This window comes from Paenibacillus sp. RUD330 (assembly GCF_002243345.2).
GTDB lineage: Bacteria > Bacillota > Bacilli > Paenibacillales > Paenibacillaceae > Paenibacillus_O.
Genome location: NZ_CP022655.2, coordinates 225,646 through 270,000, shown reverse-complemented (window position 1 = coordinate 270,000; position 44,355 = coordinate 225,646). Strand labels below are relative to the sequence as shown.

Here is a 44,355-nt window from a genome sequence, read left to right as displayed (position 1 = left end):
CTGAAAAAGAACGAAAAAAAGCCGTCCGGCATGGACGGCCTTGATCCTTACAGCTCCCTGCGCCCTTCAAGGGCTTTGGACAATGTCACCTCATCGGCGTATTCCAGATCGCCGCCGACTGGCAAGCCATGCGCGATCCGCGTCACCCGGATGCCGAAAGGCCGTACGAGCCGCGAAATGTACATAGCGGTCGCTTCCCCCTCAATGTTGGGGTTGGTGGCAAGGATGAGCTCCTGCACCCGCTCGTCCTCCAGACGGCGAAGCAGTTCCGCGATCCGGATCTCCTCGGGACCGATTCCCTCGATCGGAGAGATGGCTCCCTGAAGCACATGATACTGTCCGTTGAATTCCTTGGTCCGCTCCATCGCAACCAGATCTCTGGATTCCTGGACCACACAGATGGAGGAATGGTCCCTGGACTTGTCCTGGCAGATCCGGCAAGGGTCGGTGTCGGTGATATTGCAGCAGACGGAACAAAAATGAAGGTTCCGCTTGACGCTGACGAGAGCTTTTGCAAAGTCGATGACATCGTCTTCCTTCATCTTAAGGACATGAAAGGCCAGCCTGGCAGCCGTCTTCGGCCCGATGCCGGGAAGGCGGGTGAAGGAATCGATCAGTTTGGCTATGGGTTCCGGATAATACAAGGAATCAGCTCCATCCATAAAATAAGGACGGCCCTGCCGGAATGCGAAGGGCCGTCCAAGGCTGCTGCAAGAGCAGCCGTCTATGCGGTCGCGATGGACCCGCAGGCTTTAGAACAAGCCGGGAATTTTCATGCCGCCGGTGAATTTGCCCATGTCCTTGTTCGCCAGCTCGTCGGCCTTGGTGATGGCGTCATTGACGGCTGTGAGCACAAGATCCTGAAGCATTTCCACATCGTCGGGGTCGACCGCTTCCGGCTTGATCGCGATGCTGATCAGCTTCTTGTGTCCGTTCACGACAGCCGTGACGACACCGCCGCCAGCGGAGCCTTCAACGTTCTTCGTTTCAAGCTCCTCTTGAGCCTTGAGCATCTGCTCCTGCATCTTCTTGACCTGCTTCATCATTTGGTTCATGTTGTTCATCGTCATCACCTCATTATTGGAATTAAGATCAATGTCAATCCTTCTTCAGCTCGACCAGGTCTTCCCCGAACAGACGGACCGCCTCTTCCACCCATTCCGGCCGAGCCGGAGCTTGCGGCGGATCGTCGTGGCTGAGCTCCAGAGGCGCCGAAGCACGTTCCGAAGCGGCGCCGGAGCTCGCCTGCTGCCAGTCCTTCTGCATGACGGTGGACAGAGACAAGGAGCGGCCGAAGGCTTCCTGAAGCACTTTCTCGATGAGCTCGCGATTGGCCTGCTTTTCGGTCGTTTCCCGATGAATCGTGTTTTTGAACGCGACGAGCACGGAGTCGCCGGTGGAGGCTACCGGCTCGCCGTCCACGAGCCACGCATGGACCGTAACCCTTGCGTCTTTGACCCGAGCCAGCACTTCGCTCCATTTTGCCCGGAGCTGAGCGGTCTCGGAGCTTGAGAGAGCCGCCAGATAGGGGTCGAGCTTGACGTTCCGCACGGAGCCGGTACCGGAACGAGGGCCGAATCCGCCTCCGCGGCCCGCTCCTCCCCGAACGGCGCTGCCGGAAGCGGATGCCTCGGGAGCCGCTGCTGCCGGCGCGCTGCCGGCGCGCTGCAGCTGCTCGATCTTGCGCTCCAGATCGTCGATCCGCTGCAGCAGCCGTCCTGCCTCTGGAGATGCTTGAGGCGCCGCGGCGCCGGCGGTGGCCGGAGCATCCGAAGATTGGCCGCCGCCCTCGGGCATCGTGGCGATTTTGAGCAGCGCCACCTCGAAGAGCGTCTGCGGGTGAGCGGCATGTCTCATCTCGTTGTGGTAGCGGTTGAGCTCGTCGATCATCCGGAAGATCCGGTCGGCCGAAAACCCTTCGGCCATGGATTGGAACCGGGTAGGATCCGAGACGCGCCCCATCGCCTCTGCGCTGCCCGGAGCGAGCTTGAGCACGAGCAGATCCCGGAAATAATACATGAGGTTCTCCAGGCATTTGTCCGGGCTTTTTCCCGCTTGCATGAGACCTTCCACTAGAGGCAGGATCGCTCCCGCGTCCCTGTCCCGGACGGCGTCCGCGATGCCCGCGAACTGCTGCGCGGCGAGGCCCCCGGTGACGTCGACCGCGCCTTCGAGCGTGATCGTCTCGGAGCCGAACGCCGCCGCCTGCTCCAGCAGGCTGATCGCATCGCGCATGCCGCCGTCGGACAGCCTGGCGATATAATCGATCGCTTCCGGCTCGGCGCGGATGCCTTCTTCCTTGCAGATCTCGGTCAGCCTCTCCACTTGCTCCTCCAGCGACACCTGCCTGAAGTCGAAGCGCTGGCAGCGGGAGATGATGGTGGGCGGAAGCTTGTGCGGCTCGGTTGTCGCCAAGATGAAGATGACATGGCTCGGAGGCTCTTCCAGCGTCTTGAGCAATGCATTGAACGCTTCCGTAGTCAGCATATGGACTTCGTCGATGATATAAACCTTGTATCGCACTTCCGATGGAGCGTATCTTACATTGTCCCTGATCTCGCGGATTTCATCAATGCCGCGGTTGGAAGCGGCGTCAATCTCCACGACATCCATCACGGTGCCGGCGGTGATTCCCCGGCAGGCGGCGCATTCGTTGCACGGCTCCGGTGCGGGTCCGAGCTCGCAGTTGACGGCCTTGGCGAAAATCTTGGCTGCGGAAGTCTTGCCCGTGCCCCGCGGCCCGTTGAACAAGTAAGCATGCGCAATGCGCTGCTCGCGGATGGCGTTCTGCAGCGTCTGCCTGATATGCTGTTGTCCTACCATGTCCCGGAACGTCTGAGGACGCCAAGCACGGTATAAGGCGATATGGGTCAAGATGCAGGCTTCCTTTCCGGCCGGCCTCGGCCGTTATTTCGTCTCTTCATTATACAATACCGCTTCCTGCCCGGCAAAAGGAATCCGCCCGATGACATCGGCAGGCAGCCGTCGGGAATGCGAGAAGCTTTCTATTGAACATAAAAAAAAACGCCCGGAAGACCTCCTCACGAAGAGTCGGACTCCAGACGTTGCTCTGCTTAGTTAGGACCGTGCACCTGCCCTCGATCCATGCGGTCCAGCAGGCATTCCTGATTCCAGCTCGGGTCAGGCACTCCTCCGGCACATGAACGCGCCTGCTTACGGCTGCTTCCTTCCGGACCTGACCGGGTTCACAAGTGTCCATTGCGGAGGACCCATCCTTCAACGCTGTTCCTAGGCGCCATACACTGCAACGCATAACCTACGGCAGGAATTCAACCTCGCTATAGCGGATTGCGAGTTACAGGGCACCGCTACCTCCCCATCTAGCACGGCAGATTTTCAGTATAGCCCATTTGCACGGCTTGTGCAACCGGCCTTCGTCTCCCCGCTCCAGGGAAAGAAAGGCGCGGTCGCGGTCGCCTTACGAAGCCAGGCGGGCAATGATTTTATAGCGGGGCATGTTGAAGGCGAGCTGCGACTCGACGCGGCTGCGCACCTGCTCCCGCTGAGCGGCGCTCAGCCCCGCCTTCGGCGTCACGTACACCCGGAGCGTCGGGCCGTCGAAAGCAAGCCGGGCCGTCTTCACCCCTTCGACCTGCTTGACCTTGAGCTCTGCGAAGTCCGCATCCTGCTGGTAGCTCTGCGAATGCGGCGTATTGGGGAGGCGGGGATTCGTATTCGTCAAGCCTAGATGTCCGTCCTGCCCGTAGCTCTTCACCCGGTTATGCTCCGGGCTGCCGCCGCAGCCCGACAGCAGAGCGGCGCCAAGCAGAAGCACGCAAACGGCCCGAAGAGGCTTATGGGTATGGAAGCGAAATGCTGATGTCAATTAAAAAACCTCCCTTCAGTCCATAGGATGGCTGAGGGAGGTTCTTCTATGCCGCCAATTTCTGGCAGTCGATTAGATGCCGTATTTCTTTTTGAAACGGTCTACGCGGCCGCCGGCATCCAGGAATTTCTGTTTGCCTGTGAAGAACGGGTGGCAAGCGGAGCAGATCTCCACGCGCAGGTTCGGTTTAACGGAACCCGTCTCGAACGTGTTGCCGCAAGCGCAAGTAGCCGTAGTCACGTGGTATTTCGGATGAATAGCCTCTTTCATCGTCTTTCACCTCTTTCTGCCCTGAGCTTCAAGCGAGCCCAGAGTTATGCATACCTGAATAGTATATCACGGACAAGTGCCGTAGGCAATAGGATTGCTGCGGGCCGCCGGCAGGACTTGCACCCTATCTCCCGGCGCAGGACGTCCATCAACCTTGATCAGTACGGCTTTCAGCGTTGCCTCGCCAGCCGGGACGGCGGCACATGCGTGTACGAGCCGATGACGACGCCCGGCAGCTCCTCGCGGAAAATCTCCAGCATCTGCTTCATGCCGTAGATCTCTCCGCGCGCCTTCGGAATGAGGTTCAGATACGCTTCCGGATCGATGTTGAGGTTGCGCATCTGAATCAGCTTGAGATCCGTCCGGCGGACGAACTCGATCATCGCTTCCATCTCCTCCTCGCGGTCGGTGACGCCCGGGAAGATGAGATAGTTGATGGAGGTGTAGACGCCTTGGTCGGCGGCATAACGCAAGGACTTCTCCACATTTTTGAGCGTATAGGCCCGAGGCTTGTAGTACGCGTTGTAATGGTCGTCCAGCGCGCTGATCGTGCTCACCCTCATCAGATCGAGGCCGGCATCGACGATCGCCCGCATGAAGTCCGTGAGCCCGGCGTTCGTGTTGATGTTGATGTAGCCCATCGACGTCTGCTCGCGGACTCTCTTCATCGCCTCCACGATGATCCTGGCCTGGGTGGACGGCTCGCCCTCGCAGCCCTGGCCGAAGCTGATGATCGCATCGGGAGTCTTCAGCTGCTCCAGCATGATCTCCACGATTTCGTCGACGGTCGGCTTGAAGTTCATGCGGGTCTGCGGAGCCGGGAACGCGCTGTCCTCCGGCTGCTCGGAAATGCAGCCGAAGCAGCCTGCGTTGCAGGAATAGGAAACCGGGACGGCTCCTTCCCAGCGCTGCAGGAACGTATTGGACGCCGTGAGGCATTCGTAGCCGAGCGCGCAATGGGACAGATGCTTGTACAGCCTGTTGTCCGGGTATTTCGCCAGCAGCTCCTCCACCTTCACGTTCAGTTCCTTGGCATCGCAGTTCAGCGGATTCCAGCGCTCGGGATCGTCGCTGCGCTCGGCCGCGACATGGAAGCCGCCGTCCTTCCAGACGACGGAGGTGTAGCCGAACAGCGGCAGGACGGCGTTTTTGTCCGCTTTGACGTAGCCGGGCAGATTAAGCCGCGTATAGCCTTGGGGAAGCAGCGCGCCTACAGCCTGATAGGATCCGGGCAGCACTTCCATCTCCCCGGTGCGGGAGCTGATGCCGACCGGGCGAGTGCCCGGCAGGCCGACGAGAGTCGCTCCCTCCGGAAGGGGGATAAGCTCCTCGTCCATGATTTCAACGACGACGTCGCCGCTGCGGCCAAGCCCGATCCAATCGGGATGGTCATATAGATTGCCTTGTTCATCGGCATATACAAGATTCATGATGTCCTCCTAAAATCTTTAGCGCCCGGCGGGGCTTATTCCGCCGGGGACTCATCCACAGGAGCGGACTTGGATCGCGCCGTGCGGCGGGTCGTTCCGGCGGCCGGCTTGTCGGCCGCCGCCGCGCGCGGAGCGCGGGTGCGCTTCGGCGCGGCCGGAGCCGCTGCGGCGTCCGCAGGCGAAGCTGCGGCAGCCGTCTCGGCGCCGGCTTGCGGCGCGGTTTCGGCGGCAGGCGAAGCTGCCGCCTTGATGCGCGGGGCGCGCGGCGAAGCCGAAGCGGCGCGAGTGCGCTTGGCCGCCGGCTCGGCAGCGGCGGACGCTTCCGGCGCAGCCGGCTGCGCGGCAGGCGCGGCGTCCTGCGCCGGCTGCTGCGCCTGGCAGCGCGCGAAGCCGCTGCCCGCGGCGAAGCGGCGCGAGTGCGCGCCGGGGCCGCCGCAGGCGCATCGGCGGCGCCCGATGCCGCAGGCGTCTCGCTGCGCGGCGAAGCTTGCGGCTCAGGCGCCGGCGCGCTCGATGCGGCGCTGACCGCCGCATCCGGCCGCATGGCCTCGGCCTGCGGCTCAGGCTGCGGCGAAGCCGGCCTTGCCGCTGCGGCCGGGCGCACGGCATCCGGCCGCGCTTCTAGCTGCGGCGCGGGCGCCGGCTTCGCCGCAGCCGCTCCGGCTTCGCCGGCGCCGGATGCCGCTGGGCGGCTTGCCGGACGCTCGGCTGCGCCGGTCAAGCCTTGCTCCGGAGCGGAGCCGCCGAAGCGCTGCTCCGCGCCTGCCGGCCGCGTCGAAGCGGAATATCCGCCCGGACGCTGTCCGCCGCTTGCCGGACGGGTGCCGACCGGACGGGTGCCCGGACGGGAAACGCCGCTGCCTGCAGGACGATTGCTTCCGTAGGACGGGCTGGCGCCCGCGCTTCCAGGACGAGAGCTGTAGCCTTCCGTCCGTCCCGGCGGCGTCGAGGTCGGCGAAGAGCTGCCTCCGAGTCCCGCGACCTGAGCCGTCTGGCCGGAAGAACCTTGCCGGTAAGCGCCGGCTCCGTTGCCGTTCCTGTAGCTCGACGTGTTGGACACGATCGGGCTTCCGCCTGCCGGACCGCTGGCAGGACTGCCGCCAGCCCCCGCGGAAGGAGCGCTGCCCGTGCTTCCCCGCGCGCCGCTCTTCGACTCCAGCGTGGCCAGGAATTCGGCGTTCGTTTTCGTCTCGCCCAGCCTCTTCAGGAAATTGTCCACGAACTCCATGGAATCGTTCATATTCTTGCGGATGACCCAGATTTTATCCAGCTCTTCCTTCGTCAGCAAGAGATCCTCGCGGCGCGTGCCCGAACGGCGGATATCCAGCGCAGGGAAGATGCGGCGCTCAGCCAGCTTGCGGTCGAGATGAAGCTCCATGTTGCCCGTTCCCTTGAACTCTTCATAGATGATGTCGTCCATCCGGGAACCGGTGTCGATCAGCGCCGTGGCCAGGATCGTCAGGCTGCCGCCTTCCTCGATGTTCCGCGCCGATCCGAAGAAGCGCTTCGGGCGATGGAAGGCAGCCGGATCGATGCCGCCGCTCAGCGTGCGTCCGGAAGGCGGAATGACCAGGTTGTAGGCCCGCGCGAGCCGGGTAATGCTGTCGAGAAGGATCACGACATCCTTCTTGTGCTCGACCATGCGCAGAGCGCGCTCCAGCACAAGCTCCGCGACCTTGATATGGTTCTCCGGCAGCTCATCGAAGGTCGAGGCGACAACCTCGCCCCGCACGGAGCGCTGCATGTCCGTCACTTCCTCCGGCCTCTCGTCGATCAGCAGCACGAACAGTTCGATCTCCGGGTTGTTTTCCGAGATGCTGTTCGCGATTTCCTTCAGCAGAAGCGTCTTGCCGGCTTTGGGAGGAGCGACGATCAGGCCGCGCTGGCCGAGTCCGACCGGCGCGAGCAAATCCATGATTCGGGTGGACAAACGATGCGGAGTCGTTTCAAGGACGAGTTTCTTTTGCGGGAACAATGGGGTCAAGGCAGGGAAATGCAGGCGGTCGGCAGCCGTTTCAGGGCTCATGCCGTTGACGGCGTTGACTTGGAGAAGTCCGAAGTAGCGCTCGCTTTCTTTTGGAGGCCGGCATTTGCCCGACACGAGGTCGCCGCTGCGCAGGTCGAACCTCCGGATTTGGGAAGCCGAAATGTAAATATCCTCATTGCTCGGAAGGTAGTTGATCGGACGCAAAAATCCAAAGCCTTCCGGCAGGATGTCCAGCACGCCCTGCATGAACAGAAGCCCGCCTCGTTCCGCCTGAGCGCGGAGAATGGCAAACACAAGCTCTTTCTTCCTCATCTGGTTGAAGCTCGGCACCTCGTACTGCTTGGCGAACTTATACAGATCGTTCAATGTCATTGCTTCCAGATCGGCGATCTGAAAATCACTCATGCTCTCACCACTTTATTCAGTTTTCACACCTTACCTCTTACCTCGTGAAGGGACGGTTCGAATCCTATCTGAATCTATAAGATCTATTCTTTCATTCTATCCGGCTGCACCGCGGTCTATTCCGCATCCGCACCCGGCCTGGCATCAGGTCGGAAAGTCGGGACGGGATTTTCAGGAGGCCGGGACTGTCCCGGGCCGGTCGAGCTGCAGGTTCATGCTCATGCTCATCCAGCCCAGGTGTCCTGGCAAAAATGCGGAGCAGGCCGAACATCGGCCTGCATCTCTCGGAGGAAAAAGCCGGAGCCGATCGCTCGGAAAGGAAGCTAGCGGTCCTCGCGCCACACTTCGGCGCCCAGGCGGCGGAGATTGTCGACGAGATTGTCGTAGCCCCGGTCGATATATTCAACGCCCGATATCTCGGTGACTCCGTCAGCGACGGTCAGACCGGCCACGACAAGCGCCGCTCCGGCACGCAGATCGGACGCTTTGACCTTGGCCGCGTTGAGCCGGCTCCCTTCGATGATGGCCGAACGCCCTTCCACGCGGATATTGGCTCCCATCCGCGCCAGCTCGGGAACATGCTTGAACCGGTTGCTGTACACGTAGTCCGTAAGGATGCTCACGCCCGAAGCCTGGGTCAGCAGGCTCGTCATCGGCGATTGGAGATCCGTGGCGAAGCCCGGGTAGACGAGCGCGCGCACGTCGATCGCCTCGTAGTCCGGCCTGCCGATGATGCGGATCGATTCGTCCATTTCCACCACGCCGACGCCCATCTCCAGAAGCTTGGCGCTCATCGCCTCCATGTGCTTCGGAATGACGCCGTCGATCGTGACGTCGCCTCTCGTCGCGGCTGCCGCGATCATGTACGTGCCGGCCTGGATGCGGTCCGGGATGATGGAATGACGGCAGCCGTGCATGCTGTCTACGCCTTCGATCCGAATCGTCTCCGTGCCCGCCCCTTTGATCCTGGCCCCCATCGCGTTGAGCAGCGTGGCCACATCGATGATCTCAGGCTCCTTTGCGGCATTTTCAATCGTCGTAAGGCCTTTGGCGCGCGATGCCGCGAGCATGATGTTGATCGTCGCCCCGACGCTGACGACATCGAGATATATTTTCGCTCCGCGAAGCTCCTTGGCGGAGATCCGGATCGAGCCGTGATCGTTCGACACTTCGGCTCCAAGCGCCTCGAAGCCTTTGATATGCTGGTCGATCGGACGGGGCTCGAAATTGCATCCGCCCGGAAGGCCGATGACGGCCTCTCCGAACCGGCCGAGCAGCGCTCCCATCAAATAGTAGGAAGCCCGCAGCAGCTTGACCTTGCCGTTGGGCATGGCGGCCGACTGCAGGTTCGACGCGTCGATCCGCATCGTGTCGCCGCTCCAGGATACGCCGGCTCCGAGCTGTTCCAGTATCTCGGCGTAGACCGCCACATCGCTTAGATGCGGAAGGTTGTCCAGGACGACTTCGGATTCCGCTAAAATAGCAGCGGGCAGCAGCGCAACCGCGCTGTTCTTGGCCCCGCTGATCTGTACCGTGCCCCGCAGCGGGAGTCCGCCGCGAACCATTAATTTCTCCATCGCTGATAAATCCTCCCCGGGAAGAACAAACATCCTCCGGCCGCATCGCGGCCGGCCGCGCCTGGCGGTGCTTGAGCTGTAGATAAAGGATAACGCCTCGCTGCACGAGAGGCTCGAGTTCGCCAAATGAACAGCGCTGCTACATAAGACGTTGAACTATGGGACTAGGTTGCCGCGGCATCTGCCGGGTTCTGAAGGATAGGGAAAAGCGGCGAAAGGCGGACGCAGCCAGCGCGCCGAAATCCGCCTCGCCGCGGAAATGCCGCTATCGCGCTTGCGTGGTCTTGAGGAATGGGGCCGATCCGAACCGGCAGCCGCCGCGTGCTCGAGCGCCGGATTCGATTCATCCGCTGCATTCGGCATCTATGGGTACAGCTTGGCATTCACGCATGAGAAGCAAGCCCAGTGCCGAGGCTCGTCATTCTGGGCCATTATAACATACTTGAAGTTGAGATGTGTACAGACGCGGCCTCTCCCCGGCCGCTCCATCATCTCCCAATCGCGAGAGCGGGCACAAAAAAAAGGTCCTTGCTCAGGACCCGATGGCGTACTTGTTGTTCTCCCCGTCGCGGCGGAGCTGCATGTTGACGGCCAGCCTCATCTCGTCGATATCGAACGGCTTCGTAAAGTGCATGACCGCTCCCAAATCCGTCGCTTCCTTGATCATATCGAGTTCTCCGTAAGCTGTCATCATGATGACCTTGATGCTCCGGTTGATTGTTTTCACATGCTTCAGGATCTCCAGTCCATCCATGCCGGGAATTTTCATGTCCAGCAGGACCAGATCCGGATTCTCATTGCGGACGATGTCCAGAGCCAGCTTGCCGTTGGAAGCCTGGAAGGTCGCATACCCTTCGCTTGTGAATACTTCCATGAGCAAGACCCGGATTCCATTCTGATCGTCGACAATCAGTACCTTTTTCTTGTCCATTTCTCTACCTCCCGAGTAGTGGTCGTTTTATCTGCAGGACAAAAGCGGCCCGTAGCGTCTCATGCATCGGCGCGGCATCAAAATAGGTCTGTTCCCTGTCTATTCGACCCCTTGTTTCCGATTTCCTTCTTCGCGATTCAAAAAACCGCCTCCATCTCCCGGGGGAGATGAAAGCGGAATCTCCCTCCGCCTGCTCCTATTCGGAGAGCTGAAGAGAGGCGTTCACAAAGCCGCGGAACAGAGCCTGCGGACGGTTCGGACGGGAGGTGAACTCGGGATGGAACTGGACGGCCAGGAACCACGGATGCTCCGGCAGCTCGACCATTTCCACAAGCCGTCCGTCCGGGGAAGTTCCGGAAATGCGCAATCCGGCCTTCTCGATCGTCTCGCGGTACTGGTTGTTGAACTCGTACCGGTGGCGGTGGCGCTCGTAGACGAGCTCGTCATCGTATGTTTGCGCGGCCAGCGAGCCCTCCGCCAGCTTGCATGGATAGAGGCCAAGCCGCATCGTGCCGCCCATGTCCTCGATGTCCTTCTGCTCCGGAAGCAGATCGATGACAGGATAAGGCGTCGTCGGGTTGATCTCGGAGCTGTTGGCTCCCTGCATGCCGACGACGTTCCGGGCATATTCAATGACGGCGACCTGCATGCCGAGGCAGATGCCGAAGAACGGAATGCGCTGCTCGCGGGCATAACGGATCGCCGCGACCTTGCCTTCGATTCCCCGGTCGCCGAAGCCGCCGGGCACCAGAATGCCGTTCACGCCTTGAAGCGCTTCAGCCGCATTGGCGTCCGTCAGCTCTTCGGCGTCCACCCAGCGGATGCTCACTTCGGAGTCCGCCTCGATGCCGGCATGGGCAAGGGACTCCACGATGCTGAGATAGGCGTCGTGCAGAGCGACGTATTTGCCGACAATGGCGACTTCCGTCTTGCGCTTGAGGTTTTTCACGCGGTCGACGAGCGCTTTCCACTCCGTCATCTCCGGCTGCGGGACATCAAGCTTCAGATGGTTGACGACGTACTCGTCCAGGCCTTGCTCCTGAAGCATGAGCGGAACCTCGTACAGCGTCGAGGCGTCGCGGCATTCAACGACGGCGTTGGGATCGATGTCGCAGAACAGGGCGATTTTGCGCTTCATTTCCTCGGAGATGGCTTTCTCCGTACGGCAGACGATGACGTTCGGCTGAATGCCGATGCTGCGGAGCTCTTTGACGCTATGCTGCGTCGGCTTTGTCTTCACTTCGCCGGCAGCCTTGATATAAGGAATGAGCGTGACATGCACATACATGACGTTGTCGCGGCCGATATCGCTCTTGATCTGGCGGATGGCCTCCAGGAACGGAAGGCTCTCGATATCCCCGACCGTGCCGCCGATTTCCGTGATGACGACATCGGAGCCGGCCTCACGTCCCGCGCGGAACACGCGCTCCTTGATCTCGTTGGTGATATGGGGGATGACCTGGACCGTGCCTCCGAGGTATTCGCCGCGGCGTTCCTTCGTGATGACGGAGGAGTAGATCTTGCCGGTCGTGACGTTGCTATTCTTGGACAGATTGATATCGATGAAACGCTCGTAATGGCCCAGATCCAGATCCGTTTCCGCGCCGTCGTCCGTGACGAATACTTCCCCGTGCTGGTAAGGGCTCATCGTTCCCGGGTCCACGTTGATGTAGGGGTCGAACTTTTGAATCGTCACCTTAAGGCCCCGGTTCTTGAGCAATCTTCCAAGCGATGCCGCGGTGATCCCTTTGCCCAGGGATGAAACCACGCCGCCTGTCACAAAAATATATTTCGTCACTGTGTGTACCCTCCATGCTCCATTGGTCTGATTAGATTGCCCAGGCACGCCTTGCTTCATGGCATTCCTGCCTTATAAAAACAAAAAAAGTGACACCCGTATTAAGGGGGCGCACTCCTGAATAACGACATCCGATATGGAGGCAATGCCGCCGTCCACCCCCGCGGGATGGCGTACGCTCACTGCCTTTGAGCCGATAAAATACCACTAACCGCTCCAAAAGCCCATGCAATAGTTTACTTCACCGCTTGGCCTCTGTCAAGAACGGCAAAAGCCGGAACGATGTGGGATTTCCCCCCATCCTTCCGGCCTCCAGCTGTCTTATTTCTCTTCTTCGTCCGCGTCGGAGTCGTCGTCGAAGTCTTCGTCGTCATCCTCGGACTCTTCGCCTTCCGCCTCGCCGGCGCCGTCTTCCTCGTCGATCTCTTCGTCGACGGCGCTCTCTTCTTCTTCGCTCTCTTCGAACTCGCGGTCTTCGTCGAATACGTCGAAGTCCTCTTCGCTCTCCGTATAGGTGTCGTCCTCTTCTCCTTCGAACACTTCCTCGTCGTCGAGGTCGTCGTCGTCGTTGATGATCCGCGGACGCTTGGCGTTGGTGATCGGATCCTCGTTCTTCTCGACCGGATACCAGCGCTTCAGGCCCCAAGTGTTGCTGCCTACGCAGGCGAACCGTCCGTCAATATTGATCTCCGTATAGACCTGGGCGATGACGTCGTTGACTTCGGCGTCCGTCAGCCCGCGGTACTTGGCGATTTCCTTCATCAGATCGCGGTAGTAAAAAGGCGTGTTCGCCGATTTCAGCACCTCGAAGGCCAGGTCGACCATCGGCATTTCGCGCAGACGCTCCGCATCGAATTTTTGAGATAGGTTCGTGCTCATGTAATCCAGACACATCCTCTCGGATAATCAAAATGGCCAGCCGATACAAGCTCGCCCTACGTGCTTAAGGTCATGGTACAGTCTTGTCCACAGTCAACCTATAGTAAAACCTATTTCAATTAAAAAATCAAGACGGCCCGGCGAGAGAGGGAGCTGCCTCTGCAGCTGCCGGTCTCCCGGCAGGAAAACGGAAAAGCCGGCCAAGCCGGCCGAAGCGGCGGCGATCCATTCAGCTTGAAGCCGATATGCGGGCGCTTGCCGTTCCATCCGCCGGTCCGAACGGGAACGGAGGCTTGTCCGCCGCATCGGGATAAGCGCTTGAATAGGGAAGAACGAAGGGCTGCCCCTTCGCTCCCGACTGTATCCTCCCGAACTAGGCCAGAAGCTTCTGTCCGGTTCTTAAGAGCCCTGCGACTCTTGATGGTATAGTATGAGCGCCGGCGGGCGATTGACACGGATGCGGAGCCTAAATATTGGCTGAAACGGGCAGGTGGCTCATGCGGGTCGCGTCACGGGATCATACACTATCCAAGCATTGTCCGTCAGGAGGGACATCGTCTTGGATAATTTGCTCCGTTGGCTTCGCGACACCCTTTCCTCCACCGGCACCAAATGTCTGAATTACCTGGTCCGCTTCCGGCATGAACGGGATTATAGAGCCTTCCTCGACGAATGGAAGGCCACTGCTCCCGCAAGCAGCCTCCGCCTGCATCCCATTCCGCTGATCCGGGCCGTCACGTTCACGGCGCCCGCAGCTGCGGGCAAGCCCCGTCTGCCCTCCGGGGTATGGATGGAAGAAGACCGCCTCGTGCGGGTAGAGGCCGCTCCAGCGGCGCAGCGGGTTCCGGCCGAGAAGGGACTTCCCTGGGGCGTGCAGCAGATCAGAGCCCCGCTGGCCTGGAACCGCACGACCGGACACCGGATCAAGATCGGCGTCATTGATACCGGCATCGACCACAGCCATCCCGACCTCAAGTCGTCCATAGGAAAAGGAATCAACCTGATCGACCGCACCCAGCTGCCCCATGACGACAACGGCCATGGGACCCATATCGCCGGCACGATCGCCGCGGCCAACCAGCCGAGCGGCATGATCGGAGTCGCGCCCCGATCGATGGTGTACCCGGTCAAGGCTTTCGACCACAACGGAAGCGCCTATGTCTCGGACATCATCCTCGGCATCGAATGGTGCGTGCGCAGCGGCATGCACATCATCAACATGAGCTTCGGGATGAGATCGCGCAGCAAGTCTCTGCTGGCAGCCTGCGCCAACGCGACGAATGCGGGCGTCGTCATCGTCGCCTCATCCGGCAACGACGGCAAGCGCCGCTCGGTCGACTATCCGGCCCGTTATCCGCAGACGATCTCCGTCGGCGCCACCAACCGGCTCAGGCGCATCGCCGCCTTCAGCAACCGGGGGCCGTACATTGATATCTATGCGCCGGGAGACCGGATTCATTCGGCCTGGATCAAAGGCAAGTACAACGAAATGAGCGGCACCTCGATGGCTACGTCCCATGTGAGCGGAGCGGTTGCGCTGCTGCTCGCCCGCTATCCCGAATTGACCCCTGCGGACATCAAGGCCATCCTCCGGAAATCCATGATACCGCTGAGGGGAGCCAAAAACGCCAAAACTCCCGGCGAGCTCGATGTGCCCAAAATGATGAAAGCCGCAGAATCGTAAATCGATTCTGCGGCTTTTTCGAGCGCGCTCGGGACGATGCCGGCCTGCATGCGCTAGGGGTGCCTACATGCGCTAGGGGTGCCTACATGCGCTCCGGAGCGGAGACGCCGATCAGGCGCAGGACGTTCGCGATGACGGTCCGGACGGCGCCGAGCAGAGCGAGGCGGGCATGCGCCTGGGCCAAGTCTTCCGTAATGACGCGCTCGGCGCGGTAGTAGCTGTGCAGCTGCGAAGCCAGCTCGTACACATAGCGGACGAGCCGGTGCGGAGCATGCTGGTCGGCGGCCAGCTTGATCTCCTGCGGGAATTCCGCCATTTTGAGGAGCAGGTCGTATTCATGCTCGGTCGCCAGCTTGGACAGGTCCACTTCCGCCAGCGGCAGCGGGCTGATGCCCTGCTCCGCGGCCTGGCGAAGGATGCTGCAGATCCTTGCATGGGCGTACTGCACGTAATAGACCGGATTCTCGTTGGAGGTCGATACGGCCAGGTCCATGTCGAAGTCCAGATGCGAATCCATGCTGCGCATCGTGAAGAAATAGCGGATGGCATCCACGCCGACCTCGTCCATCAGGTCCTCCATCGTGACGGCTTTGCCGGTGCGCTTGGACATCTTCACCTTCTCGCCGTTCTGGAAGAGGCTGACCATCTGGGCGATCAGGACGACAAGCTTGTCCGGATCGTTGCCGAGAGCTTCCATGGCCGCCTTCATGCGCGGGATATAGCCGTGGTGATCGGCGCCCCAGATGTTGATCATCGTATCGTAGCCGCGGCCGTATTTGTCGCGGTGGTAGGCGATATCCGGCGTCAGGTAGGTGTACGACCCGTCGTTCTTGATGAGGACGCGGTTCTTGTCGTCTCCGTATGCCGTCGTATTCAGCCAGGTGGCGCCTTCTTCCTCGTAGACCTGCCCCTTCTCCCGAAGAGCGTCCAAGGCGTCGGTTACGAGTCCCGTCTCATATAGGGAAGTCTCGCTGTACCAGAGATCGAAGCGGACGCGGAAGCGCTCGAGGTCGCGCTTGATCTTGCCGAGCTCGCGCTCCAGTCCATAGGCCTTGAGGAAGGCGAAGCGTTCCGTATCGTCCATCGAGAGCAGGGTATCGCCCCTTTCCTCGACGAGCTGCTTGGCGAAGCCGACGATGTCCTCGCCGTGATAGCCGTCCTCCGGCAGCTCGGCTTCCTGTCCGAGCTGCTGGCGGTAGCGGGCTTCGATCGACTTGGCCAGGTTGTTCACCTGGGCGCCCGCGTCATTGATGTAGTATTCGCGGGTCACTTCGTTGCCCGCGAAATCAAGCACATTGCACAGGGCGTCGCCGACGGCCGCGCCGCGGGCATGGCCCAGATGCAGGCTGCCGGTCGGATTGGCGCTGACGAACTCCATCTCCACGCGCTTGCCCGTGCTCTCGCCGCGGCCGTACGCGTCGCCGGCTTCATGAACCTGGCCGACGACCGGATACAGGTACGAGCGGTCCAGGCGGAAGTTGATGAAGCCCGGGCCCGCGATATCCGCCGACAGGATGGACGCCTTCTCCTTGTCGAGATGGGCCAGGATCGCCTCGGCGATCTGACGCGGGTTTTTGCGGGCGATCTTGGTCAGCTGCATGGCGGCGTTGGTCGCCAGGTCCCCGTGGGCCTTGTCGCGCGGCACCTCCAGCACGAATACAGGCAGCTCTTCGCGGGCGGCAAGCCCCGCGGCTACGGCCGCATCGGCAATCGCGCCGCTGATGGCGGCATAAACTTGTTCAAGCACGTTCTGACTCATGAATGGGTATCCTCCTGTATATGAAGCCGCAATTGAAAGCGGCCGCTTAACTGATCCTCGATCCGCAGCCGGTAGGTCCAAGCGAGCGTCAGCGGCAGCAAGCCGCCTGCCTCGCCCTCGGCCGACAGCGCCTCCGTCTCGACCGTCATCCGAAAAGCCAGATGGCCGGATGCATAGCTGCCCTCGCGCTTCGAGCCGGCTGCGAACGTCTGCTCCGATTCCACTCCGCCGCGGCGCGTGAGAGAGATCTCGTCCCCGCTCCACCGGATCAGCGTCCTCACTGCGCCATGCAGCTCGTCCAGCTCCTCGTAGCGGATGTATCGGCTTTTTCCTTTAGGGAAAAATTCGCCCTTGTGCGTGACGGGCGGAGCCGCTTCCCCGTCCTGGATGCTGTGGATGGCGATGAGGACGGCGGCTCGGCCTTCGTCCACGCCGGCCGCGCGGACAGCCGCCCCGGCCTCGGCCGCTCCTTCCGCGGTAGGCAGGCCGGGGGCGTCCGACGCCGGCCGGCTTGTTTCGTGTTTCTTCATGCCGCATCACCCTCCGAATGCTCGTCTGCACCGGGAAGGCTCCTTGCAGAAAATCGCCCGGCGCGGCTCTCCGATGTTATCTTCCCTACTATAAACAGTTCATCCCTTGATTTCAACGGCTGGGACGGCTGCAGCGGCGCGATAAACAGGAAATCCCATGCCCCCCGGACTGCTGGCATGGGATATATCTCGCCTGAAGCGGCGGATGGAAGCCGACGCTCCCGTCGGCCGGGAGCCGGCCGGAAGCGGTCAATCCTTCAAATAGGGCAGCAGCATGCGCCACTTTTCGAGCCGGTCCTCCAGCGTGCGCATGGCCGGGGTCGGGATCGGGCTGCTCGAGGGCAGACGCAGCAAATCCAGGTGCGCAAGGCCGGGATGATTGGAAAAATGCTTGCGGTAGATCTCGTAGGACTTGCTCCCGTTGAAGGCGAGCGCCTGGAGAGATGGATAGCTGGCGGCGAGGCCGGGCAGATCGTTCGGAACCGCATTCCTGATGTTCATGTCCAAGCTGCCTTCCCTATGGCAATGGTCGATCATATCCCAAAGGCCTATCCCCCGGGCGGCCGCATAAGCAAGCCGGTCCCCGTACGCCTCATCCGGTTCCAGCCCGCGCAGCCCATACAGCAATCTCCATAAATAATTGCGCTCGTTCGCGTAATAACGCTGCTCCTGAAGCGACTTCGCCCCCGGCATGCTGCCGAGGATCAGCACTCTCGCCCCGTCGCCTATCATCGGAGGAAACGAGCGGACCTTATCCTTATCCACGTCCACGTCCACGTCCGTATCACCTCAACGAAGAAATCCGGCGGGCGGCGCGCGGCCCGATGCCGCAGTCCGTCACCTGCCGGATTTCAAAGATGGAGCCCTGACGCGAGCCGCCGAGCCCTCCTGGTCAGGAGTTGCCCCGGAAGGCAGGCGGCGTCCCGTCAAGCTTTTCGATTTTGCTGCAAATCTCGTGATGCCACTCCGTGTCGCCCGTCATCGATGCGATCAGAGACATATTGTACAAATTCGCCAGCCGTCTGCAGTGGGAAGCGTTGACCGCCAGGCAGTGCTCGAAGTCCGCCTGTTCTTCGTCCGTCAAGGCACGGCGTTCGCGAATGGTCCACAGCTCGGCCAGATGTTCATGTATCGGCAGCAATCCCACCTGAGTTGCACCTCCTTGTATTCTATCAGCCAGTATCGCCAAAGAACTAGAGGTCCAAGCACGCCGGACGAAAAATTCCGGCCTCCCAAGATCAGCCGCATACCCCGGAAAAGGACTCCCGGCTTCCAGAGGGGGCTGCTGCTGCCGGAATGAAAAACGGCCGGCCCTTGCGGGCCGGCCGGCTTGAATCTCTTTACTTGATGAAGCCGAGCAGCATCTCTCGGATCACCTTGGAGGCGACGATCTGCGTCTGCTCCGTCGGATCATAAGCGGGGGCTACCTCGACCAGGTCGCAGCCGACGACGTTGACGCCGGAATTCGCGATGGCGTGCACCGCCTCAAGCAGCTCCTTGCTCGTGATGCCGCCTGCTTCCGCAGTGCCGGTGCCCGGAGCGGCGGAAGGATCCAGCACGTCGATGTCGATCGTCAGGTAGACCGGACGGCCAGCGAGCTCAGGCAGAACCTTCTTCAGCGGCTCGAGCACCTCGAACGGATGGAAGTTGATGTTCTCGCGGGCATACTGCCATTCCTCGCGGGAGCCGGAGCGGATGCCGAACTGATAGATGTTCTGGCCGCCCATCAGGCCGGCCGCCTTGCGCAGCGGCGTGGAGTGGGACAGCGGCTCGCCTTCGTACGACTCGCGCAGATCGGCATGGGCGTCGAAATGGATGATCGCGAGATCCGGATATTTCTTGTAGACCTCCTGGAAGATCGGCCAGCTGACGAGATGCTCGCCGCCGAGGCCGACCGGCATCTTGCCGTCAGCCAGAATGCCGGCCACGAACTCGCCGATGATGTCGAGCGAGCGGGCAGCGTTGCCGAACGGAAGCAGCAGGTCGCCGGCGTCGAAGTATTCGATCTCCTCGAGGCTGCGGTCCAGGTAAGGGCTGTATTCTTCCAGCCCGATCGACACCTCGCGGATGCGGGCGGGGCCGAAGCGGGAGCCTGGGCGGAAGCTCACGGTGAAGTCCATCGGCATGCCGTAGATGACGGCGCGGGAGGCTTCATAGTTCTCGGAGCTGAGGATGAAGACGTTGCCGGAGTATTTTTGGTCGATTTTCATTATTTCACCAGATCCTCGACGAACTTCGGCAGCACGAACGCGGCCTTGTGCAGGCGCGGCGTGTAGTACTTCGTCTCGCGCTTCGGAATGGCGGTCTCGTCCACGGCGAGCGGATCATGCTTCTTGGAGCCCATCGTGAAGGTCCACAGGCCGCTCGGATAGGTCGGGACGTTGGCCCAGAAGACGCGCACGACCGGGAATACTTCCTTGACGTCGCGGTTGACGCTCTGGATGAGGTCGGCCTTGAACCAAGGGTTGTCCGTCTGGGCGACGAACAGGCCGTCGTCCTTCAGCGCCTCGTAGATGCCTTGGTAGAAGCCGCGCGTGAACAGGTTGGCCGCAGGGCCGACCGGCTCGGTGGAGTCGACCATGATGACGTCGTACTCGTTCTTATGGTCGTGGATATGCATGAAGCCGTCGTTCACATGGACCTCGACGCGGGCGTCGTCCAGTCCGGATGCGATGTTCGGCAAATACTTCTTGGAGTATTCAATGACCTTGCCGTCGATGTCGACGAGCACGACGCGCTTGACCTTCTCATGCTTGAGGATCTCGCGCACGACGCCGCCGTCCCCGCCGCCGACTACGAGCACCTGCTCCGGATTCGGATGCGTGTTGAGGGCCGGGTGGGCGACCATCTCATGGTAGACGAACTCGTCCTTGTCCGTCGTCATGACCATGCCGTCGAGGACGAGCATCGTGCCGAACTCATCGGTCTCGATCATGGCGAGCTGCTGGAAGTCCGTCTGCTCGTTGACGTAGGTTTCTTTGATTTTGGCCGTGATGCCGTAGGTTTCGGTTTGTTTCTCGGTATACCACAATTCCATGGTAAGAGTCCCTTCTTTCTTCTTCAGGTTGGGGACGGAAGGACCGTCCATCGGATGCTGACCGCCCCGGCAAGCCGGCCCAAGCAATACGGCCTCGCCAGCGATGGGATGGCGCACGTATGCGATGGAGCGACGAGATTATAGGTGCTGAAGGCAATATCATCTAGGGCGAGAACTCGAAGCGCAGGAATGCCCGAGAAGGCTCTTGCGCATCCATTTCTCTCCTTCAAAGGCGATTCGGCAAAGAAGCTTTTGTCGGATCTGCCTCCTTATGGTCGACGGTTCAACCTGTATTATAGTCAAATCCCCCCTCCAATACAAACGTTTCCCCGTGATTCTTCGCGCTTTTCCGCCCTTTGAATAGAGGTTCGCCGGATTATCCATACTATGGAAAAAGATGTCGAATCCGGGAAAGGAACACATCCTCTATGAGCAATTCCCTCCGTCCCAGACGAAGGCTCTCACGCGGCCGCGGCAATTCCGTCCTCCCCCGCCTCTCCGCCCTGGCGGCCGGGCGGCCGCTCCGGCTGCTCGGGCTGCTGGCCGGCACCGCGATGTCCCTGGGACTGCTTGCGCTCAGCATCCTTCTGCTGTCGCTGCGCCTTCAATCGCTGCCCGCCTCCTCGGCTGTCCAGCTGACCGAAATCTACGACGCCTCCGGCCAGCTGATGGACTCGTTCCGCGCCGGCCAAAGCCGCGAATCCGTGCCGCTGCGGCGGATATCCCCCTATCTCGTCCAGGCGACGCTCGCGATCGAGGACCATCGCTTCTACAAGCATGGCGGCTTCGACGTGAAGGGCATGGCGCGGGCGGCCGCCGTGAACCTGGAGAGCGGCCGGGCGCGCCAAGGCGCCAGCACGATCACGCAGCAGCTGGCCCGCAACCTCTATCTGACGCATGAGCGGACCTGGAAGCGCAAGCTCAAGGAAGCGATGTACACCGCCCAGCTGGAGATGAACTATTCCAAGGACGAGATTCTCGGCATGTACTTGAACCAGATCTATTACGGGCACGGCGCCTACGGAATCGGAAAGGCGGCGAGGATGTACTTCGGCAAAAGCGCCGCCGAGCTGACGCTGGCGGAAAGCGCGATGCTCGCAGGCGTCCCTAAGGGCCCGAAATATTACTCGCCCTATATGGACATGGACAACGCCGTCCGCAGACAGCGCCTGATTCTGAAAGCGATGCAGGACGGCGGCGACATCACGGCGGAGCAAGCCGCGGCAGCCCGCGCGCAGCAGCTCGCGCTTCGTCCGCTGGAGCCGGCCGGAACGGGCGGCGCGGCGCCCTACTTCCGCGATTACGTCCGCCAGACGGCCGTCGACCAGCTCGGCTTGGACGAGCATCTCATCAGCGAAGGCGGCGTCCGCATCTACACGACGCTGGATCCCGCGGCGCAGAAGGCGGCGGAGCAGGCGATCCGCGCCTCCATCCCGGGCAGCTCGCAGCAGCAGGCCGCTCTCGTCGCCATCGATCCCCGGACCGGCTATATCAAAGCGATGGTCGGAGGGCTCGATTACCGGAGCGGTCCGTTCAACCGGGCTCTCGCCAGACGGCAGCCCGGCTCGTCGTTCAAGCCGGTGCTCTATCTCGCCGCGCTGCAGAGCGGGCTGACCGCCGTGACGCCGTTCACCAGCGCTCCGACCGTCTTCGCTTACGACGAGGGACGCAAAAGCTATGCTCCCCGCAACTACAACGACCGTTACGCGGGCGGGCCGATCTCGATGCGCGACGCCATCGCCAGCTCCGACAACACCTACGCGGTCAACACGATCATGCAGGTAGGCGCGGACAAGGTGATTGCCGCCGCCAGAGCTCTCGGCCTCAGCTCTCCGATGCAGCCGGTTCCCTCGCTCGCGCTCGGCACCTTTCCCGTCAGCCCGCTGGAGATGGCGTCCGCCTTCGGCACGCTGGCAGCGGGCGGCCTCCGCGCCGAGCCGGTGTCGATCCTGCGCATCGAGGACAGCAAGGGCGAAACTCTCTATGAGGCGCATCCCCGCCTCTCGAGAGCGGCAGCCGCTCCTTACGCCTATGTGCTGACCAGCCTCATGGAGAGCGTGTTCGAGACCGGAGGCACCGGCAGCCGCGTCTCGGGCATGATCCGCCGGCCGGTCGCCGGCAAGACCGGCACGACCGCAAGCGATGCCTGGCTCGTCGGTTATACGCCGGAGCTGGCTACCGCCGTATGGACCGGCTATGACAAAAACCGCCGCCTCACCTATTCCGAAGCCCATCGCGCCGCGCCCATCTTCGCCTCCTTCACGGAAAAGGCGCTCGAGGGCGTGACGCCGAAGCCGTTCATCGTTCCCGACGGGGTCGTCAGCGTCGCCGTCGATCCCGCGACCGGCTTGAAGGCCGCCGCCGGCTGCTCCGGATGGAGGATGGAGCTGTTCGTCTCGGGCACGGAGCCGCGGGGATTCTGCCGGGAAGCAGCTCCGTCCGGCAGCGATGGCCTCCCGAAGCCGGAGCCCCAGGGGCAGCCCGCTGCCAAAGGGTGGCTGGAAGGCATCCGCCGCTGGTGGCGCCGATGAGCGGCAGCGGCAGACGGCAATTGGATGATTAAGGGAGAGGGCTGGGGTATAATGAAAGGGAACAACCGGATGATCAGGCACGCGACTATGAAAAAGGCAGGTGTCGACTTATGAAAGATCTCATGAACAAAGCTTTTTCCCTGGGGCTGGGGCTTGCCGCCTCGACCCGGGAGCAGGCCGAGAAGCTGGCGCAGGAGCTGAGCGCCAAAGGCGACATGAGCAAGGCCGATTCCCAGCAGTTCGTCAGCAGCATGATCCAGCGCGGGCAGGAAGCGAAGGGCAGCCTGGAAACGTTCGTCCGCGAGCGCGTCAAGGCGGTCACCGATGAGCTCAATCTCGTCCACCGGGAGGAGCTGCAGCGGCTGGAGAAGCGGATCGCCGACCTGGAATCCCGCCTCGGCATTCCTTCGGAGCATGCCGCCGCGACGGCTCCGGGCAGCACGCAGCTGGAGCAGGGCGCCTATGAAGGGACCGGCAAGGCCGGACCCGGAGTTCCGCCCGTCGTCGATCCCGGACCCGGACATCCGGACGCATCCGGACACAGCTCCGTCTCCGCCGTAACGGACGAGGCGGCGGAGCCATCCGCCCGTCTGCGGGAGGAAAGAGACTCGCTTCAGGACGGCAAAGGAGAATGATGCTCGGCCGCCGAATCCGCCATCTGCAGCGCTACAGGGAAATCCTGCTCGCCTTCGCGCGCAACGGGTTCGGCTACTTCGTGCGGGAGCTCGGCCTCCTGAAGCTCATTCCCCACTGGAGAACGGTGGAGGAGCCCTCCCATACCGCGGCAAGAACGACCGGAGAACGAATCCGGTCTTTTTTGCAGGAGCTCGGTCCCGCCTTCGTCAAGCTCGGACAGATCGCCAGCACCCGGCATGATCTGCTCCCGGCCGACATCGTCGAGGAGCTGCGGCAGCTGCAGGACAAAGTGCCCCCCTTCTCATTCGAAGAAGCACGGAGGGTGATCGAGGAGGAGCTTGGCGCTCCTCTGGAATCCGTCTTCCTGGAATTCGGCCGCGAGCCTGTCGCCGCCGCCTCGATCGGACAAGTCCACCATGCAAGGCTGCTGTCCGGGGAGGAGGTCGCCGTCAAGATCCAGCGTCCCGGCATCCGCAAGATCGTGGACACCGATCTTGAAATCCTGCTCGATCTGGCCCGGATCGCGGAGAACCGGCTGCACTGGGCAGCCCAATACCAGGCAGCGGAGCTGGTGGAGGAGCTCGCCGCTTCGCTGGCTGCGGAGCTGGACTACACGCTGGAAGGGCGCAGCGCGGAGCGGATCGCCGCCCAATTCAAGGACAACCCGAGAGTGCGGGTGCCGGCGATATATTGGGATCTCTCCTCCAAGCGGGTCCTCACCATGGAATTCATGCGAGGCATCCAGCTGCATGACCGGGCGAGGCTGCGCCGGGAGGGCTACGAGCTGAAGGTCATCGCCGAGAGCGTCGCCGGCGTCATTCTGGAGCAGATTTTCGTCTCCGGCCTTTTTCACGCCGATCCCCACCCGGGGAACATTCTCGTCATGGAATGCCCGGAAGCCGCCCCCGGCAAGCCCGCTCCGGAGGCGGACAAGCAGAAGCCGGTCATCGGGCTGCTCGACTTCGGCATGACGGGCCGCCTGACGCCGGGAATGAAGGGGCACTTCGCCTCGCTCGTCATCGCCCTGCGGCGCCAGAGCACCGACGGCGTCATCAAGGCGATCGACGAGATGGGGCTCATTCCGGAGGATGCGGACTGGCGGGAGCTCCGCCGGGACGTGGACAAGCTCAGGGAAAAATACTACCAGGTGCCCTTCAGCGAAATCAGCCTGGGCGAGTCGGTCACGGATTTATTCCATGTTTCCTACAAGCACCGCATCCGGATGCCGTCCGATTTCATGCTGCTCGGCAAAGCCCTGCTTACGCTCGAAGGCGTCATCACCGCTCTCGATCCCGAATTCAGCGTCGTCAGCGTGGCGGAGCCGTTCGGCCGCAGGCTGCTGCTGGAGAGGCTGCATCCCGGGCGTCTGGCGGAATCCGCAGCCGGCTATGCGATCGAATACGCCTCGCTGCTGAGCGAGATTCCCTCCCGGCTGCGCAGCCTCGGCCGCATCCTCATGCGCGGCAAGTTGCCGCTGGAGCTGGCGGTACCCGACGTCGACCGGGTCATGCAGCGGCTCGACCGGATCAGCGGCAGGCTCAGCTTCAGCATCGTGCTGCTGAGCTTCAGCATCATCATGGCCGGCCTCATCGTCGGCTCCTCGCTGGGCCGCCAGCCCGGCCTGCTGTCCCGGATACCGGCCCTCGAGATCGGCTTCGGGATCGCTGCGGCCATGTTCTTCTACATGCTGGTGTCCATCTTCCGCTCCGGCAAGAAATAGTGTCGCACGAAACCCTTCGCGGACGTCCGCGAGGGGTTTTTTTTCTGCCTGCCGGAGAGGAGAGGAAATGAGCGCGCGAAGAAGCTACAATAGAAGAAAACAGGAACGGGAGGGCGCTTGGATGAGGGTGACGATTCAAGATATCGCCAATGCCGCCAACGTGGCGAAATCCACGGTGTCCAAGGTGATGAGCGACTCGCCGCGCATCTCCGATGCGACCAAGCAGCGGATCCGCGCCATCATGCGCGAAATGAACTATACGCCAAGCAGCCTCGCGACCCAGCTGGCCCGCCAGAGCAGCTTCAACATCGGCATGCTCGTCGACATGACCCAGCGCGAGGATTTCCTCAATGCCTTCTTCTACAATATCATCGGAGGCGTGGAGAGCGTCATCGGCCCGCTCAGCTATGAGCTGACGATCTCGAACGTGCAGTACCACCAGAACGGGCCGAGCTATATGGAGAGGCTGGTGCGCAGCCGGCGCGTGGACGGGCTGATCGCCAGCAGCGAGCTGCTCACCGCCGACAACACGGCCGAGATGATGGATCTCGAATTCCCGCTCGTCTCGATCGGCGAGAACGGAAGCACCGTACACTGGGTCGATTACGACAACAGGCGCGGCGGCTACATGCTCACGGAGCATCTGCTGCAGAGGGGCTGCTCCTCCGTCGCTTTCATCGGGGGCCATGTAGGAGGCGGCTTGTACGACAAGCGCTTCCGAGGCTACCGAGATGCGCTCTCCGCGGCCGGAATCGGATTCAACCCCGATTGGGTGCTGGAAGGAACGGCCGACGAGCATGGCGGGTATGACATGGCGGTTCGGCTGCTGTCGGAAGGCAGCCGTACGGACGGCGTCGTCTGCATGAGCAACTATGCGGCAGCCGGCCTGCTGCGCGCGGCGGACAAGCTCGGAGTCCGGGTGCCGCAAGATCTTCTCGTCACCGCTTTCGACGATTATCCCCTGTCGGCATTCACGTCGCCTCCGCTTACCTGCCTTCACATCGACACGTTCGAGCTGGGGGTTGAGGCGGGCAGGCTGCTCATGCAGCGGCTCTCCGACCCTGCCCTGCCGCGCCAATCGCGGCTGCTGGAGCCCAGGCTCATCGTCCGCGAATCGACGGGCTGATCCCTTATCCTTTGGGGGTCACCCCCATCATCCCGTGCAGCATGATCTGGAAGTTGGACACGTAGACCGTCCGGGAGAACTGGCTCTTGATATGTCCTGCCGCCCGGGCACGGATGCTTTCGCGCAGGCTCCTGTCGTCCATCAGCTTCAATCCCTGCTGGACCGCTCCCTCGACGTCTCCCCGGGAGTACAGCTTGCCGGTGACATCATGGACGAGGAATCTGCGGATGCCGTCCGAATCGGTGGACAGCACCGGACAGCGGCAGAGCATCGCCTCGGCGACCGCATAGCCGAAGCCTTCCAGAATCGAGGTCGAGCAGAGAAATCCCCCCGAATCCCCGATCAGGCTCATATAGTCCGCCATCTGGCTATGGGGAATATTGGAGTGGCGGATCACTCTCGAAGCTCTCGGCGAGGTCGCCAGCCAATGCTGGAACGCCTCCTGCTCCGCAGCCTCGAACAGCGTCGCATCTCCGAACATCCACATTCGCAGGTCAGGCTTGAAATCCATGAGGCGCTCGCCGATGGCGATGAATTCCCTCCAGTTCTTGTTCGCCTCGATCCTTCCCACCCATCCCATGATGGGATACGGCGGCGGCGGATAGTCGCTGTAGCCGAAGTTGTCGGTATCCAGCGGATCGTCGAAGCAGAATTGGGGGATATCCGGGAACCGGGACCGCATCAGCTGCTGCAGATGGGCGGTCTGGGGGTACAACAGCCCGTCGGCATGCTGCCGGATCAGCGCCGTGAACTCTGTGATCGTGCTGGTCGCCGTCTCCAGCGTGCCGAGGCCTTGGACTTCATAGATCAGCCGTCCGCGATAGCCGCTCTGCCGAATGCGCTCCAGCGTGAAGATATCCGTACAGACGATGACGGCATCATACTGTTCGCGGAGCACCAGAGCTTTGACGGCCTCGGGATCCTTCAGCACGAAGGTGGGGATGCCGCGGATGTTGCTGAAGCCCTCTCCGTCGTGAGTGTACAGAAGATGCACGACATGTCCGGCTTCCATCAGCGCCTTGCCGCGGATCCGATTGAGCGTCTCCATTCCCCCGCTTGGATTGTAGAATGTCAGCAGCAGTTTCATTCCCTCTCATCCTCCCGCGGCGATGATGCCGCCGATCAGCTGGCGGAGCCGGTCCGTATGGAACAGCTCGAGAAATATGTTCGGCTTGACTGTCGAAGGACCAGCCACAAGCCTCGGGACGGCATTTCGGGTTCCCATGGGAAAATAAAACGAGATGGCGTCCGGATTCCGGTTGGCCCGAATGTATTCGAACAGGGCGTCGACATCATGCGGCATCGTAAAGGCATCCTGCCCCAGCACCATCACATACGGCGTCGCCACCTCTTGAAGAGCATGGTGGATGGCCGGCGTGACGCCGACCCCGGGCAAAAATTCGAACCTCGTCGTCGGATGGGAGAGCAGCGAGAGCACGGAAGCCGGCTGCCCGTTATGCGACAGGTCGATGACATGGCAGCGGTAGTTGCTGTACGTCTGCTCGTACAGGCTCTCCAGAGCCGTCTTCTCTTCCTCCAGAGCCGTCGCGAGCGGGAACAGCACCGTCAGCTCGGGCTTGATCCCTCTGCGGGTGCGCGCCTGCAGCCGGGTCTGATGGAAGGCATGGCGCCATCTGCGATGCTCGGCCGGCGTCTGCAGCGATGCCGAGATGCTGTGCTCCGAATTGACGCGGTAATCCACCAGCTCGACCGGGATATGCCGGATGCGGCAATGATCGGTCAGACGCAGCCAGAAGTCGTAGTCCTCGACCGGCTCCATGCCGTATCCGCCGATTATGCGGGCATATAGCGTCTTGTACATGAACGATACCCCGACAATGCACGATTCGAGCAGCTTCTCCTCCGGCTGCGCCTGATATTGACGCAGAGCCGCCAGCTCTGCTTCCGAAGAGAGGATGTTGCCATGATCGTCGATGTTGCGAAAGGAGCTGTATACAAGTCCGAGCTCCGGCGGCCCCTTCGCAAGCTCGCGGCGCAGCACCTCCACAAAGCGGGGGTGGTACACATTGTCGCTGGATACCCAGGTCAGGTATAGAACGGACGGATCCTTGAACAGAATGTCGAACCCGATGTTCAAGGCTTTTGACACCCCTCCGTTGACCGGACATACGACGATTTCCACCCGCTTGTCTCCCTGCGTTCCGGCCCTCACGAGCGGCTCCATCTCCGGAGCGCCATCCACGACGATGACAAGGCGGAACTCTTTGCGAGTCTGGTTCCGAACCGAATGGATGGCCGCGCCGAGCAGGGCCGGATCCTGCTTGTAGACCGGCATGACAATGCCTACATCCGCCATCGCCCGCACCTCCCGTGGTCAAATCGCATCTTTCATTTTTATGTAGTTCTCCCCCGTCTCATGTCGGTTTTCCGGGGGAGGCTTGGCCTCCAGCCACGCAGACATGGGGTGTCAGCCGGAATATCCGGTGAAGTTGAAGCTTTCCGGTCCTACCCTAAGAATGCCCGCAACCGAAGCGGTGACGTACACGCTGTAGGTTGCCGCCGAGCTCGTCGACGCTCCGGAATCGGAGCCCTCGAGGCTTATCGCCCGGGGGCCGACTTCCGCCGCCTGGACAGCCTGGTTGAGGGAATAGACGTTCACGCCCGCCGCCGCGCTTGCCCCTCGAATCACATAGATCGACACCATCGTATCCGCCGGCGTTGTCGGCTGCTGGAAGGTCACCACGCCGGAGAACTCGACCCGGACAAGCCCGGAAGTGCCGGCGGACAGATTAAGCGTCTGCTGCGCGACCAGCTGAAGGGCTCCCGCCGCCGCAATGGGGATGGACAGGGAGTTGCCGTAGCTCGCATTCTGCGATGCGCGTGAATCGAGGAATATCGTCATCTCTATCACCTCTTCTATCGAAATTGCCTTCCTCTCATCCTATGCCGCTAGATTCCGAAGTGACCGAGGCATCCGCCGCAAGCAGCCGCCCTTGCAGGCGCGGAGCGGACCGAATGCCCTCGCGCCTCCCTCGGAAGCGCGGTGTCGGCGGGAGCGTTGCCGATAATCCGCCTGCATGAAAAAACCCGCATCCGTATTTTCGGATGCGGGCGGAAGATGGCGATAAGGACAGCGTCAAGATCATTTCTTGGCCGAGGAATAATAGGAGCGCAGGGCATCGCCCACTCCAAGCGGATTGCGCCGAAGATCCTTGGCGCTGAAGAACAGCTCTCCCGTCACGCTGCCGGTCAGCTGATCGTAATCCAGCTGACGGATGATTTCCGAGGCGCTTTGCCATCCCGCTTCGGCCGTTCCCAGCTTGTAGGGAGAGTGGCCGATGTAGAGCTCGACTCCGGTGCCCTTCACCGTTGCCGTCCACCACTCCGCAACCTTCTCGTACGGGGCGGTCGGATGCGCGAAGCTCCAATAGATCTGCGGCGCCACATAATCGAGCCAGCCCTGCCGCACCCAGAGGCGCACATCCGCGTACATGCCGTCATAGGTGCTCGTGCCCGCCTTCGTATCCGAGCCCTCGGGATCGGCGGATTTGTTGCGCCAGACGCCGAACGGGCTGATGCCGAAGCGTACGGCGGGCTTCTGTGCATGGATGCTCTCGCTGAGCTGGCGGACAAAGGCGTTGATGTTGTCCCGCCGCCAGTCGGCCTTGCCCTTCAAGCTTCCGGCGCTGTACAGCTTATAGACGGCTTCGTCGTCGAACGAGCTGCCGGACGGATAGAAGTAATCGTCGAGATGCACGCCGTCGATGTCGTAGCGGGTTACAACCTCCATGATGGCATCGATGATGGACTGGCGGGCTGCCGGTATGCCGGGATTGATGTAAGGCTTGCCGCCCGAGCTGACGATCCATTCCGGATGCTGGAGCATGATGCTGCCGGGATCCAGCTTCGTCGTGTCGGACGTGGTCGATGCCCGGAAAGGATTGAACCAGGCATGGAATTCCATGCCCCTCCGATGCGTCTCTTCAATCATGAAGGCCAGCGGATCGTAGTCCGGAGCCAGACCCTGCTTGCCGGTCAAATAAGAGGACCAGGGGACGAGAAGGCTCGGGTACAAGGCATCTCCCGATGGCCTAACCTGCACGAAGGCCGCATTCATCCCGAGCCGCTGCAGGTCGTCCAGCAGCTGGACGTATTCCTGGCGCTGCTTGGCTCCATCCTTGTACGAGGCCGTTGACGGCCAGTCCAGATTGTAGACGGTCGACACCCAGGCTCCGCGCAGAGGCGCCTGCAGGCCCGGGCCCGGAACGACCGTACCGCCGGGCTGCGAGCCCGAGCCGGTTCCCGGCTGGCTCCCCGTTCCCGTTCCCGTTCCTGGCTGAGCGCCTGTTCCCGTGCCGGGGTCGCTGCCCGTCCCTGTTCCCGGCTGAGTGCCCGTTCCCGGGTCGCCTCCCGGTCCGGCCGGGGAAGACAGCGAGATCTTCCTGCTGGCGGCGTTCCAGTCGACGCTCAGTCCGAGCTGCTCTCCGACAAATCTCAACGGAACCATCGTCCGGCTCTGCTTGGTCTCCACCGATGCGTCCAGCGATATGTTCGCGCCGTTCACGACGGCGAAGTTCTGACCCATCTTCAGGGTGATGACGCTGCCCGACATGGAGATTCGGGCCGTCTTCTCTTGTGCGGACCAGTCAACGGTAGCGCCGAGCCCCTCGCTTACGACCCGCAGAGGCACCATCGTCACGTTGACCTTGGGCAGGATATACGGCGGGGCTTCGCTGGACAGCTTCTGTCCGTCCAGATAAATGCCGATGGCGGACGCCGCCGACGCATCGGCATGCCATGCGCCTGGAGCGAATGACGCTGCCGTTGCCGCAATCAAGGAGAGCGCCAGCCTGTTGCGGATGCTCCCTGCCGCTTCTGCTCGGTTGAACCTCATGTGAACGTCTTCATTCCTTCCTCTTTGCATACTTTGCCGCTGGTTCTTGCGAATTTGAATCAGACAGTTAGACGCCGGCTTGACCGCAATAGTTGCTTTAATCTTCCTCCTCATCGGATGGAGGAAAACCGTCATATCCCGTAAAATCATGTAGAAACAGGCGATTTCTCGGGGCAAAAGCCTAATTTCAGAGAAATTCAGCCTATAATTGAATATTCTGATTATTTAATTAATTGTAAAGATGCGGTATAATGAAATCACTCCACAGGGGAAGGGGATAGTCCAATGGAGACGGTTAGCGAAGCGTGTCCCGAAGCCGACGGCAATGCCGCCAGGCTGGCAAGAAGAGAGCAGCTGATGCTGCTGAGCGGGCATGCGGGTCCTGAAGTCTGTTGCGTACATGAACCGGTAATCCAATCTGTATGGAGAAAGCGAAATCTAAGAAGGAAGCAAGCGTCAGGTTACGCAAGCTGCTGGGAATGGAGTGTAAGCGTCTAATTGAATAGGAACTGGATAAGCAGGAAATAGGGCTTTCGGTTGTCAGCGGACAAGCGAAAGCCCTATTTGTGCTTGAAGGGACTCTGGCGGGCATACTAAGCAGGTATCAGCCTGCCCATATCCGCTCAGGAGGCCGCCCATGCTCATGCTTACATGGAATAATCTGGAGCACCCCCTCTGGCCCGCAGCCCGCCGGATCTACGAGGAAGCGTTCGCTCCGCACAGCCGCAAGCCGGAAGCGCTGATCCGCGCCATGCTGGAGCGGGGACTTGCTCTCGTGCATATTCTCGCCGAGAGCAGCGGCGGCGCCGAGCTGCGTCCCGTCGCCGTCGCCATCGCGGGCCCAAGCGGCGGCGGAAGCGTGCTCGTCATCGACTATCTCGCCGTCGATTCCAGGCGGAGAGGCCATGGATACGGAACTCTGCTGCTCGCCAAGCTCGACGAATGGGGTATACGGCATGCCGCCGGCGCGCTCGCGCTGCTTGTGGAAGCCGAGGCGGAAGCTACGGCCGACAACCGGCGCCGGATCCGGTTCTGGGAACAAGCCGGCTTCCATGCAACGGGGCATGTCCACCGCTATATCTGGGTGCCGGAACCGTACCGCGCCCTCTACCGTCCGCTCTCCTCCGGCAGCGGCCTGAGTCCGGAACAAGAAGCGCTGTTTTTGGAAGGCGACGGCCAACAGCTGTTCCGCTGGATATCGGACTTCCATCGGCGCTCGTACAAGGGGTTCAAGGAGGAAGGCTGGGACGGCTAGGACGGATGCATCCCGGTCTGGTCGCCCCCGGTCAAAGACGTTCAAAGCCTCATTCGTGGGCATGCCTAGCTTGATGCCTGGAGTCAAACGCCGGAAGAAGATCTGAATGCCGTCCAGCATCCGGTCAAATCCCCAACGAGTGCAGCCGTGCCGCAGGATAGCTGCCCTTTATTCGGGGCCGCCGAGCCGCCTCGGCATGGAGGGTGGGCATCCTCGGACATCGGCCTCCATGCGCAAAGGCTGGAGGAATGCTTCCAATAAAAAAGGCATGCGGCTGTCTCCGACAGCCGCATGCCTTTTTTATTGGAGTTACTTATGAATCAGTTTCCTTACGAGCCATATGAGGAGGACAATGAACACAATCAGCACAAGCAGTCCGCTGAAGTTGAACCCGCTAAAAATACGAATCCCCTCTTCTCCTGTTAGATTCATCTCTCCCCCACTATAGCCCAGTTCCAATTAGAAGGAAATGGACCGATAAAAACCTCCGCAGCCGCTCGCGGCGGCAATACGGAGGCCGATGCGTAGCCTCGCTGCTCAGCCTTCCAGCTGTTCCTTGAGCGCCGCAGGGGAATTCTCCCACCACTCGGCGTTGTTCTCAATCAGCAGCTTCTTGAGCGCCTGCTTGTCGGAAGCCGGCAGCTCCTCCAGCATGAAGCGGCGCTTGATCGCATAGTCCAGGTTGTTAACATGCTGGGCGAGAATCTTCCAGCCGCGGCGGATTTCCGGGTCTACCGTCATCGGGCAGGCTGTCGCTCCCGCGTAGTAGGACCCCTCGTCGTCGCGGTCGACGGCTACCCATACGATCCAGCACGGACGGCCGTTCGGAACGGCTTCCTTGTCCGTGAGGAATTTGATGCCCTTCTCCACCTTGCTCTTCGCATGAATCGCGCCGTTATCGATATAAGCCTCGCCGCCGTCGATGATGACCGAGGACACCCGGCTGAGATCGATCGTTCCCGCTCCGAAGCCCCGATGCTCCTTGCTGCTCACGACGTTGAGCGACAGCGAGCGCTTGCCCTTGGCCGGCTGTGCCGCCCCTTCGCCCTCCGGGCTGCCCGGGGATGGCGTTCCTTGATTTTCTTCCACTGATGATCCCTTCTTCCGCGATGATAATGAAGTCCAAATGGCTATAAAAGCCCGTCAAACCGCTTGCTGGCGGGACGGGCCGGGAGTTCGTCCGGATAAATTCCATTTTAGCTAATAATCAGGCAAAAGCAAACATATACATGCCTTAGAAGCTTGTCAACGGGAGGGAACCGGTCCATGGCCTCAAGCCGAACTTGCAAAACACTGCTGCTCGCCCTGCTCTTCACCACATCTCTTCTCGCCCCGTTCCAAGGCAGCGGACATCACGGACTTACTTCTTATACATATGCCGCTGCCGGAAATGAACCCGGCGTCGAGCCGGCGGCCGAGAGCTCTCCCGCCCCGGAGCCGGAAGCGGAGCCGCTGTCCCGAAGAGTGACCACCTACCAGATCCAGGTCAAGCTGAGCGGACGCACGCTGACCGGGACGGAGACGGTCACCTGGAAGAACCCGGGACGGAAAACCGTATCGGACATGTATGTCCACCTGTATCCGAACGCCTTTTTGTCGGATAAAACCACGTTCATGAAGGAATCCGGCGGAAAGCTCCGGGACGACAAGGCGACTGCAGGCAGCACCGGCTACATGCGCCTCGACTCCTTCAAGACGGAGGACGGAGAAAGCCTGCTGCCTCGGATCCACTATGTCCAGCCCGACGACGGCAACAAGGACGACTACACGCTGGCCAAGCTCAAGCTGCCGCAGCCGGTCGCTCCGGGCGAGGAGGTCACGCTCCAGATCGGCTTCACCGTCGGGCTTCCCGAGGTGTTCGCCCGCATGGGCTATTCGGGAGACTTCACGATGGCGGGACAGTGGTTCCCCAAGATCGCGGCCTACAACACGACCAGCACCGGCACGCGCAGCGCGGAAGGCTGGAACGTCCACCAATATCACGGCAACTCGGAATTCTACAGCGACTTCGGCGTGTATTCCGTCAAGATCGAGGTTCCCGCCGGCTACAAAGTCGCCGCCACAGGCGTCCAGACGAAGCTGGAAGCGGCCAAGGGCGGGCAGCAGTATACGTTCTATGCCGAGGACGTGCATGACTTCGGCTGGTCCGCCTCCCCCGACTTCCTTTACAGCGAGGAGCCTTTCTCCGCTCCCGGCGTTCCCGGAGTCCGCATCAAGCTCTATCTCGATCCGCTGCACAAGGAGCAGAAAGAACGCTACATGCACGCAGCCAAGTCGGCTCTGGCCAAATACGCCCAGTGGTACGGCAGCTACCCGTACAGCACCCTGTCCATCGTCGTTCCTCCCAAAGGGGCCAATGGCGCCGGCGGCATGGAATATCCGACGCTCGTGACCGCATTCGCCGCCGAGACGGACAATCCCGGCTACAGTCTGGAGCGGACGGTCGTGCATGAAATCGGCCATCAGTACTGGTACGGAATGGTCGCCTCCAACGAGTTCGAGGAAGCCTGGCTGGACGAAGGGTTCACCTCCTACTCCGAGGACAAGGTCATGGAAAGCGAATACGGCGTGGAGCCCCGCACGGCGCTGGAAGCGAGCTACGTCACCGATCCCGCCCCGCTCAAGCTGCTTTCCTGGTCGTTCGGCTCGCACAGCCGGTATGCGGACAATGTCTACAGCCGCGCCAAGCTGGTGCTGACCGGCATCGAGAACCGGGTCGGCACGAACATCATGAACAAGATCATGCGGACCTATTTCAACCAATATAAATTCAAGCATCCGACCACGGCGGACTTCAAGAAAGTCGTCGAGCAGGTCAGCAAGCAGAATTGGGACGACTACTTCAGCCAGTTCGTGTACGGAGGCGAGATGGCCGACTATTCGGTCGCCTCCATCCGGGTCTCGAAGGCGGCGGACTCCGGCGCCTCCAAAATGTACGAGTCCGACGTGCTCGTCAAGCGCGGCGGCGGCGTCTACGGCCCGGTTCCGGTCACCTTCAAGTTCGCCGACGGCTCTACGGCCTCCCGCACCTGGGACGGGGTGGAATCCGATATGCTCTACAAGCTGACCGCTCCCTCCCCGCTGCTCTGGGCCGCGGTCGATCCGGAACGGACCAACGTGCTGGACAACCGGCAGATGAACAACTTCCTGAAAGCCGAAGCTCCCCGCAAGCAGGAGGTCCGGATCAGCCTCGGCATCGTGAAGGCGCTGGAATGGATTGCGGGAGCGTTCGCCTGGTAGCGGCCCGAAGAGAGGAGAGTCTCAAACGTGTCTACTTATCTCAAGCAAGGGTGGCGCCTGACCGTCAAGCATCTGGCTGTGGCCGTCGCCCTGTTCCTGTACCGGTTGTTATGGGGATTTTTTCTCTACCGCTATGTCGACTCCATTATCGGACCGCTGCTTCGGCGGTATCCCGGAGCGAACGAGCCTTCTCAAGGGGCGGACGCCCTGTTCTGGGCGGAAGCCCAGTTCCGGCTGATGAAGACCGATCTCGCCCAGCCGGTCCTTTGGACGCTGGCCGCCCTTCTGCTCTCCCGCATGATCGTCACGCCGCTCATCAATGCCGGCCTGTTCTACTCCATCCACCATACGGCGGCCGGACATGAAGGCGGCACGTTATTCCTCCAGGGCATGCGAAAGGCTTGGAAGCCGGTCCTGCTTCTCTACTGGGCGGAAACGCTTCTTGCCGCCGCTCCTCTCTGGTGGCTGGGCTCCCGGGCAAGGGATGTCGTCAAGAACGGATCCTCCCTGCAGGAAATAGCCGTCAGCATCTTGCCTTGGGCGGCAGCGTGGCTGCTGTGGATCGGAGTTCTGCATCTGCTCAGCCTCTCCCTCCAGTTCGGAGCGGTATCCAGGCTCAAAGTCTCGGCGTCCCTATCGGCTGCCTGCAGACGGCTGCTCCCGATGGCCGGCCTCAGCCTGATCCTGCTCCTCTTTTCCGGCATCATCGGGGCCGGCTTCAGCGCCGCAGCGATGGCATGGGCCGGATTGGCCGCCCTCGTCATCCAGCAAGCCTATCATCTCGTCCGCACGCTGCTCGACTTGTGGCTGCTGACATCACAGTACGCTTGCTGGGAGGATTCGCGTCACATTAGTTGACAAAGCGATAATTCCATCGTACAATTGTGAAAATTCTCTGACAATTACGACTTGTTTTCAAAAAGCGTCTGCCGGTTTAATAACTTCTCAGGCAATCGGGCACCCTAAGCTTCCGCTCGACTCACGCATATCGGTTCCTGTCCCCGGGCAGGCAGATGGGCTCCCGCTCCCCATCCGCTGTCTGCGCCGGATCGGATGAACATCGACAGATGCAAGCAGTGAAAACAACGAATGGGCATGCTGTAAGCGAAGTTGCCGCACACAATCGCCGGCTCTCTCGGGGCCGCCCCCATACATCGAACAGCAGAATAGAGAAAATAACCAAACCAGAGAGGAAAATCGAACGATGACCGAACAAATTCAAGCATATTATGAAGAACTCCACCAATCCACCGCCGAGCTGCTTTACCGCTTTGAGCATTACGACCTGAATCCCAACGCCGGCAAGGCCCTTGAGGCGATCAGCAGCGAGCACGCCTTGCTCAGCCCGGATACCGGCAGCCTGCAGGAGGAAGCCCTGATGAAGCTGGTCGGCATGAGATCCCGGCTGCTGACCCTGATGGAAGACGTCCTTTATACCGTTTGATCCGGCCGCGGAATCAAGCAAGCCCCGCCTTCTCCATGAGAAGGCGGGGCTTTTTTTGGGGCTTGCGGGCCAAGGCGCAGAAATCGGGACGAGTCGCCATTTTCATCCGCTGCAGGGTGAGAAGCTCACCTATCAACAGCGATGTAAACGCTGTCTTCGCCTTTTTGAAACATGAGAATTATTAGAAAATGTCGTTTTCGGAAGGAGAAGGGGCGAAAAGCAAGAATATGTCTTCCAGTATCATTCAAAATGCCGAATTCCGTTGAACATGGAAACGGGGGAACCACTTTCCGGGTGAATTGATTTTGGGCGTCCGTCAGCTATTGTCGCGCATGCCGCAGGAATCATAGGGAACCTTCAACCGAACCCCACAGCTAACCTCGTAGGCTCTGGAAGGAGCTACTCAAGCTTGAAGAAGAAAGCAGCAAGCCTCATCCTCGGAATCTCTCTGCTGTTCGCTGCAGGCGTAGGCAGCGCAGCGGCTGATTCCAAAATGGACGGTGTCATCAGCGATCTCATCGGAACGCCGTACAAAACGGCCGGAACGACGACGAACGGATTCGATTGCTCCGGATTCACGTCCTATGTATTCAAGCAATTCAAGATCTCCCTGCCGCATTCCTCCTCTTCCCAAGCAGGCTTGGGCAAGAAAGTCGCGAAGGCTGATCTCAAGGCGGGCGACCTCGTGTTCTTCAATACGAGCGGCCGCGGCGTCTCGCATGTCGGAATCTATGTCGGGGACGGCAAGTTCGCCCACTCCTCGTCGAGCAAAGGCGTCATGATCAGCAGCCTGAGCGATTCCTACTACACAAAGCGTTACGTGTCCGCACGCCGGATCATGGACGACACCAAGTACGAGAAATACGCCGACGATCCAGCCGATACGGTCGACGGCAGTCCCGATGTGGACTAGCCTGTCCTGAATCCGGATCCCCTTGCGCAAACCGCAGCAGCCAACCCTTCGGGAAGGCGGCCAGCGGTTTGTTTGCTTTTGGACATGACCCGGCTGCCGCATGCTCCCGCTCCTACCGCTCCTTACCCCGCCCGCACCGACTGGAAACAGATTCCATGCCGATCAGCGGTTTCCTGAAGCTTTTTGTCCTCCCCGCTCGTATAAGCTTGAACAAAGCGAACGAGCAAAGGAGATCTTCATGCAGCAAAGCCCCCTGACGGGCGGACAAAAGGGCCGCAGCCCCAAGTCCGCAGGCCGGACTCAGACCCGGCGCAGAAACGGCCTCGGCTGCCTGCTGCTGGCGGCGGGACTCGTCCTCGCGGCGGCCGCCCTCTTCAAGCTGGAAATGCCGCGCCTGTTCGACCGGGTCGTCCCTCCGGGACTGTACCGGGAGGTGCCTCCCGTAACGCAGCTGCATCCGGTGCTCGACCGGAAAAAGGACGAGCTCATCTCGCTTGCCGCCGCCAAGGGCATCAAAGTCGTCATCACGGACGGCTTCCGCAGCTCGGCGGAGCAGGATGTCCTCTACAGCAAAGGCCGGGATGGCGGCGGCTCCATCGTGACCCATGCCCGCGGCGGAGAATCCTACCACAACTACGGTCTGGCGATCGACTTCGCTCTCAAGGACCGGACGGGCGACATCATCTGGGATATGGAATACGACGGGAACAAGAACGGCAAGGCCGACTGGCTGGAGGTCGTCGCGATCGCCAAGAGTCTCGGCTTCACATGGGGCGGCGACTGGCCCCAGTTCCCGGACAATCCCCATCTGCAAATGGACTTCGGCTATTCGATCTGGGAGCTGAAAAACGGCAATCGCCCTCCGGAGGACGGAACGGCTGGCGAGGAGAACAAGTAGACTCCGAATGGATGCCCGAATGAAAACGCCTTGCGGCTTCGCAGGCGTTTTCTTGATTTTACCAATTATTCATAAATCGTTAGCACCTGCTTAATCATTCTCTCTTACGCTGTGGAAGCATTCATTTCAGTAGCGGAGGGGTTTGGGGAGATGAAGAAAGCAAAAGCAGGTAAAATGCTTCTCGGGGCGGCGCTTGCGAGCGTCATGGCAGCAGGAGGAATCGGAATGGCCGAGCTGGCTCCGGCTCCAGCGGCGGCAGCCGAAGCGGCCGCAACGGCCAAAGCGGCGCCGTCCATTTACGTGGCTCCAATCCATAATGCCAAGTTCCTGGCGGGCGGCAAATTCGATTTCCGCGTGGAATTGAACGACTGGACCGGAGACGCTTCGGCCGTCAGCATTCAGGTCAACGGCAAAAGCGCGGAAGCCTTTTTCGGCAAAAGCTTCGAGAAGACCAGCACCGCCTCAAGCTCCTCCTTCATGATCCGCGGCGTATCGCTGGACAAGCCGGGCTCCTACACCGTGAAGGTGACGGCCGGATCCTTGTCCCGCACGGTCTCCTATCAAGCGGTGACCACCTCCGCAGCCGGCAAGAAGGCGAAGAACGTCATCCTCTTCGTCGGGGACGGCATGTCGCAGCCGAGCATCACCATCGCCCGCGCGATGTCCAAGGGCTTGACCGAAGGCAAGTACAACGGCCTCATGGAGATGGACAAGCTGGAGCAGCGCGCCGTCGTCACCACCTCCGGCATGGATTCCATCGTCACCGACTCGGCAAACAGCGCCAGCGCCTACAATACCGGCCACAAATCCGCGGTGAACGCCCTCGGCGTCTATCCGGACAATACGGAAAGCTCGCTGGACGATCCGCAGGTCGAGACGCTCGCCGAGATGCTGAAGCGCACGCGCGGCATGTCGGTCGGCATCGTCACGACCTCGGAGATCGAGGACGCGACGCCGGCCGCTGTCGTCTCCCATACCCGCCGCCGCGCGGACAAGCCGGAGATCGCCGACATGCTGCTGAAGCTTCAGCCTGAAGTCGTCATGGGCGGGGGATCGGCCTATTTCCTCCCCAAATCCGTTGCCGGCTCCAAGCGCAAGGACGAGAACGATCTCATCGGCGGCTTCGAGAAAGCCGGCTACAAGTTCGTGGACAGCGCCTCGGGACTGAAAAGCTCCGGAACGCCTGCCAAGCTGCTCGGCCTGTTCCATACCGGCGACATGAACGTCTACTACGACCGCTCGACCAAAAACACGGCGGCGCTCAAGTCGTTCACCGACCAGCCGAATCTGTGGGACATGACCAAGAAAGCGATCGAGGTGCTCAGCAAGAACGAAAACGGCTTCTTCCTGATGGTCGAAGGCGCCAGCATCGACAAGCAGCTGCATACGATGGACTGGGAGCGCTCCGCCTACGATACGATCGAGATGGACAAGGCCATCGGCGAGGCTCGCCGTTACGCGGACGCCTCGGGCGACACCCTCGTCCTGGCGACGGCCGACCATGCCCACTCCGCCAGCATCGCCGGCACCTATTGGGAAGGCGACGGCAAAACGGGACGCGAAGCGGTGCGCACCTATGAGCAGTCCAAATTCCCGACGTACGCCGACTCCGACAAGGACGGCTTCCCGGATACGCCGGATGTCGACCGCAAGCTGGCCGTCGTCTTCGGCGCCACGCCGGACTATTACGAGGATTACAAGTTCAGCTCCGTTCCTCAGGCTCCGGCCGTCCTCTCCGGAGATGCCTATATCGCGAATCCGGGAACGCTGGCCAATCCGGACGCCCCTGACAAGGACAAGTACCTCCATACGGGCACGCTGCCGAAATCCGAAAGCGTCGAGGTCCACTCCGCCGACGACGTGCCGCTGATGGCTCACGGACCGGGCTCCGAATATTTCAAAGGCACGCTGGACAATACCGAGGTATTCTTCGGGATGGCGCAGGCGCTCGGCCTGAGATTGGACGGCAGCAAGCCGGACAAGCAGACCTGGATCGAGCTGGACGGCTTCCTGAAGTCCGTCGGAGGCAGCACCTCCTATGATGCCGCCAAAAACGTCACCTTCGTGAGCGCCGGAGCAAGCAAGCTCGTGCTGTACATGGACAAGGGCATTGCGAAGAAAAACAACAAGCCGGTGCCGCTGAAGTTCAAAAGCGAGAACGGCAAGCTGATCGTCACCAGCGATTCGCTGCTGGCTTCCCTCGGCCAATGAGGAGCCGTCCGGCAACACTCCTCCGTCCGGTCCCGCTGCTTGCGGGACTGACGGCGGCCGGGCTGCTGCTGGCCGGCTGCGGAAGCAAGGCTCTCCCTTCAGGGGGAGAGCCTTCTTCCGTTTCGGCGTCCGCCGCGGAGACCGCCACGGGCGCGGCAAGCGGGCGAGCCGAAACGGCGCCTCTGGCGGAGCAGGGCGAGCGCATAGGAGCGGCCGAGGCAGCCTCGGAGCCAGGCCAGGCGCCGTCACCGGCTTCCGGCGCGGCAGCCGGGACGGCGGGCCGCGACGCCAGCGGCGGGCCCGGGCAAGAGCGGGGCAGCGGCGAGGCCGGGAATGCTCCCGCCGCTTCTACCGGCAAGGCGAATCAAGTGCCGGCCGATCGCGCAGCAGAGGCGCCGGCAGCGCAAGATGGCGCCGGACTTTCGTCCGGCAAGCCGTCCGGCGGAGCAAGCCCCGCTGCGGACCAAGCGCCGGGGACGGCCTATCCAGCCGCAAGCCCGGATGCGGAGCGGCGGCAGCAGACTCCCGCGCAGGGGAGCAAGCCGCCCGCCGGAGCTCCTGCATCCGGCTCCAAGCCTGCTGCGGGCGCATCCCCGGCCCCGTCGGCATCCGCTGGCCCGCCGGCATCCTCCGGTCCCAGAGCAAGCCTGCCCGTCAGTTCGGCTTCGCCTTCGCCGAGTCCGGCAGGCTCCGCTCCGCCGACCGTCCGCTCCAGCCTGGACGGACCCGAGACGATCCGCTTCTCCGAGCTGTACGGCAAGGAGACGGTGCGAGGACTGACCTTCTCCGACAAGCTCAAGGAGCTCGACGGGCAAAAGGTGGAGATGATCGGCTACATGGCTCCGCCGCTGACGGCGACCGTCCGTTTCTTCGTCCTTACCCGCATTCCGCTGGCAATCTGTCCCTTCTGCTCCTCCGACGCCGACTGGCCGTCCGATATCGTCGTCGTCAATCTGCCGAAAGGCTCGGAGATGACGCCGACCGAGCATCAGGTCAAGATAACCGGGACGCTGAGCGTCGGCTCCATGACCGACGAGGAGACCGGCTTCGTCAGCCTGATCCGCATCAATGCCGACAAGACGGAGGTGCTGAAATAAATGACGCTGATTGCCATGGAGCAAGTGGTCAAGCGGTTCCGCATCCAAGGCGGCATCATGATGCCGGTGCTGGATGTCCCGTTCTTCGAGCTGCGCCAAGGCGAGCGCAAGGCGCTGGTCGGGCCGAGCGGCTCCGGTAAAAGCACGCTGCTTCACCTGATCGCAGGCATCTCGCGCCCGACGGAAGGCTCCATCACCTTCATGGGCAAGCGGACGGACCAGCTTCGCGAGGCGGAGCTCGACCGCTTGCGGGCCGCTCATATCGGCTATGTGCACCAGAGCTTCCAGCTGGTCCCCGGTTTCACGGCGCTGGAGAACGTGCTCGCCGCCGCCAGCTTCGGCCGCGTGCTCGACAAGCGCGCCCGGCGGGGCAGAGCCGCCGAGCTGCTGGAGCTGGCCGGGCTCGGACATCGCCTCCACCACCGGCCCTCCCAGCTGAGCCAGGGCGAGCAGCAGCGCGTCGCCATCGCGCGGGCGCTCGTGAACGGCCCGGAGCTGCTGCTCGCCGACGAGCCGACAGCCAGCTTGGACGCCTCGACGGCGGCGCAGATCATGGAGCTGCTCCTCGCCGCCGCTTCCGATACGGGCGCCGCGCTCCTTCTCTGCACCCATGACCTCGAGCAGGCAGCGCGCATGGACAGCTCCGTATCCATGCGGGAGCTGTCCCGCAGGCCGCTCTCGCCGGCGAAAGGAGCCTAGCCATGTCCCTGCTGAGCATGGCCATCCGCAATCTGATGGCCCGCAAAGTCCAAACCGCCCTGACAGCTGCCGTCGTTCTTGTCGGTATCGCCGTCACGCTGGCGGTTCTGATCCTCTCCGGTGGCGTGCGCGGCGGCATCGAGCGGGCAAGCGAGCCGTTCGGCCTCCTGATCGGCTCCAAGGGGAGCGCCAACCAGCTCGTGTTCAACACCATCTTTCTGATGGACCGCCCGCTGGACAACCTCAGCCATGCCTACTATGAGAAGCTGGCCGAGAATGACGAGGTGCAGACAGCCGTTCCGTTCGCACTCGGAGACCAGTACCGGGGATTCCGGATCGTCGGGACAAGCGCCGGCTTCTTCGACCTCAGGGGCCGGCCTGCCGATCCGCCCTACTTCAACCTTCGAGAAGGAAGGCTGTTCAGCGGCCCCTTCCAGGCGGTGATCGGAGCGGAGGTCGCCTCGCGCGAGGGGCTCAAGGTCGGGGACCGCTTCGTCTCCGAGCATGGAGTCGTCGTCGCCGCCGAACCGGATGAGCATGCCGAGCATCCCTATGAAGTGGTCGGCATCCTGAAGCCGGTAGCGGCTCCTTCCGACCAGGGCATCTACGTCAGCATGGACAGCTACTGGATCAGCCATGAGCATGGGCATGAAGAGGAAGGCGGAGCGGCCGACGGCGGACAAGCGCCTTCTCCTTCTACCGAGGCTTCGCCCGCGCCGGGTCCGGCCGGGTCCGACGTTTCCGACGAGGATGAAGCTGCCCGCGGAGTGACGGCCGTCCTCGTCAAGCCCAAGAGCTACATCGGGCTGATGAAGCTGTACCAGCAGACGAATGCCGGCAAAGAAGCTCAGGCCGTGCTGCCTGGGCAGACGCTGGCCAAGCTGTTCGACATGCTGGGCAGCGGCGAACAGGCTCTGCGCAGCATCGGATACATCATTCTCGGCATGGCAGGCCTCACGGTCTGCCTCTCCCTGTACGGATCGGCGATGGAGCGCCGCCGCAGCGTGGCCATCCTGCGCGCGATCGGCGCCGGCCGCCGCCATGTGATGGCCATCGTGCTGCTGGAATCCTCCATCGTCATGCTGCTCGGCTGCGTCCTCGGCATCGCCGGAGCCTACGGCTTGTCCGCCGTCCTGTCCGGCTATATCGGCTCCCGCGTCTCCATCGCCGTGACGGTCGGATTCCAGTGGTCCCATCTTGGCATCGCCGGCATCGTGCTTGCGGCCGGCATCGCAGCCGGACTCATTCCTGCGCTGGCCGCCTACCGGGCCGAAACGGCCCGTTACCTCGCGATCCAATAACTGCCTTCCTCCAATAGCTTCCTTCCTCCCCTCCCGGAGCCCGGCCATGGTACACTGGACAGATAAAGCCATACACAGATAAGCCATGCCGCAAGCGGGGAGAGAATGCAAGTGAAACTGGTGTCGTGGAATGTCAACGGGCTGAGAGCCTGCGTCAAGAAAGGCTTTGCCGATTATTTCAATCATATGGATGCCGACATCTTCTGCGTGCAGGAGACGAAGCTGCAGGAAGGGCAGATCGAGCTGGACCATGCCGAAGGCTATCATCTGTTCTGGAATTACGCCGTCCGCAAGG

The 44,355-nt window shown here is 61.5% G+C and carries 37 protein-coding genes, 1 other RNA gene, 1 pseudogene and 1 riboswitch (1 of these 40 only partly in view); of the genes and pseudogenes, 16 read left to right on the top strand and 23 right to left on the bottom strand.

Translation table 11 applies throughout. The features are described from left to right. Positions 1 to 47: 47 nt before the first annotated feature. From recR to rpoE, 12 genes and pseudogenes are all read right to left on the bottom strand, one after another. Positions 48 to 644, bottom strand: coding sequence for a recombination mediator RecR (gene recR / locus CIC07_RS01220; protein ID WP_048749929.1), 597 nt, complete (start codon positions 642 to 644; stop codon positions 48 to 50). A 108-nt stretch (positions 645 to 752) separates the two neighbouring features. Further along, positions 753 to 1,064: a YbaB/EbfC family nucleoid-associated protein gene (locus tag CIC07_RS01215; protein ID WP_048749931.1), complete on the bottom strand. Its 312-nt coding sequence runs from the start codon at positions 1,062 to 1,064 to the stop codon at positions 753 to 755. Positions 1,065 to 1,098: 34 nt separating this feature from the next. Continuing rightward, positions 1,099 to 2,874: a DNA polymerase III subunit gamma/tau gene (gene dnaX / locus CIC07_RS01210; RefSeq protein WP_076359519.1), complete on the bottom strand. Its 1,776-nt coding sequence runs from the start codon at positions 2,872 to 2,874 to the stop codon at positions 1,099 to 1,101. A 210-nt stretch (positions 2,875 to 3,084) separates the two neighbouring features. Continuing rightward, an RNA gene (ffs, locus tag CIC07_RS01205) (signal recognition particle sRNA large type) lies at positions 3,085 to 3,350 on the bottom strand. A gap of 89 nt (positions 3,351 to 3,439) precedes the next feature. Then, positions 3,440 to 3,847 carry a hypothetical protein gene (locus CIC07_RS01200; protein ID WP_076359520.1) on the bottom strand — a complete coding sequence of 136 codons (408 nt, stop codon included), beginning with the start codon at positions 3,845 to 3,847 and terminating at the stop codon, positions 3,440 to 3,442. A 72-nt stretch (positions 3,848 to 3,919) separates the two neighbouring features. Further along, entirely contained in the window at positions 3,920 to 4,117 is a 198-nt protein-coding gene (rpmE, locus tag CIC07_RS01195) for a 50S ribosomal protein L31 (protein WP_021882051.1), read from the bottom strand. A gap of 170 nt (positions 4,118 to 4,287) precedes the next feature. Beyond that, positions 4,288 to 5,547 carry a radical SAM family protein gene (locus CIC07_RS01190; RefSeq protein ID WP_076359521.1) on the bottom strand — a complete coding sequence of 420 codons (1,260 nt, stop codon included), beginning with the start codon at positions 5,545 to 5,547 and terminating at the stop codon, positions 4,288 to 4,290. A 1,075-nt stretch (positions 5,548 to 6,622) separates the two neighbouring features. Beyond that, a pseudogene (gene rho / locus CIC07_RS01185) lies at positions 6,623 to 7,939 on the bottom strand (transcription termination factor Rho); the annotation flags it as partial. A 323-nt stretch (positions 7,940 to 8,262) separates the two neighbouring features. After that, complete coding sequence (locus tag CIC07_RS01180; protein WP_076359522.1) at positions 8,263 to 9,516, bottom strand: UDP-N-acetylglucosamine 1-carboxyvinyltransferase; 1,254 nt, start codon at positions 9,514 to 9,516, stop codon at positions 8,263 to 8,265. A 532-nt stretch (positions 9,517 to 10,048) separates the two neighbouring features. Then, positions 10,049 to 10,447 carry a response regulator gene (locus tag CIC07_RS01175; protein ID WP_076359523.1) on the bottom strand — a complete coding sequence of 133 codons (399 nt, stop codon included), beginning with the start codon at positions 10,445 to 10,447 and terminating at the stop codon, positions 10,049 to 10,051. 196 nt (positions 10,448 to 10,643) lie between these two features. Then, a complete protein-coding gene (locus CIC07_RS01170) occupies positions 10,644 to 12,245 on the bottom strand; it encodes a CTP synthase (RefSeq protein WP_076359524.1) in 1,602 nt (533 codons plus the stop codon). A 321-nt stretch (positions 12,246 to 12,566) separates the two neighbouring features. Beyond that, positions 12,567 to 13,124, bottom strand: a complete 558-nt coding sequence (rpoE, locus tag CIC07_RS01165) for a DNA-directed RNA polymerase subunit delta (protein WP_076359525.1) — start codon at positions 13,122 to 13,124, stop codon at positions 12,567 to 12,569. 553 nt (positions 13,125 to 13,677) lie between these two features. Between rpoE and CIC07_RS01160 the strand changes: the two genes are divergently transcribed. After that, positions 13,678 to 14,808 (top strand): S8 family peptidase, encoded by a 1,131-nt coding sequence (locus tag CIC07_RS01160; RefSeq protein WP_076359631.1) that lies wholly within the window; start codon positions 13,678 to 13,680, stop codon positions 14,806 to 14,808. A gap of 82 nt (positions 14,809 to 14,890) precedes the next feature. Here CIC07_RS01160 and argS read toward each other — a convergent pair whose 3' ends face one another. The 6 genes from argS to speE form a co-directional block, all read right to left on the bottom strand. After that, positions 14,891 to 16,567 carry an arginine--tRNA ligase gene (argS, locus tag CIC07_RS01155; protein ID WP_076359526.1) on the bottom strand — a complete coding sequence of 559 codons (1,677 nt, stop codon included), beginning with the start codon at positions 16,565 to 16,567 and terminating at the stop codon, positions 14,891 to 14,893. Beyond that, a complete protein-coding gene (locus tag CIC07_RS01150; protein ID WP_076359527.1) occupies positions 16,564 to 17,097 on the bottom strand; it encodes a YwiB family protein in 534 nt (177 codons plus the stop codon). Before CIC07_RS01150 ends, argS begins: the two co-directional genes overlap by 4 nt. 249 nt (positions 17,098 to 17,346) lie before the next feature. Next, positions 17,347 to 17,874 carry a DNA-deoxyinosine glycosylase gene (locus CIC07_RS01145; protein WP_234993099.1) on the bottom strand — a complete coding sequence of 176 codons (528 nt, stop codon included), beginning with the start codon at positions 17,872 to 17,874 and terminating at the stop codon, positions 17,347 to 17,349. Between the two features lie 115 nt (positions 17,875 to 17,989). Further along, positions 17,990 to 18,244, bottom strand: coding sequence for a DUF7667 family protein (locus CIC07_RS01140; protein ID WP_021881255.1), 255 nt, complete (start codon positions 18,242 to 18,244; stop codon positions 17,990 to 17,992). Positions 18,245 to 18,437: 193 nt separating this feature from the next. After that, positions 18,438 to 19,307, bottom strand: coding sequence for an agmatinase (gene speB, locus CIC07_RS01135; protein WP_076359528.1), 870 nt, complete (start codon positions 19,305 to 19,307; stop codon positions 18,438 to 18,440). Continuing rightward, positions 19,307 to 20,134 (bottom strand): polyamine aminopropyltransferase, encoded by an 828-nt coding sequence (gene speE, locus CIC07_RS01130; protein WP_076359635.1) that lies wholly within the window; start codon positions 20,132 to 20,134, stop codon positions 19,307 to 19,309. Before speE ends, speB begins: the two co-directional genes overlap by 1 nt. Positions 20,135 to 20,562: 428 nt before the next feature. Between speE and CIC07_RS01125 the strand changes: the two genes are divergently transcribed. The 4 genes from CIC07_RS01125 (at position 20,563) to CIC07_RS01110 (ending at position 26,147) form a co-directional block, all read left to right on the top strand. After that, positions 20,563 to 22,665, top strand: a complete 2,103-nt coding sequence (locus CIC07_RS01125) for a transglycosylase domain-containing protein (RefSeq protein WP_083688697.1) — start codon at positions 20,563 to 20,565, stop codon at positions 22,663 to 22,665. Positions 22,666 to 22,775: 110 nt separating this feature from the next. Next, the gene (locus CIC07_RS01120; RefSeq protein WP_076359529.1) at positions 22,776 to 23,300 is read left to right on the top strand and encodes a phasin family protein; all 525 of its coding nucleotides are present in this window, start codon (positions 22,776 to 22,778) and stop codon (positions 23,298 to 23,300) included. Next, positions 23,300 to 25,021 carry an ABC1 kinase family protein gene (locus tag CIC07_RS01115; RefSeq protein ID WP_076359639.1) on the top strand — a complete coding sequence of 574 codons (1,722 nt, stop codon included), beginning with the start codon at positions 23,300 to 23,302 and terminating at the stop codon, positions 25,019 to 25,021. The genes CIC07_RS01120 and CIC07_RS01115 overlap by 1 nt, the downstream gene beginning before the upstream one ends. Positions 25,022 to 25,142: 121 nt before the next feature. Continuing rightward, positions 25,143 to 26,147 (top strand): LacI family DNA-binding transcriptional regulator, encoded by a 1,005-nt coding sequence (locus CIC07_RS01110; RefSeq protein ID WP_076359530.1) that lies wholly within the window; start codon positions 25,143 to 25,145, stop codon positions 26,145 to 26,147. Between the two features lie 4 nt (positions 26,148 to 26,151). Here CIC07_RS01110 and CIC07_RS01105 read toward each other — a convergent pair whose 3' ends face one another. The 4 genes from CIC07_RS01105 to CIC07_RS01090 form a co-directional block, all read right to left on the bottom strand. Then, positions 26,152 to 27,234 (bottom strand): glycosyltransferase family 4 protein, encoded by a 1,083-nt coding sequence (locus CIC07_RS01105; RefSeq protein WP_076359531.1) that lies wholly within the window; start codon positions 27,232 to 27,234, stop codon positions 26,152 to 26,154. 6 nt (positions 27,235 to 27,240) lie between these two features. Then, positions 27,241 to 28,464, bottom strand: a complete 1,224-nt coding sequence (locus tag CIC07_RS01100; protein ID WP_076359532.1) for a glycosyltransferase family 2 protein — start codon at positions 28,462 to 28,464, stop codon at positions 27,241 to 27,243. A gap of 111 nt (positions 28,465 to 28,575) precedes the next feature. Further along, positions 28,576 to 29,010 (bottom strand): hypothetical protein, encoded by a 435-nt coding sequence (locus tag CIC07_RS01095; protein WP_076359533.1) that lies wholly within the window; start codon positions 29,008 to 29,010, stop codon positions 28,576 to 28,578. 240 nt (positions 29,011 to 29,250) lie between these two features. Continuing rightward, positions 29,251 to 31,002, bottom strand: coding sequence for a family 10 glycosylhydrolase (locus CIC07_RS01090; RefSeq protein ID WP_076359534.1), 1,752 nt, complete (start codon positions 31,000 to 31,002; stop codon positions 29,251 to 29,253). 643 nt (positions 31,003 to 31,645) lie between these two features. Between CIC07_RS01090 and CIC07_RS01085 the strand changes: the two genes are divergently transcribed. Next, positions 31,646 to 32,257 carry a GNAT family N-acetyltransferase gene (locus CIC07_RS01085; RefSeq protein WP_157741990.1) on the top strand — a complete coding sequence of 204 codons (612 nt, stop codon included), beginning with the start codon at positions 31,646 to 31,648 and terminating at the stop codon, positions 32,255 to 32,257. Positions 32,258 to 32,794: 537 nt separating this feature from the next. Here CIC07_RS01085 and CIC07_RS01080 read toward each other — a convergent pair. Beyond that, on the bottom strand, positions 32,795 to 33,265 hold the full coding sequence (locus tag CIC07_RS01080; RefSeq protein ID WP_076359641.1) for a YwhD family protein: 471 nt from the start codon (positions 33,263 to 33,265) through the stop codon (positions 32,795 to 32,797). A 258-nt stretch (positions 33,266 to 33,523) separates the two neighbouring features. On the opposite strand from CIC07_RS01080, the gene CIC07_RS01075 reads away from it, so the two are divergent. From CIC07_RS01075 to CIC07_RS01030, 10 genes are all read left to right on the top strand, one after another. Continuing rightward, positions 33,524 to 35,497 (top strand): M1 family metallopeptidase, encoded by a 1,974-nt coding sequence (locus CIC07_RS01075; protein ID WP_076359536.1) that lies wholly within the window; start codon positions 33,524 to 33,526, stop codon positions 35,495 to 35,497. Positions 35,498 to 35,524: 27 nt separating this feature from the next. Continuing rightward, a complete protein-coding gene (locus tag CIC07_RS01070; RefSeq protein WP_076359537.1) occupies positions 35,525 to 36,355 on the top strand; it encodes a hypothetical protein in 831 nt (276 codons plus the stop codon). 346 nt (positions 36,356 to 36,701) lie between these two features. Then, the gene (locus CIC07_RS01065) at positions 36,702 to 36,941 is read left to right on the top strand and encodes a hypothetical protein (protein WP_076359538.1); all 240 of its coding nucleotides are present in this window, start codon (positions 36,702 to 36,704) and stop codon (positions 36,939 to 36,941) included. A 240-nt stretch (positions 36,942 to 37,181) separates the two neighbouring features. Further along, positions 37,182 to 37,345: riboswitch (cyclic di-AMP (ydaO/yuaA leader) on the top strand. A gap of 5 nt (positions 37,346 to 37,350) precedes the next feature. Further along, positions 37,351 to 37,854 (top strand): C40 family peptidase, encoded by a 504-nt coding sequence (locus CIC07_RS01060; protein ID WP_076359539.1) that lies wholly within the window; start codon positions 37,351 to 37,353, stop codon positions 37,852 to 37,854. 385 nt (positions 37,855 to 38,239) lie between these two features. Beyond that, positions 38,240 to 38,752, top strand: a complete 513-nt coding sequence (locus CIC07_RS01055; RefSeq protein ID WP_094248445.1) for a M15 family metallopeptidase — start codon at positions 38,240 to 38,242, stop codon at positions 38,750 to 38,752. A gap of 150 nt (positions 38,753 to 38,902) precedes the next feature. Beyond that, the gene (locus CIC07_RS01050; RefSeq protein WP_076359540.1) at positions 38,903 to 40,963 is read left to right on the top strand and encodes an alkaline phosphatase; all 2,061 of its coding nucleotides are present in this window, start codon (positions 38,903 to 38,905) and stop codon (positions 40,961 to 40,963) included. Next, complete coding sequence (locus CIC07_RS25155) at positions 40,960 to 42,060, top strand: hypothetical protein (protein WP_200801163.1); 1,101 nt, start codon at positions 40,960 to 40,962, stop codon at positions 42,058 to 42,060. The genes CIC07_RS01050 and CIC07_RS25155 overlap by 4 nt, the downstream gene beginning before the upstream one ends. Continuing rightward, positions 42,061 to 42,759: an ABC transporter ATP-binding protein gene (locus CIC07_RS01040; RefSeq protein ID WP_234993100.1), complete on the top strand. Its 699-nt coding sequence runs from the start codon at positions 42,061 to 42,063 to the stop codon at positions 42,757 to 42,759. 2 nt (positions 42,760 to 42,761) lie between these two features. Beyond that, positions 42,762 to 44,060 carry an ABC transporter permease gene (locus tag CIC07_RS01035; protein ID WP_076359541.1) on the top strand — a complete coding sequence of 433 codons (1,299 nt, stop codon included), beginning with the start codon at positions 42,762 to 42,764 and terminating at the stop codon, positions 44,058 to 44,060. A gap of 111 nt (positions 44,061 to 44,171) precedes the next feature. After that, positions 44,172 to 44,355 carry the 5' end (the start) of an exodeoxyribonuclease III gene (locus CIC07_RS01030; protein WP_076359542.1) on the top strand. 599 nt of this gene lie beyond the right edge of the window, so 184 of the gene's 783 nt are visible here — the first part of the coding sequence; it begins with the start codon at positions 44,172 to 44,174; its stop codon lies beyond the right edge, outside the window.

Excerpts from the sequence above, each read along its gene's own strand:
- CIC07_RS01215 (WP_048749931.1), bottom strand. The coding sequence starts at position 1,064 with ATGAACAACATGAACCAAATGATGAAGCAGGTCAAGAAGATGCAGGAG.
- rpmE (WP_021882051.1), bottom strand. The coding sequence starts at position 4,117 with ATGAAAGAGGCTATTCATCCGAAATACCACGTGACTACGGCTACTTGC.
- CIC07_RS01190 (WP_076359521.1), bottom strand. The coding sequence starts at position 5,547 with ATGAATCTTGTATATGCCGATGAACAAGGCAATCTATATGACCATCCC.
- CIC07_RS01180 (WP_076359522.1), bottom strand. The coding sequence starts at position 9,516 with ATGGAGAAATTAATGGTTCGCGGCGGACTCCCGCTGCGGGGCACGGTA.
- CIC07_RS01175 (WP_076359523.1), bottom strand. The coding sequence starts at position 10,447 with ATGGACAAGAAAAAGGTACTGATTGTCGACGATCAGAATGGAATCCGG.
- rpoE (WP_076359525.1), bottom strand. The coding sequence starts at position 13,124 with ATGAGCACGAACCTATCTCAAAAATTCGATGCGGAGCGTCTGCGCGAA.
- argS (WP_076359526.1), bottom strand. The coding sequence starts at position 16,567 with ATGAGTCAGAACGTGCTTGAACAAGTTTATGCCGCCATCAGCGGCGCG.
- CIC07_RS01150 (WP_076359527.1), bottom strand. The coding sequence starts at position 17,097 with ATGAAGAAACACGAAACAAGCCGGCCGGCGTCGGACGCCCCCGGCCTG.
- speB (WP_076359528.1), bottom strand. The coding sequence starts at position 19,307 with ATGAAAATCGACCAAAAATACTCCGGCAACGTCTTCATCCTCAGCTCC.
- speE (WP_076359635.1), bottom strand. The coding sequence starts at position 20,134 with ATGGAATTGTGGTATACCGAGAAACAAACCGAAACCTACGGCATCACG.
- CIC07_RS01125 (WP_083688697.1), top strand. The coding sequence starts at position 20,563 with ATGAGCAATTCCCTCCGTCCCAGACGAAGGCTCTCACGCGGCCGCGGC.
- CIC07_RS01120 (WP_076359529.1), top strand. The coding sequence starts at position 22,776 with ATGAAAGATCTCATGAACAAAGCTTTTTCCCTGGGGCTGGGGCTTGCC.
- CIC07_RS01115 (WP_076359639.1), top strand. The coding sequence starts at position 23,300 with ATGCTCGGCCGCCGAATCCGCCATCTGCAGCGCTACAGGGAAATCCTG.
- CIC07_RS01110 (WP_076359530.1), top strand. The coding sequence starts at position 25,143 with ATGAGGGTGACGATTCAAGATATCGCCAATGCCGCCAACGTGGCGAAA.
- CIC07_RS01105 (WP_076359531.1), bottom strand. The coding sequence starts at position 27,234 with ATGAAACTGCTGCTGACATTCTACAATCCAAGCGGGGGAATGGAGACG.
- CIC07_RS01100 (WP_076359532.1), bottom strand. The coding sequence starts at position 28,464 with ATGGCGGATGTAGGCATTGTCATGCCGGTCTACAAGCAGGATCCGGCC.
- CIC07_RS01095 (WP_076359533.1), bottom strand. The coding sequence starts at position 29,010 with ATGACGATATTCCTCGATTCACGCGCATCGCAGAATGCGAGCTACGGC.
- CIC07_RS01090 (WP_076359534.1), bottom strand. The coding sequence starts at position 31,002 with ATGAGGTTCAACCGAGCAGAAGCGGCAGGGAGCATCCGCAACAGGCTG.
- CIC07_RS01085 (WP_157741990.1), top strand. The coding sequence starts at position 31,646 with ATGCTTACATGGAATAATCTGGAGCACCCCCTCTGGCCCGCAGCCCGC.
- CIC07_RS01075 (WP_076359536.1), top strand. The coding sequence starts at position 33,524 with ATGGCCTCAAGCCGAACTTGCAAAACACTGCTGCTCGCCCTGCTCTTC.
- CIC07_RS01065 (WP_076359538.1), top strand. The coding sequence starts at position 36,702 with ATGACCGAACAAATTCAAGCATATTATGAAGAACTCCACCAATCCACC.
- CIC07_RS01055 (WP_094248445.1), top strand. The coding sequence starts at position 38,240 with ATGCCGCGCCTGTTCGACCGGGTCGTCCCTCCGGGACTGTACCGGGAG.
- CIC07_RS01050 (WP_076359540.1), top strand. The coding sequence starts at position 38,903 with ATGAAGAAAGCAAAAGCAGGTAAAATGCTTCTCGGGGCGGCGCTTGCG.
- CIC07_RS25155 (WP_200801163.1), top strand. The coding sequence starts at position 40,960 with ATGAGGAGCCGTCCGGCAACACTCCTCCGTCCGGTCCCGCTGCTTGCG.
- CIC07_RS01040 (WP_234993100.1), top strand. The coding sequence starts at position 42,061 with ATGACGCTGATTGCCATGGAGCAAGTGGTCAAGCGGTTCCGCATCCAA.
- CIC07_RS01035 (WP_076359541.1), top strand. The coding sequence starts at position 42,762 with ATGTCCCTGCTGAGCATGGCCATCCGCAATCTGATGGCCCGCAAAGTC.